The organism is Enterococcus sp. C50, from assembly GCF_040887505.1.
GTDB lineage: Bacteria > Bacillota > Bacilli > Lactobacillales > Enterococcaceae > Enterococcus_B > Enterococcus_B thailandicus.
Genome location: NZ_JBFOFW010000009.1, coordinates 1 through 56913, shown reverse-complemented (window position 1 = coordinate 56913; position 56913 = coordinate 1). Strand labels below are relative to the sequence as shown.

Below are 56913 nucleotides of genomic sequence, written 5' to 3'. Positions count from 1 at the left end.
TGCTAGTTAAAAATAACAGGAAATGATTTCCTGATGTTTTTTAACTGAAGTATATAAAAAAGGAGGTTTAACAATGTTTGAAAGTTTATTTCAACAAATTTTAGCAGAACAGAAAAAAACAAACGAATTGCTTCAAGTCATTGTGAGTAACTCAGAGCAGAAAGTTAAGTTAGCTGAAAACTCTAAAAGTAATCGACCTATTACAGTAGAGGAAAAATTCAATAATTGGGATGAATGGAAAGGTGAATATGAATTTTAAAAAGGCCAATCATCAAATTCAGGTTCAGTTTGCGTTAGATTATTCTCTTTACGATACTTTTCCTCAGCAAGTTTAGAAGCTTCGGCTTTAGCTTTTTTGATTAAATTAAGATTATTTTTTTCAAAGGCGTTAGTATCTGCTCCAATTATTATTTGACCAAAAGCATCATAGTTGTCTTGTTTATTTTGGATGATTGAAAGAAGTTTCCAACCACTTTTAAGTAGTTCGTTTATTAACCGTTGATCTTGTTGATGTGTACTAAATATTTCAATGTGAATAATATCCTCGAACAATTTTATCACCTCACTTTCTAAGAAAAATTATATCAAAAAAGGAGCTAAGAAAAATGCAAGAATTAGTAATTATGAAAAATAAAGAAGCTGTTACTACAAGCTTACAAGTTGCAGAAAGCTTTGAAAAAAAGCACAGACACGTTTTATCAGCTATTGATGAGCTAAAAGAGGGGGTTGCCGAAAATTGGGCAGACCTATTTTGGGAAGATACTTATGTTCATCCTCAAAACAAACAATCATATCGCATTATTTATATGAATAGAGATGGATTCTCGTTATTAGCGATGGGATTCACGGGTAAAAAAGCTTTGAAGTTCAAATTGAAGTTTATTGAAGCGTTCAATGAAATGGAAGATGTCATTCGTAAGAATACAGTGCCCCAAACAATCGAAGACATGATGATCTATCAATTAGAGGACATGAAGAACGTTAAGAAAGATGTTTCTATGCTTAAAGATACAATGCGAATCAGCGGACAACAAGAGTTTGAAATTAAGCAGAAAGGTAATGTGAAGGTTATTGATGTTTTGGGCGGCAAAGAGAGTAGGGCGTATGAAGAAATCAGCAAAAAAGTATTCTCAAAATTCTGGTCTGAATTTAAACGAACATTTTCAATCCCAAGATATGGCGAGTTACCTCGTAAGAGATTTGATGATGCTGTTTCATTTATTGAAATGTGGTTACCAGAAACTACGATTCGTATGGAAATTGAACAGATAAATCGACAACAACGGCTTTTTGGTGATGAAGATGAATAAAAAAAGTGACTCCGCCGGCAAGCACGAGTCACAAACAAAACATATCTAAGGAGATTTTAGCATATGGATAAAGAACTTTCCACTTTAGATCAATATTTGACAGATCCTGATTGGGGAAAATCAAGCATTAGAAAAATAAATAGGCAAAAAGTCAGGAAAAATCTTTTGACTAGAGAAGAGCTAGCATGCGATCAAGATGATTTAGGTAATTTTGTCGGGATTTGGGATCACGTTTATCTTATTCATCTATCCAAAATATCTGGTAAACCTGAATATATTTACGTTGTCGAAGAAGGCTTAATTGATGCGTTAGAAGAGTACGAACATAACAATTTAATAGATATTACGTACTACGGTAAAGGTAAAAAGTTTATTAGTGAACTGGAGAGTGAATTTAGTGAGTGAAAAATTAGGCAATACAGTAAAAAGAAGTGATAACACGCTTTTTAATAGTTTATACAAAATTGCTTTCAATGATGTGGTAGATAAACGAAATAAATTGACTTACCTTTCTTGGTCATGGGCGTGGGCAGAAGTCAGCAAGATTTGCGAAGAAGTTGACTATGAAATTTACCACAACCCAGAAACGCATCTGCCGTATATTTTCGACAAGAATACAGGATACATGGTTTTTACAACCGTTACGGTGAACGGAGTAAAGCGTGAAATGTGGTTGCCAGTTATGGACGGGGCAAATAAAGCAATGAAAGATGAACCATATACGTATGAAGTCAATGACTATCAGTGGAATAACGAAACAAAGAAAAAGGAAATTGTTGGAAAAATCGAAAAGCGAGTTGAGTCAGCAACAATGTTCGATATCAACAAAACAATTATGCGTTGTCTTGTAAAAAATCTAGCAATGTTTGGTTTAGGTTTATATATTTTTGCAGGTGAAGATATGCCAGAAGATGTTTCGATGTTGGAACCAGCCAGCCAAAGAAGCAAAAAACTGTTCTTAGATGCTTTGCAATTAGTTGCAAATAAATATGATAAGTCGATTGATGAAGCCGTTGTTGCTTTGACTGATGCTGCTTCTATAACTGCTGATGACAGCAAATGGTCCAAACGCGATCTAGGTGTTCTAAAACGAGGCGTTAACTGGCTAGAAGAACAATATAAAGAAGAAACAAAAGAGAAGTGATGTAAATGTTTCAACCGCTTATAGATTCGTATTCAGCAGTTTTGAAACGATTTAAAGGGAAAGAAATTGGAGCAACTATCAACGAAGAAGTAAATCTTGAACGATTGAAAACAATGTATGACGGTTACGACGGTGATCGAATAATCGAAATCAGATTCATTGATCCACGGAGATTCACAGTGCAACAACGAAATTTCGTTTATGCCTTAATAGGTGACATTTTTATTGAAACAGGGATGCCAACCGACTTTTGGAAAGAGTTCTTCTATTTCCGTTTTGAGGGTGTCACAGGACGAAAAATAAGCTTGAAAGATGAATCAAGTACGACAGTCAGTGACGTAAATATTCTAGCGAACATTATCCTAGACTTTATTTTTGAACATCATATTCCATTCAAAGAAGGCTATGAAATTTTACCAGCAAATCAAGAATACTACTTCTACAAATGTATTACGAAAAGAGTTTGTTGTATTTGTGGCAAAACAGGAGCTGATATTGATCACTTCGATAAAGCGTTGGGAAGAAGAAAGCGCAAAGAAGTAGATCACTCAGAGTTCACGTTTGCAGCACTCTGCAGAATTCATCACACGGAGAAGCACAAAATAGGTGTGACTAATTTCAAAAATAAGTATCAAATCAAAGGTATTAAGCTAAATCAAGAAACGATCAAAAAGCTGAAAATTGGGGGATAAAAATAATGGAACACAGAAGCTACTATGCGATCATACCAGCGGATATCAGGTACGATCAGCGGCTTAAACCCAACACCAAACTCTTGTATGGAGAGATAACTGCCCTGTGTAACGAGAGAGGTTTCTGTTGGGCAAGTAACGATTATTTTGCAGAACTTTATGGAGTTAATAAAGAGACTATATCTCGCTGGATCAGCGACTTAATCAAGTTTGGATATCTGACTAGGGAGATCATTTATAAAGAGGGTACCAATCAAATAATCAATAGGTACCTACGAATTAATCAACACCCTATTGACGAAAAACGCAATACCCCTATTGACGAAAAAATCAAAGATAATAATACATCTATTAATAATACAGTTAATAATACAAAAGAATATAGAAAAGAGTTATCGCCTCCGAAAAAATCGAAGGCTAAGCCCGCCCGTCATAAATACGGAGAATATAAAAATGTTCTTTTGTCAGATGACGAAATGGAGAAACTCAAAACAGAGTTTCCAGATGATTATCAAGAACGAATTGACAGACTGTCAGAATACTGTGCCTCAACTGGCAAGAGTTATAAAAACTATTTAGCAACGATTAGAAATTGGGCTAAGAAAGAGTTTAAGCAACAAGCGCCACAAAATGGCTACAGGAGAAACGTGAGGCGTGAGAAACTACCTGAATGGGTAAAAGGCAGCGAAGTGGTTAAAAAGCCTAAAAACGATTCTCACGAAGAAATAGACGTGCCCTTTTAGGAGGCTCAAATGGATTTATTACAACTAATCAGCGCACTGGGTGAAAAAGCAAGAACATCTGATGAAAAAGAAGAATTGAGAACAGTTTATAAAGAAGTTTATGTAAATAAAAATAAGTTAGCCGAAAATCATTTCAATTGGCAAAGACTTAGATTTTATTACTGTGTGTATGTAGATCGAACAGCATTTAGAAAAAATAAGTATTTGTCTTTGAAATTGGATGAAGTAATCAACGGATTAAAAGCCTATTTGAGGAGCAAGTCATGAATAAATACAAAAACACGAAGACAATCCATCGAGGGATAAAGTTTGATTCTAAAGCAGAAGCAGAATACTACGATTTAGCAGTCTGGCAAGCGCAAGCGGAGGGCTGGGAGTTAAAACTTCAAGAACGATTTGAGTTATTGCCAAAATTCGAACTCGAAGGCAAAAAATATCGAAAGATTGAATATATACCAGACTTCACATTTTATAAAAACGGCAAGCTTGTCAAAGTTGTCGATGTGAAGGGGATGCAGACAAAAGATTTTAAAATCAAGGCGAAATTGTTTTGTCATAAATATCAAGTTCCGTTGATTTTAGCTAAAAAATATCGGAATACGTTCAAGGAAGAGAGTTTTTAACGAGGTGGTCAATCATGACAACAGAAGAAGTGATTCAAATGCGTATTTGAAGCCTTCAACGTGAGATTGACGATCTGGAACGAACAAAGGCAGTGATGGTCAATGAAACGGCTAGAAAGGCAATCGATTTGCACATTGAGAATTTAAGAAGAGAGATTCGTAGATTGGAGGGTTAAGCGTGGATAAGAAAGCAGCAATGAAAAGAATTGCTGAATTAACCAAGTCAGAATCTTGGCAAGAAGACAAAGAAATAGTTGCAGAAGTCCAAAAGCTCGGTAAATCAATGTGGACTGAAAAGCCCAAACGGAGAACGCCGAGAAAGATTGCAATTTGGCATGGTGACCGAATTCTAGTAACAGGTACAGCAGAGCAATTATCTGAAATTACCGGGCTAAGTAAACAGACTATTTGGACTAGGGTTAGAGAAATGCGCGTGGATTCAAAAGGGCGACAGTTTAAAAATTACGAAAAAGAAAAGAATGAACAGTGAGGTGTAATTCATGAAATATGTGAGTATCTACGGCGAAAGAATCAAAGGCAAAATCGTTAGCGAATTAGAAAATACAGTAGTCGTTGAAGACAAAAAAGGACATCGTTATCTTGTCCATAAAAATAGCATTGATCCAAAACGAAAGAAACCAAAGTTTGATTTACTAGCTACTCAAAGTTTTGGCAAGAGTCCAGAAAATAAAGTTCAGAAAATCGGATATTACTAGGAGACGATAGACATTGAAACTAACATTTGAAAGTGTGAAAAATAAAGATTTTGAATTAGCTTATGAAGTGAAAAAAGAGGTTGGTGAACGATATGAGTCACTTATTTCTTTTAGAACAGGACGAGATTTCAACGAAGAAATACGAGAATACATTATCAGTTTTGTTGAACAATTTGAGAAATTTCTAACACCAGAAAATGAATCTCGCATGAATGAACGACTTATGAAATACAACAAATTAGTAGTTGAACTAAAAACCAATATTCTTCAAGCAACCACAATACCATCAATTATGATTTGTGGACCAGCGAAGTATCCAACTAGAAAAAAGGAAAAAGAACTTGAAAGAAGCCATCGCTTGGAAGGCGAACTTTATTCAAATGATGGGAAACATGCTCGTTTTATTGAAAACACGAGAGAACTTTTTGATCCAGTTGCTATACAAAGACAGCTTGAGCTAGACAGAATGAGAAAACAACGGTCTGCAGAAAATGATTGGTTCGATTTCTACAAAGAGTTAGATCACGATGAAATTTCTGGATACGGCTTTGACGTGGAAAACAACCGTGTTTACATCACTACACATGGAAAACCTTCTGATGACACTCGTACTTTGTTAAAAAAAGCAGCAATGCGATGGTCACCAAGAAATGAACGATGGCAGAGAATACTCACTATAAATGCAATACGTTCAATAAATTCTAATGTGATGCAAACACTGAACTTACAAAATATGGAGGAAAAACAATGAATGAACTAATCACAAAAGTAGAACAGTGGGCAAAAGACAAAGGATTAGATCAAGCTGATCCAAAAGCACAGTTTTTAAAAGTTGCGGAAGAATTCGGAGAAATCGCTTCTGCGATGGCAAGAAGTAATGATGAACTATTTAAGGATAGCGTAGGAGACGTTATCGTCACACTGATTATTCTTTCCATGCAAAAAGGAACAAACGTACAAGAATGTTTAGAACTAGCGTACAACGAGATCAAAGGACGGACTGGAAGGATGGTTGATGGTGTGTTTGTGAAGTCGGAAGATTTGGAGGACAGCAAATGATGCCGAAGTTTAGAGCGTGGTTGAAAGATGAACAAGAAATGCACGATGTTTTAGCATTTGATACGAGAGGAAATAGCTTTTTAGGAATTGAAGGTACTCATGTAACTGTAGATGGCTGGTGTGATTGTTGGGAAGTGGGCAAACATGTAGAACTCATGCAATCAACAGGACTGAAAGATAAAAACGGTGTGGATGTTTACGAAGGAGATATCGTCAAATGTAGCAGAGGTTGCCCGCACGAAGTTGTTTGGTTAGAGGAATATGGCGGAGCGTTCGTTGGAGGTATGCCAGCATGGTATCTTTCAGGATTAAATAATGGCTATGCTTGGACGGGTGAAGAAGAAGTCATCGGAAATATATACGAGAATCCTGATTTGTTGGAGGTGGAGTGAGTGCTAAGTAAAACGGCAGAAAAAATCACTAAGAGAAAAATTAATGCTATCGAAACAGCGTTAGAAAAGAATGATTACGCGTTTTTAGAAAAATGGCACGGTGGAAGAGATCTTGCTATTAGAGATTTACAAAAGTTGAAACAGCGTTTGATTGAAGAGAAGTGAACTGTTTCCAAAAAGGAAATGGTTGGTATTTTCCATTTTGGAAATAACCACATTTTGAAGGAGGAACACGATGAATAAACAAATATCAACAGCGATGAGCAACATCTATAAATTCACTATTTTTGAAGAAGATGGAAAAAATAAGGTGCGAGCTCCAAAAATGGACTTGCCAGAATTCGTAAAAGAACGAATCAAATTTTTTGGAAAATACAGTGAAGACGGTCTTAGCTTTCTAGGATGTATTGACTTGATTATGGCAGAAGACGAAGAAAAAGCGAAAAAAGAATTTGAGATTGGCGCTTACGAAGACTATTTACCAGCAAGCGAAGAATTCAAAAAATGGCGTGATGAGATAGCTTTGAGAAGTTTGCATCAGATGGAAATTGCTGTAGCGCTTATTTATGGGATAGGAGACGAAAGCGATGAATAAACAAGAATTGATTGAGGAATTAAAAAATGAAATTGCTCTTTATGAACGTGAACGAGGATCCGACCTTACAATTGGTGCAGTAACCGCATTAAATAAGGCGATTAGCTATGTTAAAAAACTAGCCGAACCACAGAAACCAGTTGTACCAATTTCTATAGGTAAGTTAATCGATAACTATAAAGAAGAAAGAGTTAAATTAAGCGAAATCTTATCCTGTTGGGAAACGTGGAAAGATACCGATGAATATCACATCGATGAGGTAAATTGGATTGTTGCAAATCCAGAAACATTTATGCGTGCGTGGCTAGACGGCTACGAGGTCGAGAAAGAGCCGTTGTACAGAGTTAAACTAGGCGAGGGCTATTTCGTCGAATATCAAGGACGAGGTGCGCTGATTATTCCTGATGACAATAAAGAGATTAAGGTGTTCGATTCGAAATCAGATGCTGAGCGCACTGCTCAGACAATTGGTGGGACAGTGGAAGAGGTGGTAGAAGGATGATTAAAGGAAAAAGCAAATTCGATTCAGAGATGTTTTTTGGCGATTGGGATAATTGGATGGGCTTTAACAAACAAAAATACACGAAAGAGCAAGCAATTGAAAAATGGAAAGAAGAGATGTCTGAACTTGATGAAGTCATTCCGTTTATAGTCGAAGACGCTTTTGTCAGATATAGAGTAGGACGGAATGAAGACAACGAGCCTTGCGTAGGTTGGTGGCTAGAATGGAAAGATTATGGAAGTAAATCGGTGCCCGCGTGGTCAATCAGACAAGTTTAACCTTTGGAGGGTGGCAGAATGAAAGAATACAAGCGACAACACATTATCAAACATGCTCTAGAAATGTATATCAAACGTGAAAATGCTGACGAAAAAGATTTAATTCAAGAAAAATTAGTTCTTAGAGAAGTTGAAGAAGATATTGCTCGTATGAAAGAGAGTTTTAAGAGAGGCTGTGGCTGTTAAATGGCAAAATTAGAATGGGCTATATTCATTATTGCGTTGTTTGGACCAGCGATAAAAATTGCTGATTCAAAAGGATACACTCGTTTTTCTTATAAAGGGTTGTTAGTTGCTTTCATTGATAAAGCAATTGACATGGTGAATCAGTATCCGGATAAATAAAAAAGGCAGCTGACCACTCGCTGCCTAACAGAATATCGAAGAAGGGAGTTGTCCGTTTTCCGTCAGACAACTCCGCTTGTATATGGTATAACGAACGTTTAAATTCATTACTCAGTGATTTTACCATAATTAAGGCAAATAAAAAAAGCACCAAGAATTCGCTCAGCGCTTAATGTTATCTAGTCAATGACATTATAGCATAAAAAAGGAGCGATTTGACTTGATGCAGTTATTGAGAGAGGTAGATTTCAGACAGACAAGATGCAATGCGAGAGATGTACTTAAAAAATTCAGACGTTTAGAGCGACTTGCTGGTCGCTCTTTGGTAGATATTAAGTCACCTATTATAACAGACATGCCAAGGGCGCCGAAATATGGCAATAAAACAGAAGATGCAATTATTCAAATGATTGATGTAGAAGCAGAACGAGATGCGATTGTTGCGGGGCTGTTGGCGCTTAGTCTTATCAGCCGTCAGATACTTTACTACAGCTTCTGTGATGTAAACAAACACTCGAATATTGAGATTGGCGACTTAATATCTGGTTATGGTGAGAAAAACGTTGAGAAATTGAAGTCAAATGCATTAATTGAATTTGCTGAAGCTTATAGAAATGGCGTGTTAGTTTCCTATCTCTAAAAAAATAGGGATTTTGTAGGGTTTTCGTAGGGAAAATGACTAAAAAAAGGTGATATTATGATATTGTCAAAAGATTGGTGATAGGTCTTAGACAAAAATAAAATGTAAGGGAGGAAATCTCCCTCGTCGTTTTAACTTCTTCTTTATGATAAACAGCAATCAACAAAAAATAAATTAAAAGGAAGTGTAAAAACTCCTCTAAATTGTTCGTTAGTTATCTATCAACGTTGATTGCTGCTTATTGTTGTGTCAGTACGTGCGGAAACACAACTGACGACCAGCCAGTTACTGGTACATAGCGACTGTTTAGGACTGGATAGACAGTTCAAAATTTAGTTTGATTACATAAGACTTTCTACTTAGAAGGTCTTTTTATTTTATACAAAGGAGATACAGCATGTATCAACTAGACGAGGATAGGAAACGATTTACAGAGACAAAAAGACTGTCATTTTGGAAAAGAAGAAAATGCGCCCATGACTATGTGTTCTTGTATATACGAAACTGTGACAAGGTGTGGGGTTGCGTGAAATGTGGGAAAACAGAATGGCGTTAAGATCGCTCACTGAGCGGTCTTTTTATTTTGCTCGAAAGGAGATTGCTAATGAGAAACTACTGGTATGTATCACTATCAAATAAATATCCTCATCCGAATGATGATGACCCAATTCGTGCAGTACAGTCAGTTCAAATCAAAAAGAAATACTCAATCATCGAAATGACGAGAGAAGCTACTCCTTTCGAATTAGATAGCTGTCGTTTAATTTACTGTGGTGTCGGTCATTTTGATGAAGAACATATTCAAGAAAATGTTAGGAGGTACATTAGATGAAAAACTTTAATGAGGCTGTACTTAAGGTGGCAGTGAGTAAAGAACTAGCAGAAGCATACAAGAAGGCGTTGGAAAGTGAGAATGAGCGAAGATGGGTAGAGAACTCTATCGTTATAAATGGAAAAACTGTCACTGAAACTAAACCAGTTTGGGGCGGCTGTTATGCGAATGTAGATATTACTGAAAGAAAAGAAGAAGGTAAAGCTGACTTGATTCTGACTTTAGTATCACGAACTTTGCCGAACTTGAAAGAAACCGTTAGAAGTTATGAGCTTGATGGCATGGACATAGTAAATACGAGTTACTAAATTAGTGAATGCGAAAAGGTGGTGAGGTCGTGGCAAAAGGCAAATACGAAGAGTGGTTAACAAAAGAAGGTTTATTAAAGCTTGAAGGATGGGCTCATGATGGCCTCACCGATGAACAGATAGCTGAAAAAATAGGAATTAGAAGACCAACTCTTTACGATTGGAAGAAAAAGTATTCTGACATTTCCGACGCCCTAAAAAGAGGTAAAGAAGTAGTTGATCGGCAAGTTGAGAATGCATTGCTCAAGCGGGCGCTAGGATACGAATTCAAAGAAATTACCCAAGAGCTGACAGAAGACGGTATGAGAGTGACGAAGGTTATCACTAAGCAGCAAGCCCCAGACACCACCGCTCAAATATTCTGGCTTAAGAACCGTAAACCAGAAGAGTGGAGAGATAAGAAAGAAACTGAAATTACAGGCTCGCTTAATGTTGCTTCAACGGCTAAAGAAATTGAAACCTTTTTCGGTGGCAGTGATTCGTCATGACACCACAAAAGACAAAATATTTAAACTATATTCAAACCGAGCCGGTCAAATTCGGCAATATGGTAGGATTTACAGACTTAACAGACATTCATAACGAGTGGCTTAAGTCTTTTTTGTTTTCTAAGCAAGACCAAACATTATTAGCGCATCGTGGTTCTTATAAGACCACTACGCTAGCAGTAGCAATAGCTTTCTTGATGATATTATTCCCAAATAAGAATATTATCTTTTTGAGAAAGACAGACACTGATGTTGTAGAAATTATTTTGCAAGTAGCTAAAATTCTTAACAGCAAATACTTCAAATCTATTGTGTGGATATTGTACGAAGTTGAATTAGTTTTGCTAAAAGAAACTACAACAGAAATCGATACTAACCTAAAAAGTTCAACAAGAGGTACTTCTCAACTGTTAGGCATGGGGATTGGTGCTTCGCTAACTGGTAAGCATGCGGACATCGTTATTACTGATGATATTGTCAATATTAAAGATAGAACCAGTAAAGCGGAAAGAGATAGAACAAAATTACAATACCAAGAACTTCAGAACGTTAAAAACCGTGGTGGTCGTTTCATCAACACTGGTACTCCTTGGCACAAAGACGATGCAATCAATATGATGCCAAATGTCCAAAGATTCACTTGTTATGAAACAGGGCTGATAACTCAAGAACAGTTAAACGCCTTAAGAGAAGCAATGACACCTTCTTTATTTGCTGCTAACTACGAACTAAAACATATTGCTGATGCTGAATCGTTATTCAGTGCGCCTAAGTATACAAATGAATACGGAATGCTAAAACAAGGTATAGCGCACATAGACGCTGGTTATCAAGGTTCAGATAAAACAGCTTACACAGCAATGAAACAACTGTCAGATGGAAAATTTGTTGCGTTTGGCAAGTGTTGGGATAAGCATGTTGATGATTGTATGAGTGAGATCGTGCAAATTCACAATAGCTTTATGTTAGGCAGTGTTTACTTAGAAAATAATGCTGACAAAGGTTATTTGGCTAAGGAAGTTAGAAAAAAAGGTTTAACGCCTTCTGAATATCATGAATCAATGAATAAGTTTATTAAGATAACTACTTATTTGAGAAAAGAGTGGAGCAATATTCTGTGGTTAGATAATACTGATCCGGACTATATGAGCGATATTTTAGACTATACGGAGAACGCGACGCATGATGACTGTCCAGATAGCGCAGCCAGTCTAATTAGAACATTTACTATAGATAAACCTAAGCCAGTAAATGTTAGAAAAACGATAGAAACATTCAAAAAATTAGGATTGTAGAGGTGATATAGTGGAACAGAATATTCAACTTTTAGGTAAAAAGCGATTTGATGATGAAGCAAACCTTGTTTATAAGGTGCCAGTTAGCAAGTTGCCGAAAAGAGAGATGTTAAATCAACGTACTGGCGAAATCGAACAGCTGATTGATTTTGAACATGTAGATGTTTGGAAAATGATTGTTAGTTTCATTAGACATCATCAGACAAAACAAGTGTCAAGATTGCAGCAACTTAAACGATATATGTTAGCGGACAACAATATCAAATATCGCCCAAAGAAACCTGACGGAAGAGCAGATAATCGTATTGCAAGCGACTTTGCAAACTTTGTTGTTTCGTTTAAGTTGGGTGTGTTGTTAGGTAATCCACTGAAATATAGTGGTGATAAAACAATTGCAAAGCAAATCAATGCATTTGCTAGTCAAGCGAACGAAGATTATCATAACCAATTAATGGGTCGCGATATGTTTGGTTTGGGTAGAGCTTACGAATGGATTGGTCGTGATGAATACGGTAAAGAAACGCTAGCTAAATTTGATCCAGAACAGACATTTGTAATCTACGACAATACGAAAGATAGAAATTCAGTTTGTGGAGTTCATTACTATAAAGAAGAGTTTTTGGATAAGTCATGGACACGCATTGAACTATATACAAACAGTGGATTCAATTATTACCTCATCGCAGAAAACGATGATTTAGAAAATGCCATAATTGAAGATGATGGAATTGCAGAAAGCTATTTTGATTCTGTTCAAGTTAATGAGTGGATTAACAACGAGGAGCGCTTAAGCGATTTTGAACGTGTTCTTGATTCAATCGATGCATATGACCTTTCACGTTCAGAAATGGCCAACTTCCAACAAGATTCATCGGAAGCCTACCTAGTGATTAAAGGCAACCCTGATACAGCTGACGATGAAGAAGGTGACAACAGCAAGTTAGAAGTATTCAAAGCTATGATGCAAGCAAGAATGCTTGTATTAGGTGATAAGAAAATATACGACAATAATGTTGCAGGTGCTGAACCTGATGCGTATTACCTTAAGAAAGAGTATGACGTTGCCGGAATGGAAGCCAACGATAGTCGGACAGTTGCTGATATCTTGCGTTTCACATCTCTTATTGATTTTACTGACGAGAACATTGGGTCCAACCAGTCAGGTATCGGATTCCGTTTTAAAGGATGGGGATCAGACAACGATCGTAAAAACAAGGAGCGGATGGTCAAGAAAGCTATCATGCGCCGCCTACGGTTGCTTACACACTCTTGGAGCATTAAAGATGAACTGAATAGACCACAAGGCTTGATTGATACAGTCAAAGCCTTTTTTATTTCTGATGAAAAGCAACAAGAGCAGCTATACAACAAAGTAAATGAAATCCAAATTCAATTTACACCGAATGTTCCTCAATCGGATGAAGAAATCATGAGTGTGATTGCAGGAATGGTTGGTATCGTATCAGATCAAACATTGTGTGAAATGGCTGAGCGATTAACTGGTGTTCCGTTTGAAGAAGAACTGAAGCGACTGAAGAAACAAGCTGGCTCTGGTGTGTTTGATAGTGACAAAGAAATTGATACGGAGGTTGAAGAAGATGAACGAGAAGACGATGAAGCAGATACTTGAGGCTATTGATGCTATGAACACGGGTGATTTTGCAGAAACGTCAGATAAGCTCCAAAACTACTTAGAAGGTATGTACGGACTTACTGCAAAAGCATTACGAGTTTTAATGGACAAATTAGTTGAAGAAGGCTTTTCAGAAAATCAAGCATTTCAACTTACTTTGGCGATGTCTAAAAAATGAATACCTGGAGGAGTGATTAAGTGAAATCACAAGATTACTTCATCAAACGTGAGAAAGCTTGGCAAGAGCAACAGATTAAAGATGATAAGAAACGCATGAACGAGATCAAGAAGCGCCTGCAATACGCACAGGATGCGATACAGAAAGAGATAGACGCACAGTGGGATAGTTTTTCCAATGGGCAGAAAATCACTCGTAGCGAAGCGATGAAGCGTGCTAGTGAAATGGATGTAAAAGCATTTGCTCGTAAGGCTAAGAAGTATGTTAAAGAGAAAGACTTCTCACCTACAGCAAACAAGGAATTGAAGCTATACAACCTTACAATGCGTGTCAATCGTTTGGAATTGTTAAAGGCGAATATTGGACTTGAGCTGATAGCCACGTTTAACGACATGGATAAGTATTTTTCAGGAGAACTTACCAGTGCTGGGATGAAAGAATTGCAACGCCAAGCAGGCATCCTAGAAATGACAATCGCTAAAAGCGGTTATGCCAAATTAGTGGAGCAAGTGATAAACAGCTCGTTTCGAGCGGATGGATTTGCAACATTCAGCGAACGACTATGGATGTACCAAGCAGAGTTGAAAGCTGATTTGGATAAGTTGCTTGTACGTAGTGTGACGTTGGGTAGAAACCCTAAACAGTTGGCATCTGAATTAACGAGATTCCTCACCGAGAAAGGTAGAGAAAACGCTCGATTCAATACAGAGCGTTTGATGGTTACAGAAACGACTAGAGTGCAGATTGGCATACAAGAGCGAAGTTATCGTGATGCTGATATTACAAAGTACACATTCATTTCTGAGCCTTCAGCGTGTCGCTTGTGCTTACCTCTTAACGGAAAAGTATTTGATGTTGATGAAATGGAACCAGGAACAAATGCGCCAAACATGCATCCGTTCTGCCGATGCTCGACCGCACCATATGTTGATCGTGGTGCATTTGAGAAGTCGCTTAAAGAAAGAGGGTTATAACCATGGAGAAAGATTCATTTCAAGTTATATCTGACAGATTTTTAGAAACGGCATATGGGAAAAGCAAAGAAGAAATTTTGCATTTGTATCAAAATGATGCTCAGTTTAAAGAAGACTATGATGCCGTTAAACAGCACTTAATTGATGTCTTAGAACCAATTGTAAAAGAAGTGTTTGAAGCTGCTAGAAAAGTTATTGAACCTGCCGTGCAATCAATAACCGAATTGGTTCAGTCTAACCCAGAGTTCTTCAAAGCTTTGCAAAACAATATGAATCAAAACATGTTCCAAAGCGCTTCTATGTAGAGGTGAGCTCTATGACATTCACTGATTATAAAGACGAAGATGGTGACATCATAATAATGGCCAAAGAACGGTTGCCAAGTGGTATGACGGCGCAAATCGAATTTTGTCTTTACGAGTTATACAATATTGCGGTTGCGAATGTTTACCTGAATGTTTATCACAAGCGTAAGCAGATTAGTGACAATACTTTGCACCAGACAGGCAAAGACGGCATCTATCCTTTTGTGTGGGCTGTAAGAAAGATTAGAGAATTTGAGGAATACGCCAAGCATTCATTAAGCAACCCTCTCCCCACTTACATTCAAGTCCATTGGGAAGATAATCGAAGAGCAAGGATATATAAAAGATTTTTGCAACGTGAAGGTTTTGAGATCAGAAACTTCGGTATCGGGAATCAATTATACAAATATATTGAAACGGATTAAGACAGTCGCTAGCCCATTCGCTAACGACTTTTTATTATGCCTTCTTACTGCTTACAGGCACTAAAGAGAAAGCTGTTCCGACTGACTGGCGTAACTAGTTAAATTATCGGGTAGCGGCGTAACCGTGGAGGAATAATCATGAAAAAACGTTTATTAATGCCTATGAACTTACAATACTTTGCTGAAAATCCAGATGGTGGCAATGATACACCGCCGGCGGAAAAACCTACACCACCAGAGGGTAAGTCAAAGGGTGATGAAACAGGCAAAACATTTTCTCGTGACGAAGTAGCAAAAATGATTGCTGCTGAAACAAAGAAAGCTGTCACTGCTGCTGAAGAAAAATGGCGTGCCGAAAAAGACGAAGCTGCCAAACTTGCCGAAATGGACGATAAAGAGAAAGCAGATTACGAGAAACAGCAACTTGAAGCAAAACTAGCTGAGTTCGAACGTAAAGAAGTGCTATCCAAAATGTCGGAACAAGCAAGTGAAATGCTGTCTGAGAAAGGCGCTACGCCTACGAAAGAAATGCTGCGACTGATCGTGTCAGAAGATGCTGAAACAACGTCAAACAACGTTAAGACGTATCTAGCATCTGTTGAAGCAGAACGTGAAGTGATCAAAGCGGAATATGAAAAGCGACTTGGCGGAAAAGTTCCTTTAGATGGAAACGGCGCAACAATTTCTCGTGGTGCACAGCTAGCAAAAAATGCAAACAACCAAACGAAAAAGCCTGAGAATGACCCTTGGGCAATTAAATAGGAGGAATATCAATGGTTTATGTTAAAAAATCAGAAACATTCAAAGAAATCAACTTTCTTAAATCTCAAAAATTCATTTCATTCACAAAACAGGTTGATGATACGCATGCAGGAGTTACGAATGGTGTTTTACCAGCTGGTTCAGTTTACCCAGCAAATGATGCAACAGCCGAAGGAATTACGATCAACGATGTTGATGTAAGCAATGGTCCTCAGCCAGTAGGTGTAATCGTTGATGGGCACATTCTAATTGAACGGTTACCTGTTAAACCAAGCGATGCAGCTCAAACAGCGATGCGTGAAATTAAACTTTACGATGCGTCAGGAAAAATGATCGCACTACCAGCCGCTGAGAGCGGACAGTAATAGGAATATAGGAGGAAAAAATAAATGGCAAATATCGTAGAATTATTTTCACAACGCAACGTCTTAGACTATGTAAACAATCGTCAAGCTCCCGCTTTGTTGGGTGAAACACTTTTCCCAGCACGTAAAGTACAAGGGCTTGAATTCGATATTTTGAAGGCTGGTACTCGTATCCCAACAATCGCAAGTGTACATGCATTTGATACTGAAGCAGAAATTGCATCTCGCGTGGCTTCTCGTAGCGCTCAAGAGCTAGCTTTCATCAAACGCAAAATTCAATTGAAAGAAAAAGACTTGATTGCATTACGTAATCCTCGTACTGCAGAAGAACAAGCATTCTTAGAAAACGAAGTGTATAACGATGTATTTTCAATGGTTTCTTCTGTCAATGCTCGTGTTGAAAAAATGCGTATGGAAGTTTTAGCAAACGGTACAGTAACTTTAGACGAAAACGGCTTAGATTTAGTAGTTGATTACGGTGTTCCAGCAGAACATAAGGCTACAGTTGACTTTGCTGCCTCTTCTACTGATGTTATCGGACTATTAACTACATGGGCAGGGACGTTGGACACTATGCCAACTCGAATTTTAACATCTACGAAAGTTCGCAATGCTATTTTGCAAAATGCTGGTATCAAAGCGTACTTTAAAGACGCTGGCTTGCTACCAACAGCGGGAACATTGAATCAAATGTTGCAACAATTCGGATTGCCTGTGATTGCAACATATGATGCTAAGTACTACAAAGAAAACGCTCAAGGCGTGTTGGTCAAAGAGCGCTACTTCCCAGAAAATAAACTTGTTATGTTTGGTGATGAAAATCCAGGCGAATCTATTTTTGGTGTTACTCCAGAAGAATCTCGTTTATTATCTAGCGGTTCTAACGACTACCAAGTAGGAAACATTTTTGCAATGGTTTATGAATCTAATCTTGATCCAGTTGGAACATGGACGAAAGCAGCCGGAACAGCGTTGCCAAGTTTCCCTGAAGCAGACAACGTTTTCCAAGCAACTGTGTTGGCAGAAGGCTAAGGTGGAAATTATGGATAAATACAAGGTTTTAAAAGTTTTCGTTGATGTTCATACGAAAGAAACTTATCGAGTAAACCAAGAAATCACTTTAACCAAAGAACGTTTTGAAGAAGTTGAAAAAAATCTCGAAGTGTTTGGCGGAGGATTTTTAGAACTAATTAAAACTGAAAAGCAGACAGATAAGAAATCAGCCAAAACACCTAAAAAGAAAGGTTAGTCATTCGACTAGCCTTTTTATTTTTGAAAGGAGGCAGTCATGAACGAAACCTTGGAAGAAGTGAAACGATCACTTGAAGTTGATAACAAAGAACTCGATAAACAACTAACTGACTTTATCAAACGAATCTCAAGTCAACTATGTGTACGTTTAGGCTTCTTGGAGAACGTTCCTGTGGCTTTAAACTATATCGTAGTTGAATGTACAATCAAGCGATTTAATCGCAAAGGGAACGAAGGCATGAGCTCGTATGGGCAAGAAGGGGAGTCAATATCCTACGGAAAGCTTTTAGATGAGTTTGAAGATGATATATCAGCATACAAAGAGAAACAAAAGGAGAATAGCGTTCCTCGTAAAGGAGTGGCTAGATTCTTATGAGATATGACACAGAAGTAACTTTCATTATCGAAAAAGACGGCTATTATGATCCTGACTTAGGGGGGCATGTAGAACCAACTTTAGATAAAAAAATCAAACTTGCTAATGTTACTGATTTGGGAACTGACCGCTCGAAGGCTTTGTTCGGAGATATTAAACAAGGCGCAAAAGTTATTCGTTTGCTGAGACCTTATACAAAAGAATGGGATTACGTTTTGATTTTTAACAAGCTAAGAAATAAAACGGAGAAGTTCGAGATTATCACCGAGCGAAACCTTCGATTGAAAAATACTTTTATTGTTCAGGAGGTGGCTACTGGTGACTAGAAAAAATGTTTCTCTTAAAGGCGTCAGTGAATTGACAATGAAACTAAAGTCTAATGCAAATATGAAAGATGTGAAGCAGATCGTCAAACAGAACACAGCAGAATTGACACAAGGGGCACAACGTAAAGCTCCGGTAGATACTGGTTATTTAAGACGTTCAATCACAATGGATGTGGGCAATAGCGGTTTAACAGGAAAAGTGAAGCCCACTGCTGATTATGCTCCTTATTTAGAATATGGAACGAGATTTCAGTCAGCCCAACCATTTATGCGACCGGCTTTCAACAAGCAGAAGGCGCAGTTTAAATCAGATATGGACAAGTTGGTGGAATAGATGAAGACAAGAGAACAATCAATCTTTGATGAGATGTTTAAACGATCGAATGCATTGGGATATCAAACCTATGACTACAAACCAGCGAGTGCTACCACCTACCCTTTTGTAGAATTTGAAGATACTCAAACACTTCACTCTATCAACAAGTCTCATGTCTTGGGAAATGTCGTGATTGTCATTTCTGTATGGGGATTACACACAAAGCGGAAACAGGTGTCTGAGATGGCTTCTGCGCTATTTGAACAAGCAATGCAAGTAAACACATCCGACAATTATTCATGGTCGTTAGACACAAACGCAAGCGATATACAGACAGTAACAGACACAAGCACAAACACACCACTCAAACGAGCGATTATTGAGCTGAACTTTAAGCTAATAGGAGGAATTTAAATGGCATTAAAAAAAGGTATTGACGTTGTTCTTTTGTATCGCAATTTGGCAAAGCAAGCAGAAGAAGACGCGAAAATTGTAACATATCAGACAGAACACACTTTTGGTATGTCTAGAAATACTGACTCAACAGAAACGAAAGATGGTACGGCACAGTCCGTTGGTGGTATTGAATATGACTTTAGTTCTACTGCCCTTTATGAGCGAGGAAGCAAAACATTAAAAATGCTTTATGATGCGTTTATGGAAAATGAAGAAGTAGAAGTTTGGGTAATCGATAAGCTTGATCCACAAACAGGAGATACTAATAAATTTGGTGCTAAGTATGCACATGCTTTTATTTCTAGTTATGAAGAGACTGCTTCTGCAGAAGATAACGTAGAAGTGAGTATTGAATACGCTGTTCAAATGGTGCATCAGGATGGTTATGCGACTTTATCAACAGACCAACAAAGTGCAGTTCAGTATGCATTTACTGATACAACAAAACAAACAGAAGAACAAACACCAGAAGGTTAAGCACTCTTGATTGAGTGCTTTTTATTTTAGGAGGATGAATCAATGGAATTAGTAATTAACGAAAAAGAGTATTCTTTTAAATTTGGGTTCGGATTTATTCAAGAAATGAATCGTCGTTATTCAGTAACAGAGAAAGGTTTGACTTTAAAAATGGGCTTAGATACCATTCTTGCCAATTTTTTTAATGAAGATGTGGAAACATTGGTCGAAATGCTAAAAGTAGCAAATCTAACAGAAAAGCCGAAAATCTCTCAAGACGATTTAGCTTCTTTAGTTGAAGAAGTCGGTGCTGAAAAGCTATTCGATGAAGTATTAGAAGAGTTAAAAAAGTCGGAATTTACAAAGAAAAAGACGAACAAGATGCTAGAAAATCTAAAAATCGAACAATAGATGATGACTTCTACAGGAATATTCAAATAAATTGTATTCGCTATTTAGAAATGACTAATTTCACCGACATAGATCGAACGACTTTAACTGAATACGAAATTCTTATGACTGCTTATCGTTTAAAAAGCATTGATGAGCAAGAAAAAATTCATTTGCAAGCATGGGCGAATCAACAAGTGCAAGCTACAAAAAAACGTGGCAAGCGTGACGTACCAGTTTTTGATACTTTCGGAAAATTCTTTAACAAGAAAAAACTAGAAGAAACAGTACTTGGTGTAAAAGAAGAAATACCTAAGTTCGTTAACTCCTGAGGAAAGGAGGTAAACAATGGAATCATATAGTGTAGAAGCGATATTATCTGCTGTAGATAAAAATTTCTCATCTACAATGAAAAGTGCTGACAGTTCTATGAATAGCTTGGACAGTAGCACACGAAAAACAAATACTTCTATCCTCGATGTAGCAAAAGGCATCGGGGTTTTTAAATTAGTTAATTCAGCTATTGGAGTTGTTAAAAAATCGGTAGATGGTGCAATTGATCGTTTTGATACATTAAATAAATATCCGGTCGTTATGCAAGCACTAGGTTATTCAGCAGATCAAGTTGACAATTCAATGAGCAAACTAAATAAAGGCATTGACGGCTTACCTACCTCACTAAATGAGATTGTATCCAACACGCAGCAATTAGCAATCTCAACAGGTGATTTAGACAAAGGAACAGACACGGCAATTGCTTTGAACAATGCATTCTTAGCTTCTGGTGCTTCCACTGCCGATGCTAGTCGAGGAATGCAACAATACGTTCAAATGTTGTCTAAAGGTACTGTGGACATGCAGTCGTGGCGATCTATTCAGGAAACAATGCCAATTGCCATGGATAAAGTAGCGAAGTCATTTAAGGACCAAGGCGTTAATTCAGTTAATGAATTGTACGATGCATTGCAAGGAGGAACTATCACTTTTGAAGACTTTAACAATCGACTTATTAAGTTAAATGAAGGTGTTGGCGGTTTTGCTGAACTAGCAAAGAAAAATTCTGCCGGAATCAGAACTTCATTTTCTAATATTAAAACTGCTGTTGTAAAAGGTTTAGCTAATATAATGACAGCTATTGACGAAGGAATGCAGGGTGCTGGGCTTGGAACGATAGCCGAAAACTTTGACAAGATAAAAGATGCTGTGAATACGACGTTTAAGGTGATTGCAGAAAATATACCTCCAGCAATCGATTTTCTAACTCAACTGTGGGAATCTCTGAAAAAAGGACTGGACGGTTTCGATGTAACTGGATTTACTAAAATATTCGAAATAATAGCTAATGTCGCTAAAGTCGCTTTTGGAGCTATTTTAGCGGTGTTGCCAACAGCCGTCGAGTGGGTTGGAAAACTCGCAACGTTTTTCAGCAAGGTAGTTACTGCTATTCAACCATTTTTACCTGCACTGTTACCTATCATTGGTGCGTGGGCTAGTTTTATGGTTCATTTAAAAGGAGTTAGTACAGCCATCCGTTTATTCAACAGTCTGAAAACTGTCGTTACTGGAGTGACGACTACCTTTAAGATTTTAACAGCTGTTATGGCAGCTAATCCGTTTGTAATAATAGTTGGCGCAATCGTTGGATTAGTTGCAGCATTCATTTACTTCTGGAATACAAGCGAAGAATTCAGAAATTTTTGGATTGGTTTGTGGAATGGAATATCAGAATGGTTCAAACAAACTTGGAGTGGAATATCTGAGTGGTTTAAAAAAGCTTGGGATGGTGTTTCTGAATGGTTTAGTAATCTATGGCAAGGCATCACAGACGCCACATCTAAAGCATGGGACACGATAAAAGAAGCGCCAAGTAAAGCAGCCGATTGGATAATGGGCAAGTGGGAAGAAACGAAACAGTTTTTTGCTGATGTATGGAGCAATATCAAAAAAGGAGCATCTGATATTTGGGATGGTATTCTAAATACTGCTTCAGATGCATGGGATGGCGTAGTAAAAATAGTTTCACCGTATATAGAAACGATAACTGGACTATTTGATCCGCTTATAACTTTTTTCTCCAATTTGTGGTCGCAAATTGGAACAATAGCAGGGGCAGCATGGGAAGTCATCAAAACAATTGTCATGGGGCCTATTTTGTTACTCATCGATTTGGTGCTGGGGAACTTTGACCAACTAAAAACTGATGCTGCTATGCTTTGGACAACTCTGAGCGAAAATATACAAATCATCATATCTACGTTTATAGGCATTGTCGTTGGTTACTATACTGCGTTGAAAGACACAGTAATCAATATTTGGATAACAATTTCTACTACGGTTTCAGATTTGTGGAATTCTTTCACTACATGGATTTCTGAGACAACTAAAGCAATAGTTGATGGAATTAAACAGGCGTGGGAAGATTTTAAACAGTCAGTGATTGATTTGTTTAACGCTACAGTACAAGGGGCAAAGGATACTTGGCAAGCGTTCAAAGATTGGTTTAAAAACCTTATTGACACAACTATTCAAAACGCAAAACAAACATGGGAGAACTTTAAACAATCAACTATTGATATCTTTAATTCTCTTGTAGAAGGCGCAAAACAAACGTGGGAAAACTTAAAGCAAGGCACTATTGACATTTTCAACGGACTTGTTGATGGTGCAAAACGAGCTTGGGACAACTTAGTCAAAAGTGTTCAAGGGTTAATTGATGATGTAAAAGGTTGGTTTGATAAGCTTAGAGAAATTAATCTGTGGGAAGCTGGCAAGGCAATCATGGATAGCTTTTTAAAGGGACTAAAGAAAGCTTGGAAAGCAGTTCAAGATTTCGTTGGGGGTATTGGAGATTGGATTCGCGATCATAAAGGACCAATTAGAGTTGATAGAAAACTACTGATCCCTGCTGGTAATGCCATTATGGAAGGTTTGAATAATGGATTAAACAAGGGGTTTAGCACCGTTCAAGACAATGTGTCTTCAATGGGCGATAGATTGTCTACTAACTTCGATATCGGTTCTCAGCTATCAAATATCAACGGACAAATTCAGACACAAGTACAACATGAAGTTAGTTACGGGACAACTAACCAACCAGCACAGTTTAATGTGCGGCTTGGAAATAGAGAATTTTCAGCGTTCGTTGAAGACATCAGTCAAGCACAAGGAAATGAAATTAATTTGAACATGCAATTTTAGGAGGTAGGAAATGAATAATCCGTATTCGTTTTTAGATACGATTAAAAACCACGAATACATTCCAGAGTGGATTCCTACCTCTGCTATGTATTATGACGGTATTTTGTTAGAAGGAGTTATAGAAGGATATCAGACACTCTCTGTATCCGGAAGAGAAATGATTTCCGTTTCAATCGAATCTCAATCAGTGCAAGTCGGTAGTATCGTAACTAATCAGACATTACCTTCTAGGGTACTGACGATAAAATTTAAACTATACGATCGTGATTCATTTAAATTGCAGAAGAAATTTGATGAATTAAAAAAATACTTGTATCGCAAAAAAGATGTGCCGATACGATTTAATGATGAGCTTGATAAAACTTATTATGGCCGTTTTTCATCTGCTGAAGCAGTTGACGGTAGCACAAATAGTATAGTGTCGAGCTTCGATATTTTTTGCGCAGATCCACGTAAATATTCAGAAGAATATGTTTCAAATGGGAAAATAGTGACATATACGCCTTACGAAGTTGTTCCTGATTCCATCAAATGTACTCTTGCTGAAGGTGTAGGAATAACTGTGAAGAACGGATCGAAACAAATGAAACTAATGAACAGCAATCTAAAAAAAGGTGATATTGTCGAATTTAGACCCAAAAATGGCGATGTGTTAGTCAACGGGAAAGACGGAACTATTTATCTCTCGTGGGCGGATAGTAATTTAGAAGATTTTACAATTGCGCAAGGTGACAATGTAACAAGCAGTAACGGAAATCTTGAAATTATGTATAGGACGGTGATGTTGTGAGTGAAACAATTTACTTTCTCGATGATGAGCAAAAACTTCTAAAGGGAGTTGGAGAAAAAGAAATCATAGAGGATATCCAAACAAAAGAAATCACCGAAGATAAAAGCGAGTTAATGAGTGACACACTTTCAGTTACTGTTTTAGATAATGAAAAAATAAGAGACGCAGTTTTTATGGCGGTTCGTGAAAACGAGTCGTCTTTTTCTATGTATAAAATTATTGCGGATAGTGATCCAAATGGCATGTTGCAATTCACTGGTGTTAACTTTGCAGTTGATGAATTAAGTGCTTATATCGTTAAGGATATGCGCCCAAACGGAAAATCAGTTAAAGAAGTTGCTGAACAGATTTTATCGTATACAAACGGTGAATGGCGCGTTGGATATGTTGACAGCGCATTAAAAGCAGTTAGTGGTTCTTTTTATTACATTAGTGTCAAAGATGCATTGAAGCAATTGCAAACATTCAATTGCGAAGTTGTCTTTAAATGTAAGATTGATGGAAACAAAGTGGCGGATAAATGGATTGAAATCTATTCACGCATCGGTGAAGTAACCAATAAACGCTTTGTTTATGGTTCAAACGCTTTAGAAGTAGTTCGTCAACGTGACCGCTCACAAGTCTACACGTCAATCATCGGACGGGGCAAAGGTGAAGAAGTGGGTGACGGTTATGGAAGACGTATTGAATTTACTGATGTCGAATGGAAGAAATCAAATGGTGACCCATTAGATAAACCAAAAGAACAAAACTGGATTGAGTATCCAGAAATGACGAAACTTCACGGGATTCCAACAAAAAATGGCACTAAACGTAAACGAGAAACAGTTCTAATCTTAGAAGATATAGAAGACACGAAAGAGCTACTTCAGCTCACCTACGAGAACCTTGTGGCTTACAGCAGACCGCTTATTCAATTTAAGACGTCTGTTCTTGGCGGTGATTCAATCGGTAACACCGTTACAATTCACAGGAAAGACAAGAACTATCATTATCAAACACGCGTGTTTAGTGTCAAATTAAATCGTCTGACAGGTCAAGCTGAATGTGGGTTAGGCGACAACTTAAGTAATTCTAGTACTCGTCAATCCGCCAGCACACAAAACAGTATTGCAGATCTCACGGAAAGTAAGATGACTTTTTATCAATCTACTGAAATTGGCAAGTATCAAGATGATATCATGCGCGGCGCTGGGAAGAATGGTGGCTCAGTTTATCAAGTGAACGGAATTGAAGCAGGGATTAGTGACAGTCGTGAAGTGTATGAAACGATTTATATGGACGGGCCAAACATTCCAAATTCACAACATTTCATGATTGAAAATAGTGAAGGAATATCTTTCAAGAATTGTACAAAAGGTCAGTGGCAAACAGTGCAAGACGTTCACAATGGTTCGTCAGAAACAGCATGGACACTTGATGGAACGTTTAATGCGAATTTTACTCGAGCTGGAAAAATAAGAGCGGATATATTTGAAACATCTTTCAATGGGACAGGTGACCAATTGAAAATGAGTGGAGGAGTTATTCGTGTTGTTAATAATGCAAAGAAAATCATGGAGCTAACCAAAAAAGGTATGGAATTCTGGAATAGCGGTGGATCTAACATTGGGACAATTGGTACTACAAACTCGGCAGGTAATCCATTTCCTGATGCGACAACACCAACACCAATTGAGGAAAACGCGCTAGTAATTCGCGCGAACGGTGATGGTAAATACATTTTGCTTTCTGCGTTAGAAGGTAGTGGTTTTGTAATGCTTGGTAATGGAACAACTATGCACATTGGGGATCTTAACGTGTATGGGAAATTGAGACTTAACGGACAAGAAGTTTATCCTGGCCAAGGTGGTGGGCCTAGCAACCCAGGCGATTGGGACGGTAACTATCCACCAGAAGTAACAACTAGCGCAGATAAGTTTGCATGGGAATTGTGGACTTTCTTACTTTCAAAAGGATATTCTAAAGCTTCGATTGCAGGGGTTTTAGGAAATGTTCAAGGTGAAACTGGTGGAACGATGGATCCTGATACAGTCCAAATCGGCGGCCCTGCTTATGGGATCGTGCAATGGGATGGTTCATCTTATCCGCTTGTTGGTCCTCCAACGTGGGACGGTAAGGTTTACGTCCAAAACTTATTTAACGCTGCCGGAATAACAGATGCAATATCATCGATGAGTGGGCAAGCAAAATTGCTGGATTGGTCGATGTATAACGGCCAATGGCTAGGAATTGTTGAACCTACGAGTGTATCTGGTTTTAAAGGCATGACAGATCCAGCTGCAGCAGCTTATACATTTGAACGGAATTACGAACGACCAGCAAGCACACATCCAGAACGCCAAGGGTTCGCCCAAGAGTGGTACAACAAGTTTAAAGATTTGGCTGTAACGCAACCAAACAATGATATCGTGTCTATCGCACGTAGCTGGCTTGGTTGGTTTTATTATGTTCAATTACATCCATCTGCAGATTTAGGAGACTTAAACAATCCCAACAAAAATGGCGGAACGGATTGTTCCGGTTTTATTTGGTTAGTCTTAAATAAAGCTGGCTATCGTGTACCAGCAAATATGCAATGGTATACAGGTTCAATGACAAGCGATGCGCGTGGTAATCATCAATGGCTAACTGAAATCAGTACGAGTCAATCAAGAGCTGGTGACGTGATTATTTACAATCAAGGAAACGGTGCAGGTAATAACGGACATACTGCTATCCTGTTGGAGCCTTATAAAGGGGATACGACTCAAATTATTGAGATGGGCGGAGATAGTCGCTACAGCGGTGTTAATGTTTCAACAATTGGTTATGCGTTCGGTTCTCTTTTAAGCGGTGACCGTTGTCTTGCAAGGGCGGTGAAATGATGTTCTATGAAAAAGGATTGAATCATTTAAAAAGCTTAGTCGGACAGTCGACAGGAAATGCACAGTGTTATGCAGTAGCAGCGATTTATAGCGGAGTGATGCGTGGTCCCGATTTAGGTGCTGGAACTTATTACAATCAAATGGAGCCAGTCGAAGGAGCGGATATCTATTCTGCTTCCGAAATCGGAAATGCTTATCACTGGGGTAAATACGGTTGGAAAGTGATAGCCAATCCTGATTTTGACGAGATAGAAGTGGGCTCCATTCTTTGTTTTGAACGTTCTTTACAACTAAGCGATGAATTTATCACGCATGAATATTATGGTCATTGCGCCGTAGTGAGAGGACTAGAAAACGGCTTGATTCAGACCTACGAACAAAAAGGTGAACTAGGTGAAATCGTTGCAGAATATGAGCGAGAGTATCTTGGGAACACATCAATTGTTTCTATGGTTATTCCGCCTTTTTTTGATGGCGAGCCTACAGAGTTCATTCATGGCCAAGCAATAATTGAAGAGGAGGAATAAATTTTGGCGAATATTACACACAAAATGACTTTATCGACAACAAGAGATAACTATGATGTTGGCGTTATTAAAGTGAGACAAGCAGATGAAGAGACACAAATTTTCGATGTTCAAATCACAGAAAACGGAGTGATAAAGCCATTTGTTGGCTTGACTCCGTTTTTTTGTTTGATGGCGAGAGAGATTACTGGAAATGGTGTGTCGGAAGAACCCGTTCAAGTATTTAATGCGACTAGCGGGACAATGAAATATACGCTATCCGCTAATAGCTATCAAATGATTGGGCGCAATGAAGCATACTTTAGCTTTCGAAGAGAAAATTCCGATGGCGAATGGATTGAGCAATTTAGTACACGATCGTTTTACTATACTGTTGAGAAATCAATCTATACACAGCTATTTAGAGATTCTAATAACTGGTTTACATTCAAAGAACTTTTTCGCTTATTTAGTGACTTCTTAGAAACAGGAAAAGGCGAATGGCAAGATTTTGTGGACGGGAACAAAGAAATTTTAGAATCTATGGATCCAGGAGGTGTTTTATTAAGTGAGGTTATTAACGCACGGAAACCCCAAACATCGACTAGCTTCAACGTTCTCGGAAATCGGTTGGATAATACAGATTTAAAAATTGACGGTAGTCGAGATGTGTTGCTGTCGAGCTTGGATAAAGTAGCTTTGTTAGCTAAAGTTGGTACTCGTGAGGAGACAGGGGATACTAAATTTCCGCAGGCTTTAGCTATTGATGAAGAAGATGGGAACTTTTACATCTTGAGACAATCAGCTGCAGGAAGCTACGATCACACACTATGCAAATACTCAATTGAGACTAGTGAATTGTTAAATCGACAAGTGATTCCAATCCAACTTGAAGGATATGTAGAAGGTCTTGCTTGGAAGAAAAATGCGGCTGGAGAAATGCTTTTTGTGCTTCCGACTGCGCGTCAAGGTGGGACGTATGTACTTTACAACTTTGAAAAAAATACGGTGTCTGATCCATTTGGAATGCTTGGTAGCAACAAACTTGGAATGGATAACACCGGAAGTTTCATCGTGACGATAAAAACTGACGAGCAAGGTCAAGATCCAAACACATATGCCAGCGGAGTGTATCTATACGATTATGAATCTGTCTTTAATGGTGGACCTGTGCTTTTAAAAACAGTTGATTTCATGCGTGATTGGATTGTGAGCGGATATAAGATTCAAGCAGTTACGATGGTGGATGATGCGATTTTATTTGCTCAAGGCTCTAATGAGACTATGATTACTGCTATTGATTTAGACGGACTACAAATCAAACGCTCATCGCTTAAAAAGAGCGACTATGCAAATGTTTTAGAAATTACTAGTGAAGTTGATGATGACACTATTATGGAACCGGAAGGTATCTGTTCCTATGAATCTAATGGTAAAACGGTAATTGCACAGTTGGTATGTACGGAAGGAAAAGCCTGTGTCGTAAGTCACGGGATTAGTCCTGATGATTCGATGGTAAAGGTAGTGAGCCGGCCGTTGCAAACAAAAAATCCCTTTGTGGAACTTTTAGGGTATTCCATTCTGCAATCTACAAGACCGAACGGAAGCCCTAAAATTGATCTGTCCGGAACAGACAAAAATTTATTTGAGACAATTCAGAATCTGACTACGGCAGGTTTTTATTTCATTGTTACGGCAAACACCGTCAAAAATACGCCTTATGGAGCATCTACGTTGACAGGCTGGGTCTACATCCGCTCGACGAGCAATGGAAAAGCTTCGAGAGCGATTGTTGAGCTTACTGATAACTCAAATCGTAAATTTGCGGTCAATTTCGATATAAATCGTACACCTACATGGTCAGATTGGGAGCAAACCGGAGGCTTAGCAGTTACTGCTTCTTCTGACATCTCAACGTTAGCCGGATTAACACAGGCAGGAACTTACAGTTTTTCTGCTGCTCTTTCTCGCACTATACCGGACATGCCGACAAAATATGTCAGTTTAGGAACTATGATTATTCATAAACCAATTACATCTTCATTCACGATTCAAGAAGCCTATCGACTAAATGGCGACACTGGACACACATTGCCAGCAAATCGTATTTTGATAGACGGCGTAGTAGCAAAAGGAGAGAGTACAGATGCAAATGGTTGGAAATATTCTAACGAAACGAACTCTTAATTATTTTGTATGATAAAATGTAAATATATATTTTTTAGGAGTTGTTTTTTTGAAAAAAGTTGCGTATAGAAGAAAAATTCAAAATGTTTTTTTTCACGATGATGGTGATACTTTTGACATAGAATATTTTGATGGACATTTAAAAATCAATAATACAAAAAACTTAAAAGAAGGAGATATTCTTGATTTTGAAGATGATGAAGACGATATAAAAGATACAAATAACGAATATTTTGACATAAGTAGTGTTTTTGAAGCTAAAATTTATAAAAATAAGTTTAGCAGTAAATCAATATATATAAGATCTAAAAACAGATTTGTTTTAAAAAAATTTATTGTTGCAGATGATTCTTACCTTTTTCAAGTTGACTTTAATTTGTCTCGAACAAGATTACCGGTTACCAACTTGTTTGTCTCAATTGAAAATAGTAATCCATCTATGCTGAATTTAAGTATGCTTTTAACACAATGCAATATAAAAAATAACACAATTACTTTCAGTGTAAAAAAAGATTACTTAGATAATTTCTTTACGGATAGTAATCAAGTAGCTAGCTTTTTTGTTGGAGAAAATGAAGCCGCGTACCGTGTATTCTCTCCTAAAGATGAAACTAGCAATATCTCAAAAGGGGTTTTTGGAGAAGCGCTAATTAAGTCAACATATCGAACTAAGATATTCGTTTTAGGTTCTTGTTATAGCAGAAGACTTTTTACGTCAACTGAGTATTTCAATAAAAATTATAAAGATTTTTTTGACGTGACAGGCACACAATTTCAATCATCTTTAATTGCTATTACACAAAAAAAGCAAGTAGAAAAATTTCCCCACGATATTTTTGTGAATCAACCAAAATCAGTTCAAACGAGTGTCAAAAATGAACTTGAAAATTCATTTTTTTACAATCTTAAAAATTTGGACATAGACTATTTAATTCTGGACATTTACGCTGATATAGATAGAGGTATTTGCTTCTTGGAAGGTGATAAAATAGTAACATTTTCAAATTATGTTTCGAATAAAACATCCTTCTTAAACGGTAGAAAGTTTCAAACGTTAGCTCCTCTAAATAGTTTTGGAAAATATAATGAATTATTCAAAAAAGCAGTAACTGAATTTAGAAAAGAAATATTGAATATTCTGCCAGAGGAAAAACTAATTTTGAATCACGTTGTACTTGCAACCGAGTATTTTGATGAGAAAGAGCAAATTAAAAAATTTGTTAAACGATCATCTGAGATAAGAAATAAAAATATTATTTCAGAAGCATTTTTTAATATCTTAAAAAATGAATTTCCCCGTGCCCATATCGTGAAAACAGATAATAGAAAGTATAGGGCTTCAGCGAAGTCTCCTGACGGATTGACTTATAATCATTATGAAACTGAATACTACAAAGATAAAATGACTGAAATAAAAAAAATAATAGAATAAAAATTAAGACGTGCTCAACTGAGTACGTCTTTTTATTTTAGGGAAAGTTGGTGAGTAAGTGACAGATGAACAAGTACAAGAATTTGTTCCAAGCTGTATTACGGAAGAAGAAACGGAACAAATTATTAGCAAATAAAATGTAAGGGACGTGCTCAATTGAGTACGTCTTTTTCTTATGGGAGTTGGTGAGTAGGTGAAAGATGAAGCAGTACAAGATGTTGTCGAACGTTTGGTTCGTATTGAAACTAAACTTGATAACTATGAAGCGCTAAGAGAAAAAGCAGAAAGTGCAAAAGATCAAGCTGAAAAAGCATATTCTATAGCTTTGAACAATGCTGATGATATTAGAGAAATGAAAGCCAATAACAAGTGGTCGTGGGGCTATATGATAGGTCTCGGTATCACTATTATTGGCTATTTTTTAACAAAATTATAGGAGGATAGTTTTATGATTTTACCAGACAAATATTACAACGTAATCAAGTGGGGCGTGCTGACTGTATTACCTGCAGCCTCTGTTTTAGTCGCGACTTTGGGGAAAGCATATGGCTGGCAAGGAGCCGACATGGCAGTTTTAACCATTAATGCGATTGCTACTTTCTTAGGTGTTGTTACTGGTGTTTCTGCATACAATTCGAATAAATAGGAGGTACTACATGAAAAAGAAATTTTTGTTTGGAGCTGTTACAGCTCTTTTTTTATTACCTGTAAACGCATTTGCTTACTCAATCAATAATGAATTTAATTTGTCAGCAAACGAAGGTAGTTCACAACTAGCAAACAATCGGTATATTTTGCTTCATGAAACGGCAAACGAAACTGCAACAGGTCGAAATGAAGCACAATATATGAAGCGTTCTTGGTACAATGCTTACACAGCTTATATCGTGGGCGATGGTGGCATTGTTTACCAAGTTGGGCAACCTGGTTATGTCCAATATGGAGCTGGTTCATATGCCAATGCAAATAGTCCAGTGCAAATCGAGTTGCAACACACTCACGACAAAAACACATTTGAAAAAAACTACAAGGCATATGTTGAACTAGCAAGAGATTCTGCTAAGAAATATGGAATTCCTCTGACATTAGATACGCCTTATAATCAATCTGGAATTAAGTCGCATTTATGGGTAACTCAAAATATTTGGGGAGATCACAGTGATCCATACGGCTATCTATCTGAGATGGGAGTCTCAAAAACTAAGCTAGCAAATGACCTTGTTCATGGATTTAGTTCAGAAAATGACAATCCTACAACATCACCTGCAGAGCCAGTCATTGACCCAACCAGAGCAGGTGCAGGTAATAGTACACTAACGGATGGAACAAACCATGCTCACATTGACCAGTTCGGTGAAATCGAAAATGCTAACTTGCACGTAGCTGGCTGGCACGTAGCTAATTACAAATACGAGTATATCTTTATCATGGACTATAATACTGGAAAAGAACTGGCTCGTGTAAAAGCAAATGGCGTTTCACGTCCAGACGTAAACTCATCGTATGGCACAAATGGAAATGTTGGGTATCATATCTCATTTAATATGCGTAGATTCCCAAATAAAAAAGTCTATGTCATGATGCGTGCAACAAATGATTCAAAAGGAAATACGAGCGGTGGAGCACAAGATTTTCATGACTCGCGTTGGTATTTGAATATTCCTAAACGATAAAAATAGCCCGCTCATTGAGCGGGCTGTACATAAGTTAGCTAAAATAGTAAGCTAACTAGTAAGTAAAATTGTAAATATTTTTTGATAGGAGAAGAATACTTGTTATTGTTGCACTCAAATTATTATAATTTTCTTCTTGTCAAACATACTATCCAAATAGCTTATAAAATTAGCTCATATATATTGACTTTCAATCATAACTATCGGATACTTTTAATAAAGATAAATGTACCTTTTTGTTGAATTTTTATTATTGAGGTAATATGACGAATTTGGCGTGTCTTAAAACAAGCGCAGAAAAGCGCTGCTTTTTGCGTACACAATCATAATTTGGAGGAATGGCAGCATGAATATTACGGTTAGCATAAATAAAGAATTTGGAGAACTCACAGAGAAAAAAATCAATAGAATTACTAAAAATTTTAATGATGTTGTGAATGTACAAAACATTGATTCACAAATTGCCCTTTTTCAATTCAGCGACCATGCTTTAATTTTGAATCGTCCTAATAATGAAATTGCTGTAGCATTCCCGTCTACTGATTTGATAAGTACTTCATTTGTGAAGTTAACTACTTTGTTAGATCTTTTAGACCTCGACAATACTGGAAAAACTAATATTTCTATAGAAGATATAGTAGATTTAGAATATTCTGTAGCTGATGTAAGTTTGGGGAAATTAGGAATAAATGATAATGAAACAGACGGAGTTGGATTTAGGTTCTTAGTAGATACGTTTGGAGATAATCCAAAAGAATTTAAAATTGAACCTCGTATTGATGATTTTAATAAATTGTATATTTTTTGTAATCAGTCACAAATCAATATTGCAGAGCTTACTGAAGAATTTATTCTGAATTCGGTAAGATATTTACTAGATAAGACTGATGAATATAAACAATTTTATTTAGAAAAAGGTGGTATTAGTGGCCAATAAAGAGCTTGTTTTAATTAAAGAACAAAAGAAAAAAAATAGAGCTAAAAGATTAGAAGAAATTAGAGTTAGTGGTAAAATTATAAGTGTAACTACTTTAATCCCTTTTTATCAAGAAAATAGTAACTTAAAAGAAGGGGAGAAAAAATATGACGTTTAACTCTTCTTTGCCTTTTGATATATCAAAAAAAAATTGGGCAGATGATAATTTGTTTCCCAGTGAAATGTATCTAGATACAAATCTTGCTTTAATGTTAGTGTTACGGCAACCTAATTTTTATAAGATTGAAGAGTTTCTGAAGGAGTATTCTATCACGCGTGGAAATGATGTTTTTTGGTCAGTTTTAACCGAAAGGGAGCTATTTGATTGTATACACGTTGATACTTTAAAAAGTAAAGCAAAACAATTTGGATATCAACCGGCAAAATGGAAAGATATGGAAAACGAGCTTGATCAAGGAAGTTTTGCTACAATAAATAATGAATCGAACGATAGATTTAGTTCGGCCATCAATGTGTTAAGGCAGTATGGGGACGTACTTGATGATGTAAATCCAGCTTCTCAACCCGATAGCAGAATTATTATTAGGGAAAATGCTAGAAAAATATATACAACATACGGCGGTGGAATTAAGGATGCTGAACATATAGCTATTGCTAACGAATTTGGAATCAATAATATTTTGACTAATGATTCTAATAGTGGTAATGGATTCTTTAGATATCCTCAACAGAACATTTATGGAATATCTAAAGTAATATCTACAGGATATAAACCTAATATTAAAGCTAACGAGTATAAGGACTTAATTAGTGGTAGATAGGAATTCACTTTTTCCTAGGGCCTTTCTCAACGGCGTGTGTTCGTTTGAGATAACGATTCTAAAATATGAAATAACTTTATGTACCTGATTATTCTTCAGGTTGCGAAAGCCCTCAACCAATCAATATTGGCTGAGGGCTTTTTATTTTTTACCAACACCATATTCACCTCTGCGGTAGGAGGTTAAATTATTAACAGTCCCGACAGAAATATCCAATTTTTCAGCAACTTCTTGTGTTGTGTAACCATTGTCTAACAGCTCGTTAACTTTGATACTTTGTGGAGTAGAATAGACACCTGCAGTTATCAAAATTTTCCGCACCTTCTGGCGCGACATATTATGATGAATTGCTGTTTCTCGAATAGAGCTACTATTCAAGTAAGTGTGAACAATAACGTCCGCATTCACTTGAATAGTTTTTTTGTATTGTTCTTCTAATTCATTTCTGTATTTACGAGCAGACTCTAAAGTTGTAAATCCTCTTTTTTGATAGTGTTTACGATTGACGACTAAGTCTACTCGATATTTTTTTACTTCGTTTTGAAAGTAAGAGGTAATACCTGCAAATTCAGTTTTCATTTTGCAATCTCCTCAATCGGCATTTACATAGTAAACATAAACTTCTTTATCCATAAAATTAACAGTATATACGTCTAGTGTGTCGTTTAGTTTAAGGTCATCTGAAGAAATAATTACTTTTACGCGAGAATGCTTATGCCCAAAATCGTCTGATAATACTTCTACAGTTTCACCATTCATAATTTTTTCTGGATCAAATTCTTCTAAATCGCCGTGTCCAAAATCTTTTTCTGCGTAGTCGTTTTCGATAAACGTTTTTAATGATTCGTATTCTTCCATGACAAGTTCCTCTTTTCTATTTTTAAGTAATTGTTCCATTTCATTGATATCTTCCTTGTTAGTAATCTTCAAAAATCCACGTGCGGCAGATCGTTTTCTAATATAGTTCATTTGTTCTTTATTTTTTTCTTGCCATTTACGACTAGCTTTAATTTGTGCGTCTGATGTCTTTTTTTCTGTCATGCTGTTCACTCCTTAAAATAAGTTAGCTAACTTAACTACGATTGAAATAATCAAAATTATCATCACAATAATTAAAAATCCATTTAATAATTTTCTTTTCATTTAAATCAATCCTTTCATATATGATATAATAAAAGGGAAGGGAGGGCTTTTCAGCCCTTAACCCTATTCGAGTAGCTTGTTCAGCAAATCTATTAACTTATCAATCAGAGAAAGCACTGCGATTGCTAATCCGATTTTAGTTGTAAGTTGTTTTTGCTGTTCAAGTTTTTTTCTTCCCTTTTATCTTTCCGACTCAATCGTTTATCACCTCCTTAACTATATATATTATATATCGGATATAGAAATAAATCAATGCTTTTACATAATAAAAAGCAAAAAGACCTTACTTTTTTTAGTAAGGTCTTTTGTTTGGGTAAATGCTCTTTTCAAATTCAACAACGATTTTCGGTTTGCTATTTAACTTATATTTTTTTACAACAAATTGTTTTCTACTATTATAATACCCAAAAATAGTGATATTCATTTTTTCTTCAACGTCAGCTAAGAAGTTTAAACTGTGATTAGCAATTAAGCAATTAACATCATTCAAGCTAAAACGGACGAGTGGGGTAGAACTATATTGCACGATTTTTATTTTATCAATTGTTCCAAAAAGTCTTTCCAAATGAATCACTCCTTATCAGGTTTTATGAAAGAATAACCAACGTAGTCATAACGTTGGTGTTTTTGACGAACATCAGGGATATTTGTTTTCACATCAAATAGAAAATAAACTGGCTTGCCATTCCTACTTTTAGACGCAGATATTTTAATATAGTTCTTTTGACTATGATATAAATTTATTAGCAATCTATCTTCGATAGCTTCAAATATGATTTCAGTATTCCAAAACTTATATAGATCGGTAACAAATTTATGCGTTGGATCATAATTGAACCATAAATACACTCCGTCAATCTCAAACATAAGATCACCTCAAAAACATTATACGAACAAACGTTCGATAAATCAATTGCAAATTATTCCGAAATAGATATGTTATGCTAAATAAAAAAGCTCTCAAAGCAATAGTTGCTTTAAGAGCTAAAAAATATGCAGGTGATGGGACTCGAACCCACACGAGCGAACGCTCATACGACCCTCAATCGTACTTGTCTGCCAATTCCAACACACCTGCCAAGGTAGAAACGCAAGACTACTAACGGTAAACGGCATGTCGTAGGTTCGAGTCCTACAGGGTACATAAAAAGACCTCAACTTAAATGATAGTTGAAGTCTATATTTGTTATTGCGATTAATCGAACACTTACCCCGTTTTTAATTACGTTTTTGACTACGTTTTGAATACTATCATTTACTAGTATTTGCTCGTATTACATAAAAAATATTACTTTAAAATTGAATATATCTGTATTTTCCTTTCACTATTATAAAATCACAAATCCTGTACCTTCCTTATTTAAACTAAAACAAAACAAGATTGAGTATTCATATCTCAATCTTTTTTTGTGCTGTCACATAACGACTAAATAAAAATAGTTGTGAATAAATGCAGGTTTAAATGCAGGTTTAATAGAATGAAAATGTGAAAAAAGTTAAAAAAAACGCTTTTCTAGCAGTTATGGAATTAAAAAATAGAGTAGCGCAAATGAGAGAGTCAAAATTTCTTTTAAGCATGAGGGATTAAGATAGCATCATAAAAGAAAACATGTTAAATTAGTTATTGAAAAACTTTTTATTAAATGTTCAAAAGTTTTCATAACTTATTTTCATGTGACGAAACTGTTAGGGAAGAACCTTTCGTCAGCGCTTTTCGAGTGTGTTAAGATGAAAAGTATGAAATAAAAAAATGAAAAAGTAATTTATATTAGGATGTGAAAGTTAAATGTGCGGGATTGTCGGTTTTGTTAATGACAAAGATAACAAGAGTGCAGTTGTAAACGCGATGATGGATCGCATTGTACACCGTGGACCTAATAGTTCTGGTGAGTATGTCGATAAACACGTTGCTTTAGGTTTTAGAAGATTGAGTATTATTGATTTAGAAGGCGGAACACAGCCTATTTATAATGAGGATGGAACAAAAATCATTATCTTTAATGGTGAGATTTATAACTATCGTCCACTGCGAGAAGAATTACTTGCCGCAGGACATGTTTTTCGCACACACGCTGACACGGAAGTTCTTCTTCATGGTTATGAAGAATGGGGAACAGAATTATTACAAAAAATTCGTGGAATGTTTGCTTTTGCTATTTGGGACAATGATAAAAATGAACTTTTTGGTGCCCGTGATCATTTTGGAATCAAACCTTATTACTATGCACAAATGAATGGTACGTTTATGTTCGGTTCAGAGATCAAAAGTTTCTTACCACATCCTGATTTCCAAAAAGAGTTAAATAAAGAAGCATTGAAACCTTATATGACTTTTCAATACTCACCTTTGAATGGCGAAACATTCTTTAAAGATGTGTACCGTTTACCTGAAGGCCATTATTTTACTTATAAAAACGGTGAGTTAAACATTCAAGAATACTGGGATGCTGATTTTGAAACAAAAGGTACACATTCTCGCCAAGAATGGATTGACAAAATTGATGAAACAGTTAAAGCTTCGATTGAGGCACATACAATCAGTGATGTTGAAGTTGGTTCATTCCTTTCAAGTGGTGTTGACTCAAGTTATGTGACTTCGGTTTTAAAACCAGATCATTCATTTTCAATTGGTTTTGATGATAAAACATACAATGAAGCAATTGAAGCACGTAAATTAACAGAGATTTTAGATTTAGACAATACTGCGGCGGTTATCGACGGAGATATGTCATTCAAAGCATTTCCGTTGATCCAATATCATTTGGATGAACCAGATTCAAATCCTTCTTGTGTTCCTTTGTATTTTCTAGCTAACCTTGCTTCACAAAGTGTCCGTGTGGTTCAATCCGGTGAAGGGGCAGATGAATTATTTGCTGGCTATCAAACATATGGCTTCCATACGAATTCAAAATTTATTCGTGTGATTGCGCAAGGGTTGAAGAAATTGCCAAAAGGAACGCGTTATAGTTTAGGTCGCAAAATTGGTAAAATGAAAAACTTCCACGGACGTATTCATTTATATGAATCACTTGCGCCGGCTAAAGAGTATTTCATTGGTCATGCGCGTGTCTTTGAAGAAAAGGAAGCGGCTGATTTATTGACAGCAACTTATCAAGATGCACCATCTGTGAGTGAAATTATGGCTGTCCATTACGAAAAAACGGATGGAATCAAAGATGAAGTCAATAAAATGCAATATGTTGACCTTCATCAATGGATGCCAAAAGATATTTTGTTGAAAGCTGACAAATTATCAATGGCAAGTTCATTGGAAGTTCGTGTGCCATTATTGGATATTGAAGTGATGAAATTAGCACAACAAATTCCAAGCAAATATTTATTAAACCAAAACAACACGAAAGATATTTTCAGACAAGCAGCAAACAAACAGTTGCCAGAAGAATGGTCAAACCGTGTGAAATTAGGTTTCCCTGTGCCAATTAAAGCTTGGCTAAAAGAAGAACATGGTTATCAAGAAGTGAAAGCTTTATTTGAAGCAGATTTTGCAAAAGAATTCTTTGACCAAGATAAAATCATGGAATTGTTAAACAATCATCATGAAGGAGTCAAAGAAGAGCAACGTAAGATCTGGACGATTTTTAGTTTCTTAACTTGGTACAAAGTTTACTTTATTGATGAAACAATCCCTCAAGCAGAACCAATTGATTATGTAACTGTCTAAGAAGGATAGAAGAAAAAAGGATTAATTTCTATAGAAGAAAAAAGCTGAAAAATTCATTGATAAAATGTATGTTTCCGTGGATGAAACGCTTGAAATTATTCTAAATGAGCTAGTTTTTCACTGCAAAAAAAAGCCTAAGACAATCAATGTCTTAGGCTTTTTTTGTTTCTTACTTATAGAATAAATACAAATTATAGTTGAAGTAATTTTTCTAGATGATCGGCTAGACCATCCTCTTGGTTCGTTTTTTCCGTAATGTCATTAGCGATCCCTTTTAGTTGATCGGTGCCATTTGCCATTGCAACGCCCCAACCAGCATATTCCAATAATTCAAGATCATTGTGCTCATCACCAAATGCGATGACGTCTTCTTGTTTGATTTCAAGATAATTGGCTACTTGGTGAACACCCTTTGCTTTTTCAATCCCTTTAGAAACGATTTCTAAAATAGCTGTTGGTCCACCCCAAGTGCGGACATCTACATAACTACCAAATTGACGGGTCAATTCATTTGAAACTTGTTCTGCAAATTGTTTTTCTGTACGAACGAGCAAAGAAGTTGGATTAGTTGTCAGGTTTTGAGGAGAAAGCAGATTTTTTTCACTCGGGTTTGATGAAGCAAAGATTTTTTCATCGAAAAAATCTAAGCTATCAATAAAAAAAGTTTCGCGGTTTTCAGCGGCAACGAAGTCAAGATTCAATGCTTTTTTTTGTGAAACAATTTCAAAGGCGATCTCGCGATTGATTTGTGATTCTTTTTCGCCACTCCAAAGTTGATTAGGAATGTGTACAAGAGCCCCATTAAAGTTAACCATTGGGGTAGTTAATTCTAACTGTTGATAAAATTGATAACTCATTCGAAAAGGTCGTCCAGTAGCGATACTAACATAGTGACCTGCTGCAATGGCTTTTTTTAAGGTTTGTTCGGTTTTAGTTGTAATTAAAGAGTCTTGATTCAGAGTAGTCCCATCTAAATCAATGGCAATAAGCTTTTTATTCAATGGCGATAGTCCTTTCTCAGCTGATATTTGTTTTAGTCTAGCATATTTGACGCAATAAACAAGTGCGAAAATCAATAACTGAAGAATGAAAAACGCCCTTTTTTAGAAAGAATGAAGCAAAACACGAACGTTTTTTGCTTTTTAATGTTTAAATACCATTTTTTAGTTGAAAAACGAATGAAGCGACGATATAATCAATAATTGTTCGAGGAAATTAGTTGTTGGTCTTATTTATTATCTTTCCTCATCAGAAAAAATCAGGGAGTGGAATTTTTTATGGATAAGTTTTTCGGATTGAAGGAAAACAAAACAAATGTATCAAAAGAAATAATGGCGGGGGTTACAACATTCTTTGCAATGAGCTACATTCTTTTTGTTAACCCAACGATTTTATCAGCTTCAGGAATGCCATTTCAAGCAGTTTTCTTGGCAACAATTATTGCTTCGGTTATCGGGACGTTAGTAATGGGCTTGTTTGCGAATGTTCCTTACGCACAAGCACCAGGGATGGGTTTGAATGCCTTCTTTACTTTTACTGTCGTGTTTGGTCTTGGTTATTCTTGGCAAGAAGCTTTAGCAATGGTCTTTATTTGTGGGTTGATTAATATTTTTATTACAGTAACAAAAATTCGAAAAATGATTATTCACGCAATTCCAGAAAGTTTACAACACGCCATTGGGGGCGGTATTGGAATCTTCGTTGCGTATGTGGGAATCAAAAATGCAGGGTTCCTTTCTTTCAGTGCGGATCAATCAGCAATCACGAGTTCTGTAGTTGAAGGTGGTAAGGCAACAAACGTAACAATTAATGGTGGAATTGTTCCAGCCTTAGCAAATTTCAATAATGCACCCATTTTATTAGCAGTTATTGGTTTAGTTATAACAGCAATTTTAGTAGTTAAAAATGTGCGTGGTGCAATGCTGATTGGTATTGTAGTGACAACTATCTTAGGTGTATTGATGGGTGTGGTCGATCTTCAAGCGATTGATTGGCAAGCTAATTCATTAGGAAACTCAGTTAAAGAATTAGGAACAACTTTTGGTGCTGCTTTTGGAGCAGAGGGAATGCAATCTTTATTCAGTGATAGTTCAAGACTTCCACAAGTTTTAATGACAATCATTGCGTTTAGTTTATCAGATACATTTGACACGATTGGTACATTTATCGGAACGGGACGTCGTACAGGCATTTTCTCAAAAGAAGATGAGGATGCATTGGAAGATGGAAAAGGATTCAAAACAAAAATGGATAAAGCTTTGTTTGCTGATGCAATTGCAACTTCAGTTGGTGCAATTTTTGGTACGTCAAATACAACAACGTATGTCGAATCTGCTGCCGGAATTGGTGCGGGTGGTCGAACTGGTTTAACGTCGGTAGTCGTTGCAATCTTATTTGCACTAAGCAGTTTATTCTCTCCATTGATTGCTATTGTTCCTGCACAAGCAACGGCGTCTGCTTTGATTTTAGTCGGTGTAATGATGATGGCTTCATTTGCAGATATCAAATGGGCGAATCTTGATGAAGCTTTACCTGCTTTCTTTGCTTCAATTTTTATGGGTCTTTGCTATAGCATTTCTTATGGGATTGCTGCTGGTTTTATCATGTATACAATTGTGAAGGTAGTTAAAGGACAAGCAAAAGAAGTATCGCTTGCTTTGTGGGTAGTTGATATTTTATTTATCTTAAACTTTATTATTTTAGCGACAATCTAAACTAGTTAAGTAAATGAAACAAATCAATCAAAAATATCTCTGTTAAAATTTTTAAGGCAAAGAGTACGTCTGTTGACGATACTTTTTGTCTTTTTATTTAGTTGAGTAATAGAAAAGTCAGAATTTTTTGTCTTTTTTTGTTTTTGCTTTCACATTCGTTGCTTGTTGCTTTAAAAATAGGTATGATGAAGAAAGATGAAAGAGGGATGATGAATGGGGATTAAATGGAGAAAGAATTTAATTATTGCATGGATTGGTTGTTTTTTCACTGGTGCAAGTATTAGTTTAGTCATGCCGTTTATTCCTGTTTACGTCGAACAACTAGGGACGCCTCAAGATCAGGTTGAATTATTTTCTGGATTAGCGATTTCAGTTACTGCTTTTGCAGCAGCAATTGTTGCACCGGTTTGGGGAAATTTAGCAGATCGAAAAGGGCGGAAAATTATGATGGTTCGAGCGGCAGCGGGAATGACAATCACCATGGGCTCACTGGCTTTTGTTCCTAATGTGTATTGGCTGTTAATTATGCGCTTCTTTAATGGAATTTTATCTGGGTATATTCCAAATGCTACAGCAATGATTGCATCACAAGCGCCGAAGGAAAAAAGTGGTTGGGCATTAGGGACACTTTCGACTGGAGCAATTGCAGGGAATTTGATTGGTCCGTCCATGGGTGGTGCGTTAGCGCAATGGTTTGGCATGGAGAACGTCTTTATTATTACGGGTGCAGTACTTTTAGTAACGACAATCTTAACAATTTTTCTAGTAAAAGAGGATTTCCATCCAGTTGAGAAGAAAGATTTAGTCAGCACAAAAGAAATTTTTTCAAAAATGGATCATTTCTCTATTTTAGTGGGACTATTTATCACAACATTGATTTTACAAATTGGTGTGACTAGTATCAGTCCAATCTTAACGTTGTATATTCGCCAATTGAGCGGAGATATCAATAATGTTCTCTTTATTAGTGGGTTGATCGTTTCAGTTGCTGGGGTTTCAGCGGTACTGTCTTCTCCCAAATTAGGGAAGCTAGGGGATAAAATCGGTAACCATAAAGTGTTGCTTGCTGGATTGGTCTTATCGTTTTGTTGTTACCTTCCTATGGCATTCGTTCAAACACCATTACAGTTAGGAATTTTACGTTTTATTTTGGGCTTTTCAACTGGAGCATTGATGCCTTCGATTAATACGTTGATTAGCAAAATCACGCCTCAAGAAGGTGTGAGTCGAGTGTATAGTTACAATCAAATGTTTAGTAATTTTGGGCAGGTTTTAGGACCAATGCTTGGTTCGACTGTTGCCCATTCATTTGGTTACAGTGCGGTGTTTGTGGTAACCAGTTGTTTTGTCTTATCGAATATCGGACTCTCGCTTTTTAATTTTAGAAAGGTTTTACGTAGTAAATTTTAAAAAAACGAATCGTAGACAAAAAAACAGATTGGGAAAACTTGCTTTCCCAATCTGTTTTGATTTACTATGAGTGCGATGAGGCTTCTTTTTTTGTTGGAGCAACTGCACCGATTAAGATGATAATGATACCGGCAATTAGTGACATAATTGCTGTCAAAGCAAAATCGTAAGTTCCTTTTGTCAAGGCACTACCAATGTAACCAACAACTTGTCCTAAAACTAGGGACCAAAATAACGTTACAATATATCGCATGAAGAACACCTCTTTTCTATCCCAATTTTAACAGAATTTTTTTGAATGTAAAGCAAGGTACAATGCTTAATTGTACTAACGATAGTGAATTTTAACGAAAAAAAAGGCGGAATGCAAGATGTTTTTTCCACAACTGTATACGAGAACTTCATATTCTTTGTTACAAAGTACGATTCGCATACGAGAGTATGTCCGTGAAGCTAAAAAACTTGGATACACTTATTTAGCTATCACTGATGAGGATGTTTTGTACGGCGCCGCAGAATTTTACCAAGAGTGCGTCAAAGAAGGAATCAAACCAATTATTGGCATACATCTTGAGTACACTTTTGAAGACAAAGACTACGGACTGTTAGTTTATGCAAAAGACAAGATTGGTTACCAACAATTGATGAATGTTTCGAGTAAAAAAATGATTGAAGGTACTATTGAACTGAACACATGGACGAAGACGGACCACTTGATTTTGATTGTGCCAGATAGTCATTCGATTGCAAATGATTATGGCACGGCAGAAACGTTTGCTAGTCATTGGCAAATGCTAAAAGAAAAAGTCCATTTCCACGATTTTTATGTGGGTGTAACTGGCCAAACCGTTTCGGATTCTAAAGAATGGTACGAGTTTCTGTCAGCTGAAGAGGAACAACTGTGTGCATTACATCCGATTGCAAGCTTGCATCAGGAAGATTTGTTTGCATTGGAAACAATGAAACATATAAAAGAAGGTACACAAATTTCGTCAGAAGAATTAGCAGATAGTAGTCAACTAGAAAATAAAAACTTTCTTGAATCAGAGAGTAAGATGATTCAAAAATTTAATGAACGATATACGTACAAAGTTCTTGAGACAACTCAAAAATTAGCTGAATCTGTGAATTTTGAGTTTCAATTTCATCAAAAACTGCTACCGCATTATCCAGTACCAAATGATGAATCGGCAGCGGTATACCTCAAACAATTGTGTCAAAATCAGTTATCAAAAAGAGTAGAATCTTTGACACCAGAATATCAACAACGTTTAGACTATGAATTAAAAATTATTCATCAAATGGGATTTGACGATTACTTTTTAATCGTGTGGGATGTGATGGCTTTTGCACACAAACAAAAAATCGTTACTGGCGCGGGTCGTGGATCAGCTGCGGGTTCATTAGTTGCTTATGTTTTGGCAATCACAGATGTGGATCCTTTGAAATATAATTTGCTCTTTGAACGTTTTTTAAATCCAGAACGTTACACAATGCCTGATATTGACTTGGATATTCCTGATAATAAACGTGAAGAAGTCTTGAATTATGTCCGAGAAAAATACGGGCAGTATCATATGGCACAGATTGCAACTTTTGGAACAATGGCTGCCAAAATGGTATTAAGAGACGTTGCGCGAGTATTTGGTGTTTCACAAAGTGAGGCAAATCGCTGGTCAAAGGCGATCCCTAATCAATTAAAAATCACCTTGTCACAAGCTTACCAAACTTCGAATAAACTAGTTGAATTGGTGCAGGCAAATAAAAAAAATCAATTACTGTTTCAAACAGCGACCATTTTAGAAGGGCTGCCACGTCACATATCGACACATGCGGCAGGGGTGGTATTGAGCGACCGCAATCTATTAGAGCTAGTTCCTTTACAACAGGGATCAGACGAAGCTTTTTTAACGCAATATACTATGAATGCCGTAGAAGAAATCGGATTGCTGAAAATGGATTTCTTAGGTTTACGGAACTTATCAATTATTGATTATGCGCTTAAATCAATCAAACGTGTAGAAAAAATCGACCTTCAACTTAAGCAGATACCACTGGATGATGCGAAAACTTTCCGATTGTTTCAAAAAGGGGAGACAACCGGCGTCTTTCAATTTGAATCGGCAGGAATTCGAAATGTTTTACGGCGTTTGGGACCAGAAAATATTGAAGATATCGCTGCTGTCAACGCTTTGTATCGTCCTGGACCTATGCAAAATATTGATACCTTTATTGCACGAAAAAAAGGGAAAGAGGTTATTCAATACCCGGATGACGCATTAAAACCAATTTTGGCAAATACCTATGGAGTTATTGTGTATCAGGAACAAATCATGCAGATTGCTTCAACGATGGCTGGATTTTCTTTAGGTCAGGCAGATATTTTACGACGTGCAATTAGTAAGAAGAAAAAGGAAGTTATTGATAGAGAAAGAGAACACTTTGTAACTGGTTCACTAGCGCAAGGATATTCTAAGGAAAAGGCAATTGAAGTGTACGATTATATCGAGCGTTTTGCTAATTATGGATTTAATCGTTCACATGCATTCGCTTATTCATTTGTTGGGTTTCAAATGGCTTATCTCAAAGCACATTATCCAGGAGCATTCTTTACTAGTTTGATGAATGCTGTGCGACACAATACCGCTAAGCTTAAAGAATACCTTGCTGAAGCTAGAAAGAACAAGTTAACGCTGAGTCCGCCTTCCATCAATCAAAGCGCTTATGGGTTTGAATTAGTCAATTCGCAATTGATTCGTTTTGGTTTGACAGCAATCAAAGGGGTACGGCGAGATTTTGTAGAAGAGATTATCAATGAAAGAAAAACAAATGGTTCGTTCAAATCTGTTGATGAGTTTTTGATTCGTATAGATAAGCGATGGCTCAAAGAAGATATCCTGAAACCTTTAGTTGCTGTAGGTGTATTCGATGAGTTAGAAAAAAATCGTAAGCAGCTCATGCTCGATTTAGAAGGAAAGATCCAAAACGTTCAATACAGTAGCGGCAGTTTGGACTTGATGGAAATCATGGCGTTGAAGGAAGAAGAAATTGCAGATTATTCATTAGATGAACGTTTGACACTAGAAGAAGAATATCTTGGTGTTTATTTATCTGGTCATCCAACAGAAGGATATGAGCGATTGCGTTTAGCTAAACGTGTTCAATTGATTACCGAAATTGTGCCTCAGCAGACAGTAAGTTTGTTATTGTACATCAAAAATATTCGTGAAATTCGGACAAAAAAAGGAGAAAGAATGGCTTTCGTGGAAGGAACGGATAGCTCAGGTGAAGTAACAGTTACTGTTTTTCCTAAGCTGTATCGCCAATTCAGAAATCTTTTTGAAGTGAATCACGTACTGTTTGTACAAGGTCGTAGTGAAATAAGTCGCTATAACCAAGAATTACAATTGATTGGCGAAACATTTGCAGATGCGAAAGAATTTGAGAAAAACTTTCCAGATCAAACTTGTTATTTAAGAATCACAGAAGGACAAGAAGACCATGAAACAATGCATCAATTGAAAACAATTTTTCAGAAACATCCCGGATACATTCCAGTTGTTTTATACTATGAAAAAACACAACGGAAAATCGTGTTATCAGAGGAAAACTGGGTAGATGGGAGTAAGAGTCTGCGAGGACAGCTTTCTTATTTACTTCAAGAGGAAAATGTTGTTTTCAAATAAGTTACGGTAAAAAATACTACGTGCTTTCATTTTTTTTCATTTTTTTAGCTATTAATCAAGACAAGTTAGAAAAATAATGTTAGAATGTTAGACGTGGTTATTGCAAACAAATGGTTATAGCCTAAGTCTTCTTAGGATAAAGTATTTTAATGAGGTGAATGTTTATATGAAACGCATCGGAATTTTGACCAGTGGCGGAGACGCACCTGGAATGAACGCAGCGATTCGCGCAGTTGTTCGTAAAGGAATCTATGAAGGTCTAGAAGTTTATGGAATCAACTACGGATTTGCCGGATTAGTTGCCGGAGATATTCGTCGTCTTGACGTTGCTGACGTTGGTGATAAGATCCAACGCGGTGGTACTTTCTTGTACTCTGCTCGTTACCCAGAATTTGCTACAGAAGAAGGTCAATTAAAGGGTATCGAACAATTGAAAAAATTCGGTATTGAAGGTTTAGTAGTTATCGGTGGAGATGGCTCTTACCATGGAGCGATGGCTTTAACTAAGCGTGGTTTCCCAGCAGTGGGAATTCCTGGAACAATCGATAATGATATTCCTGGTACAGACTTCACAATCGGTTTTGATACAGCAATTAATACAGTGCTTGAATCAATTGACCGCATTCGTGACACAGCTACATCACACGTTCGTACATTCGTTATTGAAGTAATGGGACGTAACGCTGGCGATATCGCTTTATGGTCAGGTGTTGCAGGCGGAGCTGATGAAATCATCATTCCAGAACATGATTTTGACATGGCTGCTGTTGCTAAAAAAATCCAAGAAGGCCGCGATCGTGGAAAAAAACATTGCTTGATCATCTTGGCTGAAGGTGTAATGGGCGGAAACGAATTTGCTGAAAAACTTTCAGAATTCGGCGACTACCATACTCGTGTATCTATCTTAGGACACGTTGTTCGTGGGGGCGCACCAAGCGCACGTGATCGTGTGTTAGCAAGTAAATTTGGTGCTTATGCTGTTGAATTATTACAACAAGGTAAAGGCGGATTATGTGTTGGGATTCATGACAATGAAATTGTTGCTTCTGACATCATTGACACTTTGGAAAACAACAAACATAAACCAGACTTATCATTGTACGAATTAAACAATACTCTTTCATTCTAATTTGATTTAATCAAAGGAATGAATAAGACCAGAGCAAACTTTGTTTGACTCAACTGAACTATCTATAATTAATAGCTATTTAAGCTGTAAAGCTTTAAATAAACAAAATTGAATGGGAGCGTTTTGTAAAATGAAAAAAACCAAAATCGTTAGTACATTAGGACCAGCAAGTAATTCAGTAGAAACTATTTCTAAACTGATCGAATCTGGAGCAAATGTCTTCCGTTTTAACTTCTCACATGGAGATCATGAAGAACAATTATCACGTATGGTAATGGTTCGTGAAGCCGTTAAAAAAACAGGCAAAGATGTAGGTATCCTTTTAGATACTAAAGGTGCAGAAATCCGTACAACAGTTCAAGGAACAACAGAAGCTGATTTTGGCCGTGCCGGCTATATCAAATTCGAAGTTGGAGATCAAACTCGTATCTCTATGGACCCTGAACATGTTGGTTCAAAAGAAAAAATCGCTGTAACTTATCCTGGATTGTTTGAAGACGTTCACGTTGGTGGACACATCTTATTCGATGATGGTCTTATTGACATGGAAATCGTTGAAAAAGACGAAGCAAACCGTGAATTAGTTGTAGTAGTTAAAAATGCAGGTATGCTAGGATCACGTAAAGGTGTTAACGCACCAGGCGTATCAATCAGCTTACCAGGTATTACAGAAAAAGATGCTGACGATATCCGTTTCGGTTTAGATAACGACATCGACTTTATCGCTGCAAGTTTTGTACGTAAAGCACAAGACGTTTTAGATATTCGTGAAATTTTAGAAGAAAAAAATATGACACACGTTCAAATTTTCCCTAAAATTGAATCTGAAGAAGGTATCGACAACATCGACGAAATCATCAAAGTTTCTGATGGTGTTATGATTGCTCGTGGTGACATGGGTGTTGAAATTCCAGCTGAATTAGTACCAATGGTTCAAAAACGTATCATTAAAAAATGTAACGCTGCTGGTATCCCAGTTATTACAGCTACACAAATGTTAGAATCAATGCAAGAAAACCCACGTCCAACACGTGCCGAAGCATCTGACGTTGCCAACGCTGTATTTGATGGTACAGACGCAACAATGTTATCAGGTGAATCTGCAAATGGTGACTACCCTGTAGAAGCTGTTTCAACAATGGCTCGTATTGACCAAGAAGCTGAAAAAGCTTTAGCTGAATTAGGTACATTCCAAATCAATCAATTTGACAAAACTGATGTTACTGAAACAATCGGTTTGTCAGTAGCTCGTGCTGCTAAAAACTTAGGTGTTAAAACAATCGTTGCTGCAACTGAGTCTGGTTACACAGCTAAAATGATTTCTAAATACCGTCCAGATGCTGACATCTTGGCAGTTACATTTGACGAACGCACAAAACGTGGTTTGATGTTAAACTGGGGCGTATACCCAACAGTTACTGAAAAACCAACAACTACTGATGAAATGTTTGAATTAGCTGCTAAAAAAGCAGTTGAATTAGGCTTTGCTTCAGAAGGCGATCTAATCTTGATCACTGCTGGTGTACCAGTTGGTGAACGTGGAACAACTAACGTAATGAAAATTCAAATGATTGGTTCTAAATTATTAGAAGCTCAAGGCGTTGGCCAAAAATCTGTTGTTGCAAACGCAGTAGTTGCTTCATCTGCTGAAGAAGCAATTAAAAAAGCAAAAGACGGCATGGTATTAGTTGTTCCAACAACTGATAAAGAATATATGCCTGCTATTGAAAAAGCAGCAGCAGTCGTAGTTGAAGAAGGTGGCTTAACTTCACACGCAGCAGTTGTAGGTATCGCTCAAGATATTCCTGTAATCGTTGGTGCAAAAGACGCGACTTCAACAATCGTTGATGGTGAATTAATTACTGTTGATTCACGTCGTGGTATTGTATACCGTGGCGAAACAACAGCTATCTAATTTGCTAGATAGTATAAAAAAAGCAGCTCCTCAATCTGAGGGGCTGTTTTTTTGTGTCTGAATAAATTCATTAATGACGCGGACAACTTGTTGCTGTAAATCAGTTGGCAATTGCTGTGTGCGCGTGACAAGTGAAATCAGAAAGCGTGGCTGTACAGTGTCAGTTAGTGGAAGTACAACTAACTGGTCTTCTGGATGAATCGCAATTTCTGTTAAAAAACCTATACCAACTTGTTCGCGAATCATACTTTTTAAAATGGATAAATCATTGCTTTGATACACAATTTTTGGTTCGATGTGTGCTTGTTTTGCTAATTTTGAAAAAGCAGTAGGATGGACGTAATGCTCGTTCAATAAAACAAATTCTTCGCTGATCAATTCTTTGAACGAAACAGCTTCTTTTTGGGCAAGTGGATGTTCTGGTGAGACAACAATCATAAACCGTTTGTCTAAGAGCAACTGTGTCTCTAAGGACTGATCAACAATTGGCTGAGTTGAACCAAGTAAAGCTAAATCAATTTGACCTTGATGAATCATTCCATACAAGTCGCGGGAACCACCATCAATGATTTCTAATTGATTCATCAACTTTTGCCTAATGAAGTAACCGGATAATTTTGGAAAATATTCATTTCCAATGATTGGTGGCATGCCAAGACGAATTTTTTTTGTTTGTAGTTGTTGAATCTCAGCTTTTGCACGAGTGATTTCTTGAAGAATGGACTGTGCGTGGATAAACAGTTGGTGACCAGCTGGTGTGATCAATAGTTCATTGTGCGAGCGATCTCGGACGATGAGAACAGCGTTTAATTCTTTTTCAAGCCGTTGGACAGCATAAGTGATTGTGGGTTGGCTAACATGAAATAGATTAGCAACTTTTGTAAAGTTTTTTAGTTTGACTAATTGAACATAGTATTCAATATCTCGTGTGTTCATGTGTTAGCTCCTCTCTTTATCCATATAAATAATAGTTATTGTAATGGATTCGTTTCTTGATAGCAACTGAAAGTTCAACGAAGTCGTTTGCGAAGCTAGCAGGAAACGTTTAGATGGATACATTTGAAAAAATTTGCGAAATCAGTAACCGATTACTTGTTATTTCGATTGAACAGAAAAAATTCCAAAAAAATTTTTTGAGAAAAGAAATCAATTTGTCAAAAGACGTCTTAATCGAACTTTAGCAAAAAAGAAAAGGAAAATTTTGTTGGAAAAGTGAAAAAAGAAAACTGATTTTCCAAATAATGTACTGTTTTTTTATGAACTGTAAGGTGTCAAGAAAATTTCATTGACAAGGACGTTTTTGCCCTGTATAATTGCTTTTGTTGCTTAGGAGTGATGAAAAATGAAATGGTCTTTACTAGAATTACGAAAATATCAAGAGACACCATTAGTATTTCATGAAACACTTGATTTAAAATCAGGTTTAATGAAACGCGATAATTTAATACTCGATGTTGCACCAGTGGCTGTTGAAGGATTTGTTTCCGTTGATAAAAAAGGCTATATCGTTCATTACACTGTGCAAACGACTCTGACTGTCCCATCAACACGTTCACTCGAACCTGTTGAGTTAGTGATGGATTTTCCGGTTGATGAATTATTCATGACAGTAGAACAGTATCAAAGTCGAGACGAACAATTATCTGCTGATGAGATTTTGTTGATTGAGGGCACACAGCTTGATTTGACAGAGTCAATCGAAGATAATATTTTATTGGCAATTCCAATGCGTGTGCTTACTGAAGCAGAGGAAGCAGACGAAACCAACCTACCTAAAGGGGCAGATTGGGAAGTTATTTCTGAAGCAGAACATGAGCGCAGAAAAGTGGAAGAAGCTGAGACAAAAGTAGATCCTCGTCTTGCAAAACTATCGGAATTTTTTGATGATGAATCAAAGGAATAAAGATAACGAGTAAGATTGGAATATATTGTATCTAAATGGATGCAAGACTTTACAAGGAGGTGTAGCAAAATGGCAGTACCAGCTAGAAGAACATCAAAAGCTAAAAAAGCAAAACGTCGTACACACTACAAATTGACAATCAAAGGTTTAAACGAATGTCCTAACTGTGGTGAAATGAAAAAAAGCCATCACGTATGTACAAATTGTGGTTACTATGATGGTAAGGACGTAATGTCTAAAGAAGCTTAATACATTTTAATTAGAAAATGTAAAACCTCAAGGCTAACCATGGAGCCTTGGGGTTTATTTTTTTCTCGGAATCGCCAAAATATTTTGCACATTGGTTTGCATTGCACCAATGTTAGGCTATAATGAGAGAGATTAGGGGATTAACCCCAAATGTAGGAGGAGTTCATATGACGAAACAACAAATCGGCGTTGTCGGTATGGCCGTTATGGGCAAAAACTTAGCCTTAAATATTGAAAGCCGCGGTTATTCAGTCGCTCTATTTAACCGTACTGGTTCAAAAACAACAGAAGTAGTAGAAGAACATCCAGATAAAAACTTTAAAGCAACTTATACAATGGAAGACTTTGTTGCTTCAATTGAAAAACCACGTCGTATTCTTTTGATGGTTAAAGCAGGACCAGCTACTGATGCAACGATTCAAGAATTATTACCTCATTTAGATAAAGGCGATATTTTGATCGATGGCGGAAATACATTCTTCAAAGATACAATTCGTCGCAATGAAGAATTAGCAAACTCTGGAATCAACTTTATTGGTACTGGTGTTTCAGGTGGAGAAGAAGGCGCGCTAAAAGGCCCTTCTATCATGCCTGGTGGGCAAAAAGAAGCCTACGAATTAGTGGCACCGATTTTAGAACAAATTTCTGCTAAAGCAGAAGATGGCGCACCATGTGTAACTTATATTGGGCCAAATGGTGCAGGTCATTATGTAAAAATGGTTCACAATGGAATTGAGTATGGAGATATGCAATTGATTGCGGAGTCTTATGACTTAATGAAGAATATTCTTGGGCTATCAGTTGATGAAATGGCTGAGATCTTCAAAGAATGGAATCAAGGGGAACTTGATAGCTACTTAATCGAGATCACTGCTGACATTTTGACTCGTAAAGACGATGAAGGCACAGGCAAACCGATTGTTGATGTCATTCTTGATGCAGCTGGCAATAAAGGAACTGGTAAATGGACAAGTCAAAGTGCTTTAGACTTAGGTGTGCCACTTCCATTGATCACAGAATCTGTATTTGCTCGTTATATCTCTGCTTATAAAGACGAACGTGTCCAAGCAAGTAAAATTTTGTCAAATCCAAATAATTTTGAATATACTGGTGACAAAAAAGAATTGGTTGAGAAAATCCGTGAAGCATTGTACTTTAGCAAAATTATGAGCTATGCTCAAGGCTTTGCACAACTACGAGTAGCTTCAAAAGAATACGATTGGGACTTGCCATTTGGCGAAATCGCTAAAATCTGGCGTGCAGGATGTATCATCCGTGCTCGTTTCTTACAAAAGATCACAGATGCATATGATAAAGACCCAGACATCGAAAACTTATTGTTAGATGATTACTTTGTTGAAATCACAAAGAAATATCAACAATCAGTGAGAGATGTAGTTGCTTTAGCCGTTCAAGCTGGTGTACCAGTGCCAACATTCTCTTCAGCAATTTCTTACTTTGACTCTTATAGAGCAGAACGCTTGCCAGCAAACATTATTCAAGCACAACGTGATTATTTTGGTGCACACACTTATGAACGTGTGGACAAAGAAGGAATCTTCCACTACTCTTGGTATCATGAAGAGTAAGTAGTTCTTGACTTTGCAAAACTGAAAATTTAGATAAATCATGATAGAGCTGAAGTCATTTGTTACGAATAGACTTCGGCTCTTTTTAAAATTGTTTATTCATGATAGAATGACTATAGATTTTTAAGTAGAATATCGGTATAATGATAGAGTTTGTAGAAATCGCGTAGAGGGAAAGGATAAAATAATAGATGAGTAATATTCTAATCATTGAAGATGAAAAGAACTTAGCTCGCTTTGTCGAGTTGGAATTAAAGCACGAAGGGTACAATGCTGAAGTTCATTATAATGGCCGCACAGGATTAGACGCTGCTTTAAATAATGAATGGGATGCCATTTTACTAGATTTGATGTTACCAGAGTTAAATGGATTAGAAGTTTGTCGACGTGTCCGTCAAGTAAAAAACACACCAATCATCATGATGACTGCTAGGGATTCAGTGATTGACCGCGTATCAGGTTTAGACCATGGAGCAGATGACTACATTGTTAAGCCATTTGCAATTGAAGAATTATTAGCCCGCTTGCGAGCTTTGTTACGTCGAATTGATATCGAAGGTGATAAAAACGTAGCAAAACAAACAACAATTACTTATCGCGACCTAACAATTGAAAAAGAAAATCGTGTGGTACGCCGTGGAAACGAAGTAATTGAATTAACCAAACGTGAGTATGAGCTATTATTGACGTTGATGGAAAACGTCAATGTAGTACTAGCCCGTGATGTTCTATTAAACAAAGTTTGGGGTTATGAAACAGAAGTCGAAACGAATGTTGTCGATGTATATATTCGTTACTTGCGCAATAAGATTGATGTTCCTGGGGAGGAAAGCTATATCCAAACTGTCCGCGGAACAGGTTATGTGATGCGCTCGTGATCAAACCGAAAAAATCGGAAAAAAGAGAACTGAAAGGTCCCTCCTTGACTATCAAGTGGGCCTTTGCAAGTTCTTTCTTTATATTTGTTGTTTTTACTATTTTTGCGGTTATTACTTATAAGTCTTCAATCAATCTGATTGTTGCTAAAGAACGAAACAATGTGGAACGAACGATTTCGCAAGTGGCCTCTCGGTTAGCTAACTCAGATGAAGAGCTGACTTTAGTCAATACGTACCGAAATTTGACTAATACAACTACAAATGATAGTAATATTGACGACCAAACGACGAATATCGAAGGGAACTTAATGAAAATTGATTCCTTCATTGCAGAACTTGGTCAGTCATCATTGGATTTATTCGTCTACAATTTAGAAGAAAAGCTGATATTTAAAACGCAGCAGCATAGTCAATCATTGTTACAAACAACCAGAAAAGTTCCAACGATCGTTACGATTGATGGGAGAACAGGATTTTTATCTATTCAACCAATCTATTCTAAAGGAACCCGTGAAAAAATTGGGTATGCGCAAACTTTCTATGAGCTGTCCTCTTTTTATGATATACGCAATAAATTATTGTTAACACTGATTATTTTAGAAGTCGTTTCATTGATTCTAAGTAGTATCTTGGGGTTTTTCCTATCCTCTTATTTCCTGAAGCCGTTAAAAGTTCTGCGAGATACGATGGATACTATCCGAAAAGATCCACAGTCAGATATTCATATGCCTGAAATTGATACAAATGATGAATTAGCAGATTTAGCTGAGATCTTTAATGAAATGCTTGATCGGATGCGATTATACATGGAGCAACAAGAACAATTTGTTCAAGACGTGTCCCATGAATTACGAACACCAGTAGCAATCATTGAAGGTCATTTGAGTTTGCTAAACCGCTGGGGAAAAGATGACCCTGAAATCTTAGAGGAGTCTCTTAGCGCAAGTATGCAAGAAATTAGCCGTATGAAAAGTCTTGTTCAAGAAATGCTAGATCTTTCGAGGGCGGAACAAGTTGATATTCATTATGGTAATGAAACAACAAAAGGAAAAGAAGTTACCTATCAAGTTTACAATAACTTTAAGATCTTATATCCAGACTATGTAATCACTTTGGATGATGATTTATCTAAAGAAGTAATCTTGCAAATCTACCGTAATCATTTTGAACAATTAATCATTATTATTCTTGATAATGCGGTTAAATACTCTACGACGAGAAAAGAAGTGCATATTTCGATTTCTTCTACGTTAAGTGAATTTGAGATTGCGATTCAAGATTTTGGTGAGGGGATTCCACAAGAAGACTTGAAGAAAATCTTTAATCGGTTTTATCGAGTTGATAAAGCTAGAGCTCGCACAAAAGGTGGAAATGGTCTCGGCCTGTCTATCGCTAAGCAATTAGTTGAAAGTTATAAGGGGCGAATTATCGCTGAAAGTGTTGTTGGTCAAGGAACGATTTTTCGAATATTCATCCCAATAGTAAAATCTGAAGACAAGTAAAACGATTTCGTTTTGCTTGTCTTTTCCTTTTTTATAGAAAATAGCTACAAGGCGGGGGAACACAAGTATTTGATGGACGAACTATAAGCAGTAATTTGTAAAACTTAGCAAGAAAATAGTAGGAAAAATAGAACAAAAAAGAAACATTTTTTTTGAATATTCGTTTTTAAAAATATTATTCAAAAAAGTAATTATTTCTGTTGCAATTTAAGAAATAGATTGCTATATTATTATTTGTTCTCTAATAATTCTTTACTTACTAACAACATTAATTTCTTTAAAAAATAGTGTTGACGAATAAAGAATGACATGTTAGAATAACAAAGTCGCTTAAGTAATAAGCTTTCAAAAGTTTGATATTTCAATAAAAAAGTTGTTGACAAATAACAAACTGAATGATAAACTTATCAAGTCGTTAAAAAAGCGGCGGAAAATTAAAAAACAAAAAGTGTTGACAACTTCTAAAGAATCTGTTAAGATATAAAAGTTGTTAAAACAAAAAAGAATAGACCTTTGAAAACTGAACA

Annotated in this window: 72 protein-coding genes, 1 tRNA gene and 2 pseudogenes; 66 read left to right on the top strand and 9 right to left on the bottom strand. The window is 36.7% G+C overall.

Annotated elements, in window-relative coordinates:
- The first annotated feature begins 73 nt into the window (after window positions 1-73).
- A complete protein-coding gene (locus AB3I20_RS11150; RefSeq protein WP_368027362.1) occupies window positions 74-259 on the top strand; it encodes a hypothetical protein in 186 nt (61 codons plus the stop codon).
- Here the strand turns inward: AB3I20_RS11150 and AB3I20_RS11145 are convergent.
- Window positions 256-552 carry a hypothetical protein gene (locus AB3I20_RS11145; RefSeq protein WP_368027361.1) on the bottom strand — a complete coding sequence of 99 codons (297 nt, stop codon included), beginning with the start codon at window positions 550-552 and terminating at the stop codon, window positions 256-258. The two genes, AB3I20_RS11150 and AB3I20_RS11145, sit on opposite strands and share 4 nt — an antisense overlap.
- Window positions 553-605: 53 nt before the next feature.
- Between AB3I20_RS11145 and AB3I20_RS11140 the strand changes: the two genes are divergently transcribed.
- The 53 genes and pseudogenes from AB3I20_RS11140 to AB3I20_RS10880 all read left to right on the top strand — a co-directional run bounded on the left by AB3I20_RS11140 (window position 606) and on the right by AB3I20_RS10880 (window position 34586).
- Complete coding sequence (locus AB3I20_RS11140; RefSeq protein ID WP_368027360.1) at window positions 606-1310, top strand: Rha family transcriptional regulator; 705 nt, start codon at window positions 606-608, stop codon at window positions 1308-1310.
- A gap of 63 nt (window positions 1311-1373) precedes the next feature.
- Window positions 1374-1715: a hypothetical protein gene (locus AB3I20_RS11135; protein ID WP_368027359.1), complete on the top strand. Its 342-nt coding sequence runs from the start codon at window positions 1374-1376 to the stop codon at window positions 1713-1715.
- On the top strand, window positions 1708-2454 hold the full coding sequence (locus AB3I20_RS11130) for a DUF1071 domain-containing protein (RefSeq protein WP_368027358.1): 747 nt from the start codon (window positions 1708-1710) through the stop codon (window positions 2452-2454). Before AB3I20_RS11135 ends, AB3I20_RS11130 begins: the two co-directional genes overlap by 8 nt.
- A gap of 5 nt (window positions 2455-2459) precedes the next feature.
- Window positions 2460-3146 (top strand): putative HNHc nuclease, encoded by a 687-nt coding sequence (locus tag AB3I20_RS11125; RefSeq protein WP_368027357.1) that lies wholly within the window; start codon window positions 2460-2462, stop codon window positions 3144-3146.
- Between the two features lie 2 nt (window positions 3147-3148).
- Window positions 3149-3889: a helix-turn-helix domain-containing protein gene (locus AB3I20_RS11120; RefSeq protein ID WP_368027382.1), complete on the top strand. Its 741-nt coding sequence runs from the start codon at window positions 3149-3151 to the stop codon at window positions 3887-3889.
- 9 nt (window positions 3890-3898) lie between these two features.
- Entirely contained in the window at window positions 3899-4156 is a 258-nt protein-coding gene (locus AB3I20_RS11115; protein WP_368027356.1) for a hypothetical protein, read from the top strand.
- Entirely contained in the window at window positions 4153-4512 is a 360-nt protein-coding gene (locus AB3I20_RS11110; protein ID WP_368027355.1) for a DUF1064 domain-containing protein, read from the top strand. The genes AB3I20_RS11115 and AB3I20_RS11110 overlap by 4 nt, the downstream gene beginning before the upstream one ends.
- A gap of 14 nt (window positions 4513-4526) precedes the next feature.
- Window positions 4527-4688: pseudogene (locus AB3I20_RS11105) on the top strand (antitoxin).
- Window positions 4689-4690: 2 nt separating this feature from the next.
- Window positions 4691-5002, top strand: a complete 312-nt coding sequence (locus AB3I20_RS11100; protein WP_368027354.1) for a hypothetical protein — start codon at window positions 4691-4693, stop codon at window positions 5000-5002.
- A 10-nt stretch (window positions 5003-5012) separates the two neighbouring features.
- On the top strand, window positions 5013-5228 hold the full coding sequence (locus AB3I20_RS11095) for a hypothetical protein (protein WP_368027353.1): 216 nt from the start codon (window positions 5013-5015) through the stop codon (window positions 5226-5228).
- A 13-nt stretch (window positions 5229-5241) separates the two neighbouring features.
- On the top strand, window positions 5242-5979 hold the full coding sequence (locus AB3I20_RS11090) for a hypothetical protein (protein ID WP_368027352.1): 738 nt from the start codon (window positions 5242-5244) through the stop codon (window positions 5977-5979).
- Window positions 5976-6287, top strand: coding sequence for a MazG-like family protein (locus AB3I20_RS11085; protein WP_368027351.1), 312 nt, complete (start codon window positions 5976-5978; stop codon window positions 6285-6287). The genes AB3I20_RS11090 and AB3I20_RS11085 overlap by 4 nt, the downstream gene beginning before the upstream one ends.
- On the top strand, window positions 6284-6679 hold the full coding sequence (locus AB3I20_RS11080; RefSeq protein ID WP_368027350.1) for a YopX family protein: 396 nt from the start codon (window positions 6284-6286) through the stop codon (window positions 6677-6679). The genes AB3I20_RS11085 and AB3I20_RS11080 overlap by 4 nt, the downstream gene beginning before the upstream one ends.
- A complete protein-coding gene (locus tag AB3I20_RS11075) occupies window positions 6680-6844 on the top strand; it encodes a hypothetical protein (RefSeq protein ID WP_368027349.1) in 165 nt (54 codons plus the stop codon).
- A gap of 70 nt (window positions 6845-6914) precedes the next feature.
- Window positions 6915-7274 carry a hypothetical protein gene (locus AB3I20_RS11070; RefSeq protein ID WP_368027348.1) on the top strand — a complete coding sequence of 120 codons (360 nt, stop codon included), beginning with the start codon at window positions 6915-6917 and terminating at the stop codon, window positions 7272-7274.
- Entirely contained in the window at window positions 7267-7776 is a 510-nt protein-coding gene (locus AB3I20_RS11065) for a DUF1642 domain-containing protein (protein WP_368027347.1), read from the top strand. Before AB3I20_RS11070 ends, AB3I20_RS11065 begins: the two co-directional genes overlap by 8 nt.
- Window positions 7773-8054: a hypothetical protein gene (locus AB3I20_RS11060; RefSeq protein ID WP_368027346.1), complete on the top strand. Its 282-nt coding sequence runs from the start codon at window positions 7773-7775 to the stop codon at window positions 8052-8054. The genes AB3I20_RS11065 and AB3I20_RS11060 overlap by 4 nt, the downstream gene beginning before the upstream one ends.
- A gap of 18 nt (window positions 8055-8072) precedes the next feature.
- Window positions 8073-8240 (top strand): hypothetical protein, encoded by a 168-nt coding sequence (locus AB3I20_RS11055; RefSeq protein ID WP_368027345.1) that lies wholly within the window; start codon window positions 8073-8075, stop codon window positions 8238-8240.
- Window positions 8241-8399 carry a hypothetical protein gene (locus tag AB3I20_RS11050; protein WP_368027344.1) on the top strand — a complete coding sequence of 53 codons (159 nt, stop codon included), beginning with the start codon at window positions 8241-8243 and terminating at the stop codon, window positions 8397-8399.
- A gap of 223 nt (window positions 8400-8622) precedes the next feature.
- On the top strand, window positions 8623-9039 hold the full coding sequence (locus AB3I20_RS11045; RefSeq protein ID WP_368027381.1) for an ArpU family phage packaging/lysis transcriptional regulator: 417 nt from the start codon (window positions 8623-8625) through the stop codon (window positions 9037-9039).
- A 604-nt stretch (window positions 9040-9643) separates the two neighbouring features.
- Window positions 9644-9871, top strand: coding sequence for a hypothetical protein (locus AB3I20_RS11040; RefSeq protein ID WP_368027343.1), 228 nt, complete (start codon window positions 9644-9646; stop codon window positions 9869-9871).
- Window positions 9868-10179 (top strand): hypothetical protein, encoded by a 312-nt coding sequence (locus tag AB3I20_RS11035; RefSeq protein WP_368027342.1) that lies wholly within the window; start codon window positions 9868-9870, stop codon window positions 10177-10179. Before AB3I20_RS11040 ends, AB3I20_RS11035 begins: the two co-directional genes overlap by 4 nt.
- Window positions 10180-10208: 29 nt before the next feature.
- A complete protein-coding gene (locus AB3I20_RS11030) occupies window positions 10209-10667 on the top strand; it encodes a transposase (protein ID WP_368027341.1) in 459 nt (152 codons plus the stop codon).
- On the top strand, window positions 10664-11962 hold the full coding sequence (locus AB3I20_RS11025; RefSeq protein WP_368027340.1) for a hypothetical protein: 1299 nt from the start codon (window positions 10664-10666) through the stop codon (window positions 11960-11962). Before AB3I20_RS11030 ends, AB3I20_RS11025 begins: the two co-directional genes overlap by 4 nt.
- A gap of 10 nt (window positions 11963-11972) precedes the next feature.
- Window positions 11973-13592, top strand: coding sequence for a phage portal protein (locus AB3I20_RS11020; protein ID WP_368027339.1), 1620 nt, complete (start codon window positions 11973-11975; stop codon window positions 13590-13592).
- Window positions 13561-13773, top strand: coding sequence for a hypothetical protein (locus AB3I20_RS11015; RefSeq protein ID WP_368027338.1), 213 nt, complete (start codon window positions 13561-13563; stop codon window positions 13771-13773). The genes AB3I20_RS11020 and AB3I20_RS11015 overlap by 32 nt, the downstream gene beginning before the upstream one ends.
- A 20-nt stretch (window positions 13774-13793) precedes the next feature.
- Window positions 13794-14747, top strand: coding sequence for a minor capsid protein (locus AB3I20_RS11010; protein ID WP_368027337.1), 954 nt, complete (start codon window positions 13794-13796; stop codon window positions 14745-14747).
- A 2-nt stretch (window positions 14748-14749) separates the two neighbouring features.
- The gene (locus tag AB3I20_RS11005; RefSeq protein WP_368027336.1) at window positions 14750-15052 is read left to right on the top strand and encodes a hypothetical protein; all 303 of its coding nucleotides are present in this window, start codon (window positions 14750-14752) and stop codon (window positions 15050-15052) included.
- An 11-nt stretch (window positions 15053-15063) separates the two neighbouring features.
- Window positions 15064-15477 (top strand): hypothetical protein, encoded by a 414-nt coding sequence (locus AB3I20_RS11000; RefSeq protein ID WP_368027335.1) that lies wholly within the window; start codon window positions 15064-15066, stop codon window positions 15475-15477.
- A gap of 138 nt (window positions 15478-15615) precedes the next feature.
- A complete protein-coding gene (locus AB3I20_RS10995; protein WP_368027334.1) occupies window positions 15616-16239 on the top strand; it encodes a DUF4355 domain-containing protein in 624 nt (207 codons plus the stop codon).
- 11 nt (window positions 16240-16250) lie between these two features.
- The gene (locus tag AB3I20_RS10990) at window positions 16251-16604 is read left to right on the top strand and encodes a hypothetical protein (RefSeq protein WP_368027333.1); all 354 of its coding nucleotides are present in this window, start codon (window positions 16251-16253) and stop codon (window positions 16602-16604) included.
- A gap of 24 nt (window positions 16605-16628) precedes the next feature.
- Complete coding sequence (locus AB3I20_RS10985; protein WP_368027332.1) at window positions 16629-17636, top strand: major capsid protein; 1008 nt, start codon at window positions 16629-16631, stop codon at window positions 17634-17636.
- Between the two features lie 10 nt (window positions 17637-17646).
- Window positions 17647-17853, top strand: a complete 207-nt coding sequence (locus AB3I20_RS10980; RefSeq protein WP_368027331.1) for a hypothetical protein — start codon at window positions 17647-17649, stop codon at window positions 17851-17853.
- A gap of 39 nt (window positions 17854-17892) precedes the next feature.
- Window positions 17893-18231, top strand: a complete 339-nt coding sequence (locus AB3I20_RS10975; protein ID WP_368027330.1) for a phage head-tail connector protein — start codon at window positions 17893-17895, stop codon at window positions 18229-18231.
- On the top strand, window positions 18228-18557 hold the full coding sequence (locus AB3I20_RS10970; RefSeq protein ID WP_368027329.1) for a hypothetical protein: 330 nt from the start codon (window positions 18228-18230) through the stop codon (window positions 18555-18557). The genes AB3I20_RS10975 and AB3I20_RS10970 overlap by 4 nt, the downstream gene beginning before the upstream one ends.
- Complete coding sequence (locus tag AB3I20_RS10965; RefSeq protein WP_368027328.1) at window positions 18550-18891, top strand: HK97-gp10 family putative phage morphogenesis protein; 342 nt, start codon at window positions 18550-18552, stop codon at window positions 18889-18891. Before AB3I20_RS10970 ends, AB3I20_RS10965 begins: the two co-directional genes overlap by 8 nt.
- Complete coding sequence (locus AB3I20_RS10960) at window positions 18892-19287, top strand: phage capsid protein (RefSeq protein WP_368027327.1); 396 nt, start codon at window positions 18892-18894, stop codon at window positions 19285-19287.
- The gene (locus AB3I20_RS10955; RefSeq protein WP_368027326.1) at window positions 19288-19806 is read left to right on the top strand and encodes a phage major tail protein, TP901-1 family; all 519 of its coding nucleotides are present in this window, start codon (window positions 19288-19290) and stop codon (window positions 19804-19806) included.
- A 42-nt stretch (window positions 19807-19848) separates the two neighbouring features.
- Window positions 19849-20196: a tail assembly chaperone gene (locus AB3I20_RS10950; protein WP_368027325.1), complete on the top strand. Its 348-nt coding sequence runs from the start codon at window positions 19849-19851 to the stop codon at window positions 20194-20196.
- A 104-nt stretch (window positions 20197-20300) separates the two neighbouring features.
- Complete coding sequence (locus AB3I20_RS10945) at window positions 20301-20507, top strand: hypothetical protein (protein WP_368027324.1); 207 nt, start codon at window positions 20301-20303, stop codon at window positions 20505-20507.
- A 16-nt stretch (window positions 20508-20523) separates the two neighbouring features.
- Window positions 20524-23373 carry a tape measure protein gene (locus tag AB3I20_RS10940; RefSeq protein WP_368027323.1) on the top strand — a complete coding sequence of 950 codons (2850 nt, stop codon included), beginning with the start codon at window positions 20524-20526 and terminating at the stop codon, window positions 23371-23373.
- A 10-nt stretch (window positions 23374-23383) separates the two neighbouring features.
- Complete coding sequence (locus AB3I20_RS10935; RefSeq protein ID WP_368027322.1) at window positions 23384-24163, top strand: distal tail protein Dit; 780 nt, start codon at window positions 23384-23386, stop codon at window positions 24161-24163.
- Window positions 24160-27030 (top strand): phage tail spike protein, encoded by a 2871-nt coding sequence (locus AB3I20_RS10930; RefSeq protein ID WP_368027321.1) that lies wholly within the window; start codon window positions 24160-24162, stop codon window positions 27028-27030. The genes AB3I20_RS10935 and AB3I20_RS10930 overlap by 4 nt, the downstream gene beginning before the upstream one ends.
- Window positions 27030-27557, top strand: a complete 528-nt coding sequence (locus AB3I20_RS10925; protein ID WP_368027320.1) for a CHAP domain-containing protein — start codon at window positions 27030-27032, stop codon at window positions 27555-27557. Before AB3I20_RS10930 ends, AB3I20_RS10925 begins: the two co-directional genes overlap by 1 nt.
- A gap of 3 nt (window positions 27558-27560) precedes the next feature.
- Complete coding sequence (locus tag AB3I20_RS10920) at window positions 27561-29723, top strand: phage baseplate upper protein (RefSeq protein ID WP_368027319.1); 2163 nt, start codon at window positions 27561-27563, stop codon at window positions 29721-29723.
- 49 nt (window positions 29724-29772) lie between these two features.
- The gene (locus AB3I20_RS10915) at window positions 29773-31155 is read left to right on the top strand and encodes a DUF6270 domain-containing protein (RefSeq protein WP_368027318.1); all 1383 of its coding nucleotides are present in this window, start codon (window positions 29773-29775) and stop codon (window positions 31153-31155) included.
- Window positions 31156-31216: 61 nt separating this feature from the next.
- Window positions 31217-31291: pseudogene (locus AB3I20_RS10910) on the top strand (XkdX family protein); the annotation flags it as partial.
- 57 nt (window positions 31292-31348) lie between these two features.
- Window positions 31349-31591 (top strand): hemolysin XhlA family protein, encoded by a 243-nt coding sequence (locus AB3I20_RS10905; protein WP_137206670.1) that lies wholly within the window; start codon window positions 31349-31351, stop codon window positions 31589-31591.
- 12 nt (window positions 31592-31603) lie between these two features.
- Window positions 31604-31801, top strand: coding sequence for a phage holin (locus AB3I20_RS10900; protein WP_270346637.1), 198 nt, complete (start codon window positions 31604-31606; stop codon window positions 31799-31801).
- 10 nt (window positions 31802-31811) lie between these two features.
- The gene (locus AB3I20_RS10895) at window positions 31812-32828 is read left to right on the top strand and encodes an N-acetylmuramoyl-L-alanine amidase (RefSeq protein WP_368027317.1); all 1017 of its coding nucleotides are present in this window, start codon (window positions 31812-31814) and stop codon (window positions 32826-32828) included.
- A gap of 346 nt (window positions 32829-33174) precedes the next feature.
- The gene (locus tag AB3I20_RS10890; RefSeq protein WP_368027316.1) at window positions 33175-33765 is read left to right on the top strand and encodes a hypothetical protein; all 591 of its coding nucleotides are present in this window, start codon (window positions 33175-33177) and stop codon (window positions 33763-33765) included.
- Window positions 33755-33922, top strand: coding sequence for a hypothetical protein (locus AB3I20_RS10885; protein ID WP_368027315.1), 168 nt, complete (start codon window positions 33755-33757; stop codon window positions 33920-33922). Before AB3I20_RS10890 ends, AB3I20_RS10885 begins: the two co-directional genes overlap by 11 nt.
- Window positions 33912-34586 (top strand): hypothetical protein, encoded by a 675-nt coding sequence (locus AB3I20_RS10880; protein WP_368027314.1) that lies wholly within the window; start codon window positions 33912-33914, stop codon window positions 34584-34586. Before AB3I20_RS10885 ends, AB3I20_RS10880 begins: the two co-directional genes overlap by 11 nt.
- A 141-nt stretch (window positions 34587-34727) precedes the next feature.
- Here the strand turns inward: AB3I20_RS10880 and AB3I20_RS10875 are convergent, their stop codons facing one another.
- The 5 genes from AB3I20_RS10875 to AB3I20_RS10855 all read right to left on the bottom strand — a co-directional run bounded on the left by AB3I20_RS10875 (window position 34728) and on the right by AB3I20_RS10855 (window position 36807).
- Window positions 34728-35165 carry a DNA-binding response regulator gene (locus tag AB3I20_RS10875; protein WP_368027313.1) on the bottom strand — a complete coding sequence of 146 codons (438 nt, stop codon included), beginning with the start codon at window positions 35163-35165 and terminating at the stop codon, window positions 34728-34730.
- 12 nt (window positions 35166-35177) lie between these two features.
- Entirely contained in the window at window positions 35178-35627 is a 450-nt protein-coding gene (locus AB3I20_RS10870; protein ID WP_067481108.1) for a hypothetical protein, read from the bottom strand.
- A gap of 394 nt (window positions 35628-36021) precedes the next feature.
- Window positions 36022-36294, bottom strand: coding sequence for a hypothetical protein (locus AB3I20_RS10865; RefSeq protein ID WP_368027312.1), 273 nt, complete (start codon window positions 36292-36294; stop codon window positions 36022-36024).
- A gap of 5 nt (window positions 36295-36299) precedes the next feature.
- A complete protein-coding gene (locus AB3I20_RS10860; RefSeq protein ID WP_368027311.1) occupies window positions 36300-36596 on the bottom strand; it encodes a DUF5960 family protein in 297 nt (98 codons plus the stop codon).
- Between the two features lie 127 nt (window positions 36597-36723).
- Window positions 36724-36807: transfer RNA gene (locus AB3I20_RS10855), tRNA-Leu, on the bottom strand.
- A 708-nt stretch (window positions 36808-37515) separates the two neighbouring features.
- Here AB3I20_RS10855 and asnB point away from each other — a divergent pair.
- Window positions 37516-39411: an asparagine synthase (glutamine-hydrolyzing) gene (asnB, locus tag AB3I20_RS10850; protein ID WP_368027310.1), complete on the top strand. Its 1896-nt coding sequence runs from the start codon at window positions 37516-37518 to the stop codon at window positions 39409-39411.
- 191 nt (window positions 39412-39602) lie between these two features.
- Here asnB and AB3I20_RS10845 read toward each other — a convergent pair whose 3' ends face one another.
- Window positions 39603-40412: a Cof-type HAD-IIB family hydrolase gene (locus AB3I20_RS10845; RefSeq protein ID WP_067484119.1), complete on the bottom strand. Its 810-nt coding sequence runs from the start codon at window positions 40410-40412 to the stop codon at window positions 39603-39605.
- Between the two features lie 276 nt (window positions 40413-40688).
- Here AB3I20_RS10845 and AB3I20_RS10840 point away from each other — a divergent pair, with 276 nt between their 5' ends.
- Together AB3I20_RS10840 and AB3I20_RS10835 are read left to right on the top strand one after the other, a co-directional pair.
- Window positions 40689-42125 carry an NCS2 family permease gene (locus AB3I20_RS10840; protein WP_368027309.1) on the top strand — a complete coding sequence of 479 codons (1437 nt, stop codon included), beginning with the start codon at window positions 40689-40691 and terminating at the stop codon, window positions 42123-42125.
- Window positions 42126-42338: 213 nt separating this feature from the next.
- On the top strand, window positions 42339-43535 hold the full coding sequence (locus tag AB3I20_RS10835; protein ID WP_067484123.1) for a multidrug efflux MFS transporter: 1197 nt from the start codon (window positions 42339-42341) through the stop codon (window positions 43533-43535).
- 64 nt (window positions 43536-43599) lie between these two features.
- Here AB3I20_RS10835 and AB3I20_RS10830 read toward each other — a convergent pair whose 3' ends face one another.
- The gene (locus tag AB3I20_RS10830; protein ID WP_067484125.1) at window positions 43600-43788 is read right to left on the bottom strand and encodes a YjzD family protein; all 189 of its coding nucleotides are present in this window, start codon (window positions 43786-43788) and stop codon (window positions 43600-43602) included.
- 118 nt (window positions 43789-43906) lie between these two features.
- On the opposite strand from AB3I20_RS10830, the gene dnaE reads away from it, so the two are divergent.
- The 3 genes from dnaE to pyk all read left to right on the top strand — a co-directional run bounded on the left by dnaE (window position 43907) and on the right by pyk (window position 50265).
- A complete protein-coding gene (dnaE, locus tag AB3I20_RS10825) occupies window positions 43907-47221 on the top strand; it encodes a DNA polymerase III subunit alpha (protein ID WP_368027308.1) in 3315 nt (1104 codons plus the stop codon).
- Between the two features lie 166 nt (window positions 47222-47387).
- Complete coding sequence (gene pfkA / locus AB3I20_RS10820) at window positions 47388-48350, top strand: 6-phosphofructokinase (protein ID WP_067484127.1); 963 nt, start codon at window positions 47388-47390, stop codon at window positions 48348-48350.
- 130 nt (window positions 48351-48480) lie between these two features.
- Window positions 48481-50265, top strand: coding sequence for a pyruvate kinase (gene pyk / locus AB3I20_RS10815; protein ID WP_067484128.1), 1785 nt, complete (start codon window positions 48481-48483; stop codon window positions 50263-50265).
- A 30-nt stretch (window positions 50266-50295) separates the two neighbouring features.
- Here the strand turns inward: pyk and AB3I20_RS10810 are convergent, their stop codons facing one another.
- Window positions 50296-51201: a LysR substrate-binding domain-containing protein gene (locus AB3I20_RS10810; protein ID WP_071869305.1), complete on the bottom strand. Its 906-nt coding sequence runs from the start codon at window positions 51199-51201 to the stop codon at window positions 50296-50298.
- Window positions 51202-51314: 113 nt separating this feature from the next.
- On the opposite strand from AB3I20_RS10810, the gene AB3I20_RS10805 reads away from it, so the two are divergent.
- From AB3I20_RS10805 to AB3I20_RS10780, 6 genes are all read left to right on the top strand, one after another.
- Window positions 51315-51446: a hypothetical protein gene (locus AB3I20_RS10805; RefSeq protein WP_270344834.1), complete on the top strand. Its 132-nt coding sequence runs from the start codon at window positions 51315-51317 to the stop codon at window positions 51444-51446.
- 161 nt (window positions 51447-51607) lie between these two features.
- On the top strand, window positions 51608-52168 hold the full coding sequence (locus AB3I20_RS10800; RefSeq protein ID WP_067484133.1) for a DUF177 domain-containing protein: 561 nt from the start codon (window positions 51608-51610) through the stop codon (window positions 52166-52168).
- Between the two features lie 69 nt (window positions 52169-52237).
- Window positions 52238-52417 carry a 50S ribosomal protein L32 gene (gene rpmF, locus AB3I20_RS10795; protein WP_067484136.1) on the top strand — a complete coding sequence of 60 codons (180 nt, stop codon included), beginning with the start codon at window positions 52238-52240 and terminating at the stop codon, window positions 52415-52417.
- A gap of 167 nt (window positions 52418-52584) precedes the next feature.
- Entirely contained in the window at window positions 52585-54006 is a 1422-nt protein-coding gene (gndA, locus tag AB3I20_RS10790; protein ID WP_067484139.1) for an NADP-dependent phosphogluconate dehydrogenase, read from the top strand.
- Between the two features lie 191 nt (window positions 54007-54197).
- A complete protein-coding gene (locus tag AB3I20_RS10785; protein WP_002290973.1) occupies window positions 54198-54884 on the top strand; it encodes a response regulator transcription factor in 687 nt (228 codons plus the stop codon).
- Window positions 54881-56386, top strand: coding sequence for a HAMP domain-containing histidine kinase (locus AB3I20_RS10780; RefSeq protein ID WP_067484140.1), 1506 nt, complete (start codon window positions 54881-54883; stop codon window positions 56384-56386). The genes AB3I20_RS10785 and AB3I20_RS10780 overlap by 4 nt, the downstream gene beginning before the upstream one ends.
- Window positions 56387-56913 lie beyond the last annotated feature (527 nt).

Coding starts and splice junctions, on each gene's coding strand:
- AB3I20_RS11150 (WP_368027362.1), top strand. CDS start 74: ATGTTTGAAAGTTTATTTCAACAAATTTTAGCAGAACAGAAAAAAACA.
- AB3I20_RS11140 (WP_368027360.1), top strand. CDS start 606: ATGCAAGAATTAGTAATTATGAAAAATAAAGAAGCTGTTACTACAAGC.
- AB3I20_RS11135 (WP_368027359.1), top strand. CDS start 1,374: ATGGATAAAGAACTTTCCACTTTAGATCAATATTTGACAGATCCTGAT.
- AB3I20_RS11125 (WP_368027357.1), top strand. CDS start 2,460: ATGTTTCAACCGCTTATAGATTCGTATTCAGCAGTTTTGAAACGATTT.
- AB3I20_RS11115 (WP_368027356.1), top strand. CDS start 3,899: ATGGATTTATTACAACTAATCAGCGCACTGGGTGAAAAAGCAAGAACA.
- AB3I20_RS11110 (WP_368027355.1), top strand. CDS start 4,153: ATGAATAAATACAAAAACACGAAGACAATCCATCGAGGGATAAAGTTT.
- AB3I20_RS11095 (WP_368027353.1), top strand. CDS start 5,013: ATGAAATATGTGAGTATCTACGGCGAAAGAATCAAAGGCAAAATCGTT.
- AB3I20_RS11085 (WP_368027351.1), top strand. CDS start 5,976: ATGAATGAACTAATCACAAAAGTAGAACAGTGGGCAAAAGACAAAGGA.
- AB3I20_RS11080 (WP_368027350.1), top strand. CDS start 6,284: ATGATGCCGAAGTTTAGAGCGTGGTTGAAAGATGAACAAGAAATGCAC.
- AB3I20_RS11070 (WP_368027348.1), top strand. CDS start 6,915: ATGAATAAACAAATATCAACAGCGATGAGCAACATCTATAAATTCACT.
- AB3I20_RS11065 (WP_368027347.1), top strand. CDS start 7,267: ATGAATAAACAAGAATTGATTGAGGAATTAAAAAATGAAATTGCTCTT.
- AB3I20_RS11060 (WP_368027346.1), top strand. CDS start 7,773: ATGATTAAAGGAAAAAGCAAATTCGATTCAGAGATGTTTTTTGGCGAT.
- AB3I20_RS11055 (WP_368027345.1), top strand. CDS start 8,073: ATGAAAGAATACAAGCGACAACACATTATCAAACATGCTCTAGAAATG.
- AB3I20_RS11050 (WP_368027344.1), top strand. CDS start 8,241: ATGGCAAAATTAGAATGGGCTATATTCATTATTGCGTTGTTTGGACCA.
- AB3I20_RS11045 (WP_368027381.1), top strand. CDS start 8,623: ATGCAGTTATTGAGAGAGGTAGATTTCAGACAGACAAGATGCAATGCG.
- AB3I20_RS11040 (WP_368027343.1), top strand. CDS start 9,644: ATGAGAAACTACTGGTATGTATCACTATCAAATAAATATCCTCATCCG.
- AB3I20_RS11035 (WP_368027342.1), top strand. CDS start 9,868: ATGAAAAACTTTAATGAGGCTGTACTTAAGGTGGCAGTGAGTAAAGAA.
- AB3I20_RS11025 (WP_368027340.1), top strand. CDS start 10,664: ATGACACCACAAAAGACAAAATATTTAAACTATATTCAAACCGAGCCG.
- AB3I20_RS11015 (WP_368027338.1), top strand. CDS start 13,561: ATGAACGAGAAGACGATGAAGCAGATACTTGAGGCTATTGATGCTATG.
- AB3I20_RS11005 (WP_368027336.1), top strand. CDS start 14,750: ATGGAGAAAGATTCATTTCAAGTTATATCTGACAGATTTTTAGAAACG.
- AB3I20_RS11000 (WP_368027335.1), top strand. CDS start 15,064: ATGACATTCACTGATTATAAAGACGAAGATGGTGACATCATAATAATG.
- AB3I20_RS10995 (WP_368027334.1), top strand. CDS start 15,616: ATGAAAAAACGTTTATTAATGCCTATGAACTTACAATACTTTGCTGAA.
- AB3I20_RS10990 (WP_368027333.1), top strand. CDS start 16,251: ATGGTTTATGTTAAAAAATCAGAAACATTCAAAGAAATCAACTTTCTT.
- AB3I20_RS10985 (WP_368027332.1), top strand. CDS start 16,629: ATGGCAAATATCGTAGAATTATTTTCACAACGCAACGTCTTAGACTAT.
- AB3I20_RS10980 (WP_368027331.1), top strand. CDS start 17,647: ATGGATAAATACAAGGTTTTAAAAGTTTTCGTTGATGTTCATACGAAA.
- AB3I20_RS10975 (WP_368027330.1), top strand. CDS start 17,893: ATGAACGAAACCTTGGAAGAAGTGAAACGATCACTTGAAGTTGATAAC.
- AB3I20_RS10970 (WP_368027329.1), top strand. CDS start 18,228: ATGAGATATGACACAGAAGTAACTTTCATTATCGAAAAAGACGGCTAT.
- AB3I20_RS10960 (WP_368027327.1), top strand. CDS start 18,892: ATGAAGACAAGAGAACAATCAATCTTTGATGAGATGTTTAAACGATCG.
- AB3I20_RS10955 (WP_368027326.1), top strand. CDS start 19,288: ATGGCATTAAAAAAAGGTATTGACGTTGTTCTTTTGTATCGCAATTTG.
- AB3I20_RS10950 (WP_368027325.1), top strand. CDS start 19,849: ATGGAATTAGTAATTAACGAAAAAGAGTATTCTTTTAAATTTGGGTTC.
- AB3I20_RS10945 (WP_368027324.1), top strand. CDS start 20,301: ATGACTGCTTATCGTTTAAAAAGCATTGATGAGCAAGAAAAAATTCAT.
- AB3I20_RS10940 (WP_368027323.1), top strand. CDS start 20,524: ATGGAATCATATAGTGTAGAAGCGATATTATCTGCTGTAGATAAAAAT.
- AB3I20_RS10935 (WP_368027322.1), top strand. CDS start 23,384: ATGAATAATCCGTATTCGTTTTTAGATACGATTAAAAACCACGAATAC.
- AB3I20_RS10925 (WP_368027320.1), top strand. CDS start 27,030: ATGTTCTATGAAAAAGGATTGAATCATTTAAAAAGCTTAGTCGGACAG.
- AB3I20_RS10900 (WP_270346637.1), top strand. CDS start 31,604: ATGATTTTACCAGACAAATATTACAACGTAATCAAGTGGGGCGTGCTG.
- AB3I20_RS10895 (WP_368027317.1), top strand. CDS start 31,812: ATGAAAAAGAAATTTTTGTTTGGAGCTGTTACAGCTCTTTTTTTATTA.
- AB3I20_RS10890 (WP_368027316.1), top strand. CDS start 33,175: ATGAATATTACGGTTAGCATAAATAAAGAATTTGGAGAACTCACAGAG.
- AB3I20_RS10880 (WP_368027314.1), top strand. CDS start 33,912: ATGACGTTTAACTCTTCTTTGCCTTTTGATATATCAAAAAAAAATTGG.
- AB3I20_RS10875 (WP_368027313.1), bottom strand. CDS start 35,165: ATGAAAACTGAATTTGCAGGTATTACCTCTTACTTTCAAAACGAAGTA.
- AB3I20_RS10870 (WP_067481108.1), bottom strand. CDS start 35,627: ATGACAGAAAAAAAGACATCAGACGCACAAATTAAAGCTAGTCGTAAA.
- AB3I20_RS10860 (WP_368027311.1), bottom strand. CDS start 36,596: ATGTTTGAGATTGACGGAGTGTATTTATGGTTCAATTATGATCCAACG.
- asnB (WP_368027310.1), top strand. CDS start 37,516: ATGTGCGGGATTGTCGGTTTTGTTAATGACAAAGATAACAAGAGTGCA.
- AB3I20_RS10840 (WP_368027309.1), top strand. CDS start 40,689: ATGGATAAGTTTTTCGGATTGAAGGAAAACAAAACAAATGTATCAAAA.
- AB3I20_RS10835 (WP_067484123.1), top strand. CDS start 42,339: ATGGGGATTAAATGGAGAAAGAATTTAATTATTGCATGGATTGGTTGT.
- AB3I20_RS10830 (WP_067484125.1), bottom strand. CDS start 43,788: ATGCGATATATTGTAACGTTATTTTGGTCCCTAGTTTTAGGACAAGTT.
- dnaE (WP_368027308.1), top strand. CDS start 43,907: ATGTTTTTTCCACAACTGTATACGAGAACTTCATATTCTTTGTTACAA.
- pfkA (WP_067484127.1), top strand. CDS start 47,388: ATGAAACGCATCGGAATTTTGACCAGTGGCGGAGACGCACCTGGAATG.
- pyk (WP_067484128.1), top strand. CDS start 48,481: ATGAAAAAAACCAAAATCGTTAGTACATTAGGACCAGCAAGTAATTCA.
- AB3I20_RS10810 (WP_071869305.1), bottom strand. CDS start 51,201: ATGAACACACGAGATATTGAATACTATGTTCAATTAGTCAAACTAAAA.
- AB3I20_RS10805 (WP_270344834.1), top strand. CDS start 51,315: ATGGATACATTTGAAAAAATTTGCGAAATCAGTAACCGATTACTTGTT.
- AB3I20_RS10800 (WP_067484133.1), top strand. CDS start 51,608: ATGAAATGGTCTTTACTAGAATTACGAAAATATCAAGAGACACCATTA.
- rpmF (WP_067484136.1), top strand. CDS start 52,238: ATGGCAGTACCAGCTAGAAGAACATCAAAAGCTAAAAAAGCAAAACGT.
- gndA (WP_067484139.1), top strand. CDS start 52,585: ATGACGAAACAACAAATCGGCGTTGTCGGTATGGCCGTTATGGGCAAA.
- AB3I20_RS10785 (WP_002290973.1), top strand. CDS start 54,198: ATGAGTAATATTCTAATCATTGAAGATGAAAAGAACTTAGCTCGCTTT.